This is a genomic window from Orbus hercynius (assembly GCF_003634275.1).
GTDB lineage: Bacteria > Pseudomonadota > Gammaproteobacteria > Enterobacterales > Orbaceae > Orbus > Orbus hercynius.
The window spans coordinates 1-57,671 of sequence record NZ_RBWY01000003.1 but is presented as its reverse complement, the minus strand read 5'-3'; the positions used below and the strand labels follow the sequence as shown (position 1 = coordinate 57,671).

Below are 57,671 nucleotides of genomic sequence, written 5' to 3'. Positions count from 1 at the left end.
GGAATGGAATATATTCAATTTCCCCTGTTTGATGATAATTTAAAACGGCATCAGCAACAGCCTGGAACGACTCTGCCCGGCCAGTACCACAATTATAAATTCCTGACTGATTGTTTTGCCAAAACCACAAATTGACCGCAACCACGTCATCAACATAAATAAAGTCACGTTTAAACGTGTCACTACCGGCAAACAGTTTTGGTTTTTCACCTTGGCTAATTTGACTATTAAGATGAAATGCAACACTAGCCATGCTGCCTTTATGTTGTTCCCCAGGTCCATAGACATTAAAATAGCGAAAACCACACACAGGAGATTGAGCGTTAGGTAAGATTTCACGCACATATTGGTCAAATAAAAACTTAGAGTAACCATATACATTAAGTGGTTTCTCAAACTGCCGATCTTCTATGAAGTTATCTGTCCGGCCACCATAAGTAGCTGCCGATGAAGCATAGATAAACGGAATAGCAAAATCCAAACAATAATGTAAAACATCCTTAGAATAGCTGTAGTTATTTTCCATCATAAACTTACCATCCCACTCGGTTGTCGAAGAGCATGCACCTTGATGGAAAATCACCTCAATACCTAAATCTTCGCCAGAGACAATCGCTGCAATAAATTCATCTTTATCCATATAATCAGCAATATCAAGATCAACCAGATTGGTAAATTTTGTGCCATCGCTTAAATCATCAACGACTAAAATATCTTTGCGACCTATCGCGTTCAATCCTTTAACGATATTACTACCGATAAACCCAGCTCCACCCGTTACAACTATCATATTGTTCACCTTAATAAATTTATCATTCGATTATTATCTATCATGCCGATTGATAAAACAATTCAGCGTCATTAGTTTGGATAATAACACCTTTTTAAACTCATAAAAAATAGCATAAGCACCTATAATACGTTTCTCGCTTATGATTAAAAACTTCTTATCCTGACTTGCACTACTTATTAATATCATAACGTAGCGATGACATGAATATACCTTGCCAAACTAATATAAGGTTCTTGATGACAAAATCGCTGCTCTAATTGAAGTAGTCCATCAAAATGTGTTTGCTGCTTACTTTTATCAACCAGATAGTCATGAAATACCCGAATACCCGTTTTATTTACAATATGAAAGTTAAGTTCAGCAAGCCATTGATAGACATCATCTGGATTTCTTGGATAATCTGGTGATAATGTTTTCTTTTTACGCTTATTTAAGCCAGCTTGCGCATAACCAAAATTTCCTAATGTCACCGTTTTAAATAATAAAGCATGGTAGTTGTAAAACATTAACGATAATCGGCCATCAGGTTTAAGCAATGTTTTTAGCGAGGCTAAAATTAGCTGTGGTTCACTCACCCATTCTAAAACAGCATGACAAATAACCAGATCAAACTGACCTGCAAAATCGGTCGCTAATGCTTGAATCGAACAGTTTAAATAATCTAGGCTAAGATTCTCTGCCTCTGCATTAGTTTTTGCCATATCAAGCATTTGTGGCGAAATATCACAAATGGTCACATTATGGCCAAGTTTGGCTAATTTATGAGCAAGTTGCCCCTGCCCACCACCGGCATCAAGTATCGTCAAGCGTTTACCAACGCGGAACGAATTTAAGAGCGACTCAATTTCCCGCCAAACCATAATCTCACGGATACGTCCCTTAGTTGTTCCATAAATATTTTGTGCAAATTTGTTAGTAATATCATCAAAATTACGATCAGTAGCAATACTATTCATTATTCTTTACTATTGAGTTGGGCAACTTCATCATCTAACTGTTTAGTTTTGTTAGATATAAATAAATAACAGCGATCCATCAGATCTTTTATATCTTCTTTTTTCATACCCGAGGTATCGATAGGCTCAAGCATTTCGACAATCATATAACCATTATTCCAACGGTTTAACTTAATATTATTGGTATTTGATACACAAATTGGCACAATCGGTACATTTGCAGCAATCGCGGTACGAAATGCGCCAGTTTTAAAGGGTAATAAACCTCGCCCACGGCTACGGGTACCTTCAGGGAACATCCAAACCGACAGGGATTTTTGTTTAATCTCGTTGACAACAAACGCCAATGTATCTCGTGCTTTTGATTTATTATCACGATCAAGCAAAATATTACCCGTTAACCAATAAAGTGGACCAAAAAACGGCACCCATACTAAGCTTTTTTTACCAACGGTAACTGTACCTGACTGCACTATCTGCCCGGCAACCAAGAGATCATAATTATTTTGATGATTAGCAATAAATACACTACTTTTAATCTGATCAATCCCACTATATTTACGCGTAATAACTTTTATACCGAATAAGGGCGCCATTAACCGACCAAAAATATGAGCAAATTTCGCCACATTTTTAGGATTACGTGGGCTAAATAAGCAAAAAATTATGCCAAATACACAAATCAAAATGCCTATAATAATGCCCAAAATGACTCTAATAAGACAAACCATAATTTACCTCTCAAATTATTATGATGTATTATAGCAACTATCTTAATTTGAGAAACAGTTAAATGAATACAAATAATGTTGTTTGGAATAATAGTGTAACACCTATCTCAATCCATTTTGATGATGTTTACTTTAACACTGATGATGCCATTGCTGAAACCACCTACGTATTTATCGATGGCAATCACCTCTCCGAGCGCTTTATTGCCCACACAAAATCAACCTTTACTATCGGTGAAACAGGATTCGGTTCCGGACTTAATTTCTTAATTGCATGGCACTATTTTTTACAATTTAAACAGCAACACCCTAATCATGTTTTAAAACATTTACAATTTTTTAGTATTGAAAAATACCCATTATCATTAACTGAGCTCACAACGATTCATCGTGCGATTATTCAAGAAGTTAATCTGGCTAATTTAGCGCAAATATTACAAAACAACTGGCCGTGTGCACATTATCAAAATGAACAGGTCACCTTGAATGTCTACTTTGCTGACATTATGTTATTTTCAGCACATTTAAAGCAATCAAATACGTTGATTGATGCATGGTTCTTTGACGGTTTCTCACCCACTAAAAATCCTGAAATGTGGTCAGCGCCTTTATTCCACTCACTTTATGCTCAAACTGCGAAATCAGGCACTTTTGCAACATTTACCGCCGCAAGTTATGCCAGACGAAATTTATTGTCGGCAGGATTTGAAGTTTATAAACATAAAGGGTACGGAAAAAAGCGTGAAATGCTAATAGGATACAAAAAACCTCAATCAGTCGAGTGTTAATAGTGTTAATATCGCTATACAATAGACTTATATTTGCAAACTTTGTGATAAAAACAAAATAGTTATAATAAATTTCCACAATGTAGTTGAGGATTAGACACAATTAATTATATAATTGCAGACCCGATTTAACCGATTACGAATAAGTAATCATTATACATGCTTGAGGTTTACTCGTGCCTGATATGAAGCTTTTTGCCGGTAACGCAACCCCTGAACTGGCAAAACACATAGCAAATCGTCTTTATACATCGCTTGGCGATATTGTGGTTGGTCGTTTTAGTGATGGAGAAGTAAATGTTCAAATTAATGAAAATGTTCGCGGTGAAGACGTTTTTATTATTCAATCAACTTGTGCCCCAACAAATGATAATCTAATGGAATTGCTTGTGATGATTGATGCTATGCGTCGTGCATCCGCTGGTCGTATCACCGCTGTTATTCCTTACTTTGGTTACGCAAGACAAGATCGCCGAGTACGATCAGCTCGCGTACCGATTACGGCAAAAGTTGTTGCTGACTTTTTGTCAACCGTTGGTGTAGATAGAATTTTGACCGTTGATCTCCACGCTGAACAGATTCAAGGTTTTTTTGACGTACCTGTTGATAATGTTTTTGGTAGCCCAATTATTTTAGAAGATATGTTGCAAAGAAATTTTGATCATCCAATCGTCGTTTCTCCAGATATTGGTGGTGTTGTACGAGCTAGAGCCATAGCTAAATTACTCAATGATACCGATATGGCAATTATTGATAAACGCCGCCAACGCGCTAATGAAGCGGAAGTGATGAATATTATTGGAGATGTTGCAAATCGCGATTGTATTTTAGTCGACGATATGATTGATACAGCAGGGACCTTATGTAAAGCTGCCGATGCGCTAAAAGCACGCGGAGCAAAACGCGTATTTGCTTATGCAACTCATCCGATTTTTTCCGGTAAAGCGGTTGAAAATATCAAAAACTCTAAGATTGATGAAGTAGTGGTTTGTGATACCGTTCCACTCTCACCTGAAGTCAAAGCACTTAAGAATGTACGTCAGTTAACACTATCTGGCATGCTTGCTGAAGCGATTCGACGAATCAGTAATGAAGAGTCAATTTCAGCAATGTTTCACTATTAAGTTTTCACCTTTAAAAGACCAATAAATTCTTTATTGGTCTTATTTTATGCGATTATGACAACAATTAAACTTATCGTTGGGCTTGCCAATCCAGGCAGTGAATATTCAGCAACTCGCCATAATGCGGGCGCTTGGTATATCGAAAAACTCGCCAACCGCTACCATCAACCCCTGAAAAATGAGCCTAAATTTTTTGGTTATACCGCTCGAATTAATGTCGATGGTCAAGATATTCGTTTGCTAGTCCCAACCACCTTTATGAACTTAAGTGGCAAAGCCGTGCAAGCAATGGCCACATTTTACAATATCCAGACTGAAGAGATTTTAGTTGCTCATGATGAGTTAGATCTCAACCCCGGCTGTGCAAAACTAAAATTAGCTGGTGGACATGGCGGGCATAACGGACTTAAAGATATTATGAATAAGCTGGGCAATAATCCTAATTTTTATCGTTTACGCATTGGCATTGGCCATCCCGGAGATAAAAGCAAAGTGGTCGGATTTGTCTTAAATAAACCCTCGCAAACCGAGCAAACTTTAATCGATAATGCGATTGATGAAGCTGTTATCTGTAGTGAGCTGTTGATCAAACAAAGCCCTGAAGCGGCCATGAATCGCTTGCACAGTTTTAAAGCTTAAGCCGCTAGTTACGATAATTAAGCGGCATATCACCAAACTCTGATTAGCAAAATCTCACTTAATCATAATGTGACTCAGTAATCCCCCTCATCGTCAGGCTCACCAAGTATATACTCCTTTTTACAATATAATGAGTTATTTAGAATAAATAATCATTAAGTTTCAATATTGCGTATTAGTCATTGTATTAATGATCAAGCACTCCTATACTCATTAAACAATCATAATAACTAACTGGAAATGAGAGCTATCATGCGAAAAGCATTTATCTGCCCGACAAAATATGTACAAGGTGAAAATGAGTTATTAAACCTAGGCTACTTTATTAACAGTTTTGGTCGTTCGGCCCTGTTGATTGCTCATAAAGATGATATTGCCAGAGTCAAACATCAACTTGATAGTACCTGTAAAACATTTGCGATTACGTTTATTGAAAGTGATTTTGCTGGCGAATGTTCTCGCCAAGAGGTGGCACGCTTACAGCATGTTGCGCAGCAAAATCAATGTGACTGTATTGTTGCACTCGGCGGCGGTAAAGCCATCGATACGGCAAAATGTGTTGCACAAGGTCATAATTTAATCATCGTACCAACCATTGCAGCCACAGATGCCCCAACTAGTCACTCAGCGGTATTATACACTCCAGATGGTGCATTTGACGATTATGCGTATTTTCAACAAAATCCCAATGTTGTCCTCGTTGATACAACCATTATTGCTAAAGCACCTACTCGCTTCTTAGTGTCAGGTATGGGGGATGCACTATCAACCTATTTTGAAGCACGTGCAAATCAACGTTCTTATGCCAATGTTAATGCCGGCTTACCTTGTGGTGCACTAGATGGTAGTTGTAGCGGAGCAAAACCAACCTTAGCAGCCTATGCTTTAGCAACCTTGTGCTATGAAACACTGCTAAAAGATGGTGAAAAAGCGAAAATTGCCAGTGATAATAACGTGGTAACAACGGCGCTTGAAAATATAATCGAGGCGAATATACTGTTATCTGGACTTGGCTTTGAAAGTGGTGGGCTTGCCGGCGCCCACGCGATTCATGATGGATTAACGATTTTAGATGAAACCCATCACTATTTCCACGGTGAGAAAGTCGCGTTTGGCACCTTAGCCCAATTAGTGTTAGAAAATGCGCCGACAGATGAGATCGAACAAGTTATGGACTTTTGTCTCTCTGTGGGTTTACCAGTATGTCTTGCGGATATTGGCGTTGAAAATATCACCGATTCCCAGTTAACGGCGGTTGCACAAAAAGCATGTCTCCAAGAGGAATCGATTCATGCGATGCCATTCCCTATTACCGTGGATGCTGTCAAAGCGGCCATCATTACAGCCGATAAAATGGCAAATCAGTATAAACAGTTTTGGAGTTAATTAATGAAAAAAATAATGAACCAGCCGGAAATATTAGTATTAGAAATGTGCCAAGGTATTGTTGCCGCCAACCCTAAGCTCGAATTAATGACCAAATACAAAGTCATCAAAAAACGTCATATTGATAGGAATAAAGTCACACTCATTAGTGGTGGTGGTAGTGGTCATGAACCGGCACATGCTGGTTTTATTGGGCAAGGCATGCTAGATGCGGCGGTGTGTGGTGATATTTTTGCCTCTCCCTCACAAATCCAAATATATCAGGCAATCAAAGCGACAAAAAGTGATAAAGGTACGCTACTTATCATCAAAAATTACAGTGGCGATATGATGAATTTCCAAAATGCGGCATTTTTAGCATCGATGGATGGTGTGAGTGTCGATTATGTCAAAGTCGATGATGATATCGCCGTGCAAGACAGCCTTTATACGGTTGGACGCAGGGGGGTTGCCGGTACGGTGTTAGTTCATAAAATTACGGGTGCTGCCGCGGAAAAAGGTTTGCCACTAGCAGAAGTCAAAACTATCGCCACCAAAGCAGCCAATAATGTTAGAAGCCTTGGTTTTGCTTTTAATTCGTGCACCGTACCTGCTAAAGGCACACCAACGTTTACTCTTGCTGATGATGAAATCGAGTATGGCGTTGGTATTCACGGTGAACCCGGCATTAAACGCGAAAAAATCATTTCAGCCCAAGCATTAGCAAAAAGAATGGTCAGCGCCTTAGCGGCAGATTTAAAACTCAACAAACACGATCAAATTGCGCTACTCATTAATGGCTTTGGCGCAACACCATTGCTCGAATTATACGTGTTAAATTACTATGTTGTGCAAGAGCTTGCAGCAATGGCAATCACTATTGATAAGATTCTGGTTGGAAATTATATGACCAGTATTGATATGGCTGGAGCGTCAATTTCGATTTTAAAATTAGACGAAGAGTTAAAACACTATTTACATACACCATGCCATACGTCAGCGCTACATATTGAGCAAAGTGATAGTGAGTATCAATTTGATCCAACAACCTTACCCGCCCTGACCGTTGCGGATAATCATGCCAAAGCCTTGATCGATATTGGCAACAATCACATCGTTAATAATGTCATCTCGTTTGCTAATTTAAAATACCTGATTCATCAAATGGGTGAAATTATTATTGCCAATGAACAACCATTTTGTGATCTTGACTCCCATGCTGGTGATGGCGACTTTGGTATGAGTGTGGCAAAAGGATTTAAACAACTGAAACACGATTGGAATGATATTATTGCGCAATCAAACGATATTGGCAGTTTCCTTGATCATTGTTCAATGACCATCATGGAACATTGTGGCGGTGCATCGGGACCTATTTGGGGCTTTGCCTTTAAATCAGCAGGCAAAAGTTGCCATAATAAACAATCATTAACCGTGCATGATTTTGCCAATCTGTTACAAGCTGCGGTTAATGGTATTCAAACTGTCGGTGAACGATCGTTCGGTCGTGGCGCCGTGGTTGGCGATAAAACCTTAATTGATGCCTTAGTGCCCTGCGCCGACAGTTGGAGCGAGTGCGCCAAATCATCAAACAATATGCAGCAGGCTTTTGAGCAAGGTGCACAAGCCGCGGTTGATGGTGCCGAAAAAACCAAATTAATTGCCGCCCGAATGGGTAGAGCAGGAACGGTTGGTGATCGCAGCATTGGTTACCCTGATGCCGGAGCACACGCCTTAGGTATAATTTTTACCGAGTTAACCGCTAAAATGTCGTTTTCATAATCGAGTGATAACGCGCTTTCCACCTGACAGGGTGGAAAGCGTAGTTGATGGAAGATTCTATCGACTGACTGAATATTAACTTCTGAGTCCTTTACCGCTTTCAATGATTTTCCAGGCAATCACATACATGACTACCACAAATAGCACTAGCATAGAAAACGTGAAAAATAGTGATACATCTGAAATACCCAAAAACCCATAGCGAAAGCCATTAATCATATACACAATCGGATTCAGTTTAGATACCCATTGCCAAAATGCTGGCAATAGCGTCAGTGAATAAAATACCCCACCTAAGTAGGTGAGCGGTGTTAACACAAAGGTAGGAATAATACTAATATCATCGAATGATTTTGCATAAACGGCATTTAACAAGCCCGCTAACGAGAATAAGATTGATGTTAATAGTAGCGTACAAATAATCATTAACCATGAATGCACATTATAGCTCACAAATAACATCGAAATCACCGTGACTAATGCGCCAGTTAGCACACCGCGTGCCACGCCGCCGCCAACATAACCCCAAATAATAATGTGGGTTGGCACCGGGGCCACTAATAGTTCCTCAATGTTATGTTGAAACTTAGCACTAAAGAAGGAAGAGCAGACATTGGTATAAGAGTTAGTAATCACCGACATCATAATTAATCCCGGCACAATAAACTGCATATAACTAAATCCGCCCATGTCACCGACTCGTGAGCCAATTAAATTACCAAAAATAATAAAATAGAGCGACATGGTGACCACTGGTGGAATCAACGTTTGTACCCAAATTCGCATAAAACGGGTGACTTCTTTACGCCAAATACTTTTGAGTGCAATCCAATATAAACTATTCATCGCCTTTCCCTTTAACATCACCGTGCACTAAATCAATAAAGAGCTCTTCCAAGCGATTGGTTTTATTGTGCATACTAATAATTTGCATGCCTTGTTGCTCAAAACATTGAAATAACGCATTAAGACCTTGAGATTTATCGAGCACAATCTCTAATGAACCTGGCTCAATAATCTGATATTGACAACCTGCCAAATTAGGCTGTTTTTCAATTGGCAAATAATCAAACACTAAGGTTTCCGTTTTCGAGTTAGACAATAAGTTTTTCATCGAAGTATTAGCAATCAGTTCGCCATGCTGAATGATGCCAATATTACGGCATAACATTTCAGCTTCTTCCAGATAGTGCGTCGTTAAGATAATAGTAATACCTTGTTGATTAATGTGCCGTAAAAAATCCCACATCGAACGGCGTAATTCAATATCAACACCGGCTGTTGGTTCATCTAAAATTAATAATCTAGGTTCATGTACCAACGCTCTGGCAATCATCAACCGGCGTTTCATCCCACCAGATAACATTCTCGCTCGGCTATTGCGCTTTTCCCATAAATCGAGAATACGCAAATATTTTTCCGCACGCTCCATTGATAATTTACGTGGTAAACCATAATAGCCACCTTGATTGGCGACAATCTGGAGCACCGTCTCAAACGGATTGAAATTAAATTCTTGGGGTACAAGTCCTAATTGACGCTTGGCATTCACCACATCGGTAGCTAAATCATAGCCAAAAATTTTAACTTGACCAGAGGTTTTGGTCACAAGTGAACTAATAATGCCAATTGTCGTTGATTTACCTGCACCGTTTGGGCCAAGTAGCGCATAAAAATCGCCTGATTGAACCGATAAATCGATGCCTTTTAGCGCTTGCACACCATTTTTATAGGTTTTTTTGAGCCCTATTAACTCGAGTGCTGGAGCTGATGACATGAAAAACACCTTAAACTAAAATAATATATTGCCATATTAATATAAGCATATATTTTGTAATTTCAACCAATTATATCGATTAATCTCAGTTCGATTAAAAATAAACTCGTAAACTAACACTACTGAATATTTATAATAATACTTACTAAGTATTGCCATGTTCGCTCACCTTAGCCAGTATAATTTAGTGTCGATTTAACGGGGATAATCAAATAACCATGAGTTAGCCAAAGCCAAAGGTTCTCGCCATAAAGCCGTATACTTCTCTGCATTGCTGTAAGACGTTGCTGAAGGTAAAGCAGTTATTTTATCAAGGCCTGAGCGCTTTGCTAACATCATTGAGCGCAGCATGTGAAAATCACTAGTGGCCACAACAACAGAGCCAAGATCCATCATTCTTTTTGGATAAATAAATTGATGAGCCGTGCGGGTAGATTGATTTTCTTGATAAATTCTGGCGCTATCAATCCCTTGTTGCATCAGATAAGCTTGCATCACGCTGGCCTCCGTTGCCGTTTTCCCATTAATTAATCCACCGCAAACAACCACTTTCGTCTCAGGATTTCGCTTAAGATAATCGATAGCTATATCCAATCTTTCTTGTAATAATTTACCCGGCTTTGTTGAATTATCGATAATTTGCGCGCCTAGCACAATCATCGTGTCAGCCTTGGGAGCAGGTTTTAATGTTGACGCATAATAATAGATAGTAATATTTACTAGTACAAAATACAGTACGATAATAATAAGGCTGTAACGAATGATTGTGCGCATTTTATTAATATTAAATTCCCTATTATTTCCTTATTATGAAGTTAAACTTGACATAAATTTTATGTTAATAGAATTAAAAATAAACTTAACGAGAAATCCCCCTCATCAGTTCGACTGCTCACCAGATAACGATAGTAACCTTTTCATTTCGCCCAACGTGAGCCAGTCTATACCTTAGTCATTCAGGATTATTAAATGACTAAAAAGGTCATAATAAGCTGTTACTTACCAATACAAAATGAGCCAAAAATTTTACCAAGTAAGTCATCAGAAGTAAACGTACCGGTAATTTCACCTAGTGCATCTTGCGCTAAACGGAGTTCTTCAGCTAAGAGTTCACCGGCATGAAACACAACCAATTGCTCACGGCCTTGTGCTAAATGCAGTGCAGCATTTTCAAGCGCTTGCAAATGGCGACGGCGAGCTAAAAAACCACCTTCACCCACACTAGAAAAACCCATCGTTTCTTTCAAATGTTCACGCAGCACGTCAACGCCATTACCAGTTCTGGCCGATAAACGGATCAGGGCATAGTCATTTACTTCACTGTAACCTAATGGCTCAGCGGTTAAATCAGCTTTATTGCGTACGACCGTCACCGGCACATGACTCGGTAAACGCTGCATAAATTCAGTCCACAGTTTTTGCGGATTAACCTCATCAGTGGTTGTGCCATCAACCATAAATAGCACGCGATCAGCTTGTTCGATCTCCGTCCAGGCTCTGGCAATACCGATGCGCTCAACTTCATCAGTTGCCTCACGCAGTCCAGCCGTATCAATAATATGTAGTGGCATGCCATCAATATGAATATGTTCACGTAATACATCGCGAGTAGTACCGGCAATATCGGTGACAATCGCCGCATCACGCCCAGCTAGCGCATTGAGCAAACTCGATTTACCCGCATTCGGGCGGCCGGCAATAACCACTTTCATCCCTTCACGTAGCAAGGAACCTTGTTTGGCTTCTTTACGGACATCATCAAGTTGCAAGATCACATCATTAAGCTGCGCTTCAATCTTACCGTCGGATAAAAAGTCGATCTCCTCTTCCGGAAAATCAATCGCGGCTTCAACAAAAATTCGCAAATTAATCAGCAAGCTAACTAAGTGATTCACTTTGTTAGAAAAGACACCTTGCAAAGATGACATGGCTGATTTTGCTGCTTGTTCAGAGCTGGCATCAATTAAATCAGCAATCGCTTCAGCTTGTGCTAAGTCCAATTTATCATTTAAGAATGCACGCTCAGAAAACTCCCCAGGACGGGCTATGCGCACATGCGGAACCATTAAAATGCGTTTTAGCAGCAAATCCAAAATGATCGGACCGCCATGTCCTTGTAGTTCAAGCACGTCTTCCCCGGTAAAGGAGTGAGGGTTAGGGAAAAATAACGCGATGCCTTGATCCAAAATAGCGCCATCTTCATTTAAAAAAGGCAAATACTCAGCGTAACGTGCTTTTGGCACTTTACCGAGTAATGCTTTGGCAACCGCCGTTGCCTGATTACCTGAAACGCGCAAGATGCCAACACCACCACGTCCAGGTGGCGTTGCCTGCGCAACGATTGTGTCTAAAACCATATTATCAATTCGATGCATTTATAAATCATGCTTAATCATATCATGGCTATAAAAATCAGTTATATTAAATTTTATGATATTAGAATTTTATTTTATCTATGTGGAAAGCAATATTTTTATGCCATAATCGTCGGTCTTACTCTCATTTTACGTCTTTTTTGCTGAACATTTTCTGTCGCAATAGGCGATAAACGAAACGATATCGTTATCACAGAGGTAAGGCCGCTAAATAAGACAAAAATAAATAAGGTATTTTCATGAGTAAATCTGATATGGCCGCACAATGGGCCTCAACTGCACGTCCATTGAATAGGAAAGATTTTAAAACGCTAGGACTTTCTTCATTAGGTGGCACACTTGAATTTTATGACTTCGTTATCTACGCGTTATATGTTGATTTAATCGTCGCTCCTCTCTTTTTTCCGGCAAGTTTAAGTGAATTTACAAAAGAGCTTTTTGCTTGGGGAATTTTTGCCGCAGGCTATCTGATTAGACCCGTTGGCGGCATTATTATGGCTCACTTTGGTGACAAGGTCGGTCGTAAAAAGATGTTTACGCTTAGCGTTGCGTTAATGGCATTACCAACGTTCATCATTGGTATTTTACCAACCTATGACGCGATTGGGATGCTTGCGCCTATTTTATTACTCTTGATGCGCATGCTACAAGGTGCGGCAATCGGTGGTGAAATGCCTGGTGCATGGGTCTTTATTGCCGAGCATACACCAAAGCAACGTTATGGTTTTGGCGTTGGCACCCTCACCTCAGGCATTACCGGTGGTATCTTATTAGGTTTCTTAGTCACTATCATAATTGATATGTTTTTTAATAAAAGCGAAGTCCTTGATTATGCCTGGCGTATTCCATTTATTATTGGGGGTATATTCGGGATAATAGCCGTTTATCTACGCCGTTTTTTATCAGAAACACCGATTTTTAAAGAACTCGCTGCCCGTAAGGCATTGGAAAAAAATATTCCGGTTGTTTCAGTTTTAAAAAACCACAAAATGTCATGTTTACTCGTTGCGTTAGTCACTTGGTCACTATCAACCACTATTATGGTTGGCGTATTAATCACGCCGGGCAAAATCCTTGGCGGCATGTATCATATCCAGCCAATTGATTGTCGGGTAGCGGGCTGCGTTGTAGCATTAACGTTAACGATTGGTTGTATTTTATTTGGTTGGTTAGAAGATAAAATCGGTACCACTAAAAATATGATCATCGCATGGGGCGGACTGGCCATCACCAGCTTATTATTTTATGCCTCGTTAAGTCCAGAGATGAGCTTATCATCATTGTACTGCCATTATGGGCTATTTGGCCTATTTACCGGCGCTATTGCCACCACGCCAATTGTTGGTACCAGAGCTTTTCCACCATCAATTCGTTACTCTGGTTTATCTTTTTCGTACAATTTAGCCTATGCCTTATTTAGTGCAATAACGCCAACACTAACGCTGTATTTACTAAATCCGGATCATATTCTGGGTGAATACTATTATATGGGAGCGGGCATTTACATTGCGTTTGTTGCGATTCTTGCTGCGTTCACTGGATTTTGGCCACTGGCTAAATCGGGCTGGCAAGCTAAAGCGTAATCTAAATAGATACCGGTCAAACGTGCATCTAAATCAATAGGTGCACGTACAACTTTTCGATCTAATTAACGTCAAACTCATATCGTCAGCTAAAGATGGCTTTTACCGGCTTTAACATCAACTTCCATCTCAGCAAGCCCTTGTAATATGCCACATGAATCATGGCAAGGATGACAATCTTGTTGCAGCTTAAGTAATTGCATACGTAATGCTGTCAATTCGGCAATACGCTCATCAATGTGATGCAAATGGCTATTTAATAACACATGGGCATTGTGATGCTGAGTTTGCTTCGCAGGGTGATCCATAATAGTAATTAAGGTGCGAATTTCGTCATGGCTCATCTCAAGTGCCCGGCAATTACGAATAAAAATCAGCCTCTCCAAATGGGTTTTGCCATATAGACGATAATTACTTGCTGTTCTTTGCGCTTGCGCAAACAGGCCTATTTTTTCGTAAAAGCGAATGGTTTCAGCAGTGCATCCCGCGGCTTTTGCTAATTCACCGATTTTCATTAATCACTTCTCCGACAATAACACCCCACAAGGTGATCATTAACTAAGCCCATGGATTGCATAAACGCATAACAAATGGTGGAACCGACAAAGGTAAACCCTCGCTTTTTTAATGCTTTAGACAGACTATCTGATATCGCAGTCATCACCGGTACATCACTTAACTTGGAATAGTGATTAACAACGGTTTGTCCTGCCACAAAAGACCAAATGAACGACGCAAAATCGTCGCCTTGTGCTTGCATTGCCAGATAAGCCGCCGCGTTTTTCACAATCGCATTGAGTTTTAAACGGTTACGAATCAATCCGCTATTTTGCATTAATGCTTCAATATCGCTATCGTTCATCGCTACAATCTTATTAGGATCAAAATCAAAAAAACAGCGGCGATATTCCTCACGCTTTTTTAATATCGTAATCCAAGATAAGCCGGCTTGTTGACCTTCTAAACATATTTTTTCGAATAGTTTTAAACTATTATGTTGTGGTTTGCCCCACTCATTATCATGATAATCAATATACAGAAGATCGTTTGAAACCCAAGCACAACGCTTAATATTTTTTGTCATCAAACCATTTCCTCATCATTGTTGCGTTGTTTTTTCAATTTTAATTGCAATCTGCTAAGATTAGCACTTCCCCAATGATTAATAAACAGTATAAAATAACAGATTATTTTATTAATTTTATATCACTCAATAAAAGATAACATCATGAAAAAGTTTAATGTAAAAACCTTTCAGGGCTTGATTCTAACGCTTCAAGACTATTGGGCCAATCAAGGATGTACCGTTATTCAGCCTCTCGATATGGAAGTTGGAGCAGGAACTTCACACCCAATGACCTGCCTTCGAGCTCTAGGGCCAGAGCCGATTAATGCAGCTTATGTTCAACCATCTCGCCGTCCAACCGATGGCCGCTATGGTGAAAACCCTAACAGGTTACAACATTACTATCAATTTCAAGTTATCTTAAAACCTTCACCAGATAATATCCAAGAGCTCTATTTGGGCTCATTACAAGAGCTAGGACTTGATCCAACCGTCAATGATATTCGTTTTGTTGAAGATAACTGGGAAAACCCAACTTTAGGAGCATGGGGCTTGGGCTGGGAAGTCTGGTTAAATGGTATGGAAGTCACACAGTTTACTTACTTTCAACAAGTCGGTGGACTGGAGTGTAAACCTGTTACAGGTGAAATCACTTATGGACTTGAGCGTCTGGCTATGTATATCCAAGGCGTTGATAGCGTCTATGATCTTGTTTGGAGTGATGGCATATTTGGTAAAACAACCTACGGTGATGTGTTTCATCAAAATGAAGTTGAACAATCGACTTATAATTTTGAATATGCCAATACTGACTTCTTATTTTACTGCTTTGATGAACATGAAAAAGAAGCACGCTACCTGCTCGAACTTGAAAAACCATTACCTTTACCAGCTTATGAACGTATTCTAAAAGCAGCGCATTGCTTTAACTTACTTGATGCACGTAAAGCGATCTCGGTCACAGAACGTCAACGTTACATATTAAGAATCCGCACGCTAACTAAAATGGTGGCAGAAGCTTACTACGCTTCACGTGAAGCGTTAGGATTCCCAATGTGCAACAAACAAACCGCATCAAAGTAAGGAGACGCGATCATGCAAAAAACATTTTTAGTGGAAATAGGAACGGAAGAACTACCACCTAAATCACTCCGAACTTTTGCGGAAAGCTTTGCCGCAAATTTTATCGAACAACTCGATAGTGCTAATTTAGAACATGGTGAAGTGCTATGGTACGCATCGCCACGTCGTTTGGCACTTAAAGTATTAAACTTAAATAGTATTCAGCCTGATACGCAAATGGTTAAACGAGGCCCGGCAGTGAGCGCTGCGTTTGATGCTAATGGCAAACCGACCAAAGCGGCCGAAGGTTGGGCTCGTGGCTGTGGTATTACTGTCGAACAAGCAGAGCGCGTCCAAACCGATAAAGGCGAATGGCTGTCTTATACGTTAAATCAACAAGGTCAACCCGTCGTTAACTTATTATGTGACATGGTCAAATCCGCGTTAGCGAAGCTGCCAATTCCTAAACCAATGCGCTGGGCAGCGAAAAAAGTCGAATTCATTCGCCCAAGCCATACATTAACCATGCTCTATGGTGAAGAACTGGTGCCTGGTTCAATTCTAGAAATCGAATCAGATCGTATTATTCGCGGTCACCGTTTTATGGGTGAACAGCAGTTTACCATTGACAATGCCGATCAATACCCTGAAATTTTAGAACAGCGCGGCAAAGTCATTGCTGATCATAATAAACGTAAAGCGATCATTAAGCAGCAAGCTGAATTAGCCGCCGAAAAACTTAACGGCACGGCAGATTTAAGCGATAGCTTACTTGAAGAAGTGACCTCTTTAGTTGAGTGGCCAGTGGTGTTAACGGCAAAATTTGAAGAAAAATTTTTAGACGTTCCAGCGGAAGCACTCGTATACACAATGAAAGGCGATCAAAAATATTTCCCAGTTTATGATAAACAAGCGAAATTGTTACCTAACTTTATTTTTGTTGCCAACATTGAATCCAAAGATCCTCAGGTCGTTATCAGTGGCAACGAAAAAGTAGTTCGCCCTCGCTTAGCTGATGCGGAATTTTTCTATAAAACCGATTTAAAACTGCGTTTAGAAGACAGGTTACCGCGACTCGAAACCGTGTTATTCCAGCAACAACTGGGCACAGTGAAAGATAAAGCGCTACGTTTAGAAGCCTTATCAGGACAAATCGCGCATCAAATTCATGCTAATGTTGAGCATGCTAAGCGAGCGGGAAAACTGGCCAAATGTGATCTCGTTACCAATACCGTATTTGAGTTCCCTGAAACCCAAGGTACGATGGGGCGTTATTTAGCGTTAAAAGATGGCGAACACAGCGATGTTGCCACCGCGATTGAAGAACAGTATCAGCCGCGCTTTGCTGGTGATAATCTACCAAGCACGCTAGTATCAAGCGCAGTATCGATTGCAGAAAAACTCGATACGTTAGCGGGTATTTTTGGGATTGGTCAAAACCCGAAAGGCGATAAAGACCCGTTTGCTCTACGTAGAGCGGCAATTGGTATACTACGTATTATTGTGGAGAAATCGCTGCCAGTTGACTTAACTGTTTTGGCACAAGAGGCAGTTGCGCTGTATGGCGATAAACTCAGTAATGCCAATGTGATTGATGAAATGGTGAACTTTATGCTGGGCCGATTCCGCGCGTGGTATCAAGAACAAGGTTTTGCGATTGATACCATTCAAGCGGTACTTGCTCGTAACCCAACGAAACCAGCGGACTTTGATGCACGAGTTAAAGCGGTAACGCACTTTAGAACCTTACCAGCAGCCTCATCACTGGCAGAGGCAAATAAACGTGTTTCCAATATTTTATCTAAGGCTAATGCGGTTATCCCCGAAAAAATCAATGCGGCACTTCTTGAAGAAGGCGCGGAAGGTGAACTGGCTAAACACGTCGCCATTTTAACTGATAAGCTTGAGCCTTATTTTAATCGTGGTCAATATCAAGAAGCCTTAGTTGAGCTTGCAAGCTTGAAAGAGCCAGTAGATAACTTCTTTGATTCAGTGATGGTTATGGCTGATGATGAGCAAATTAGACTTAATCGCTTGGCACTCTTGCATAAGCTGCAAAGCCTATTTTTAAAAGTCGCCGATATTTCATTATTACAATAGCATCAAGAGAATTTGGTACCTACCGGTACCAAATTCACGCTATTAAAGGAGTTTATTTTGTTGTCGTTCTCTTCCATTTTAGCTGATGCCCGTAACTTTACGCGCAATAACTTTACGACAGTTCTTATCACACTCGTCATACTATCTCTCGTGACTGAGCTAATCTCGCAAGTCTTATTACCGAGCTTGGACTCAATTAGCCAACTTAAATCAATTATTGAACAAACTGTAACGCAATACGGTGAATTAACCGCAGACACATTATCAAAAGTTATTCTGGCGTTATCAGAACCTGAAAAAGCGCAACTTATTGCCGTTGCAATGAGCTACTTATTTAAAGCAGGACTGGTGTTTTTTCTGACTAATCTGATCGTGATGAGCATACTCTTAGCCTTGATTGCAACCATCTCTTACCAACAGTTTTCACTACAAAATCTACTGAAAAGTGCCACCAAAATTGCCCCACACATTGGTCTTTTTATGCTACTTGCCATTCCGGGATTTATTGTATTATCGATCATCGCCTCAATTTTAGCGCCCTTAGCGGCGCCACTTGGTATGGTTGCGGTAGTCATATATATCTCGCTTTATGTGATCTTTATGGCAGTGATTATTGAGCCGACACCACAGTATCACTTTTTTGCCAAGTTCAAAATCGCGGTACGCTTTTTTAAGCGCGATATTCGCTTGATTTTGCCTATGTTAGGACTGTGGCTTTTAGGATCCTTTTTACTCAATAGCGTGGCAAATTCAATCATGGTAGATAACTTTATTATTGATCTCTGTTTTAATATCGCTAAATTTTTATTAACCTTTGTCACGGTTTGCTACCTTTACCGCCTGTATTTATTATCAAGTAAGGTACTACCTTATGACACCCGCAATTAATTTATTAAAAAAGCTCAAGATCGCCTTTCATGTTCATCAATATGAACATGATCCAAATGAAACCCAATTTGGTAAAGAGGCAGTTGAAAAACTCGACCCCTCATTACACGTCGTGGCTGAGCAAGTGTTTAAAACATTAGTCGTCACGCGAAGTGGTAATGATAAGGATTTAGCGGTATGCGTTGTACCGGTTGAGCAACACCTTGATTTAAAAAAAGCGGCTAAAGCGCTTAATAGTAAAAAAATTGATTTAGCCGACCCGAATTTAGCGCAAAAAATCACTGGCTATTTAGTTGGCGGCATCAGTCCGCTTGGACAAAAGAAACAACTTCCAACCCTCATTGATGCCAGCGCGGCCACATTCAATACAATATTTGTATCAGGCGGTAGACGTGGACTTGAAATTGAAATTACCGCCGCTGATTTAGTCAAAACCTTAAATGCCGAACTGGTTGATATTGCGGTGTGATAAGCAACGATTAAGCCATACGCCCAACGCTGTCTTTAATAATGATGGTCTGAAATTCACTAAATGATTGGCTCTTGATCAGCCGTTTGGTAGATTTTTCTTTGACAAAATTGACGAACAAATTATAGATACTCATGGCATATTCATCTTTACTTATCGCTAGCAAAAAAATCACATAGCGATTTCATTTTTACCTTTAGCCCAGATAATTCCATTCAGGGCTAAAATCGTAACGACTTTTGTTTTTTTAGCCAATAATCCAACTGAGTGCAGAATCGCAATATTTTCACCTAATAATGTCGAAACTATCGCTTCTCGTTCGATTTGCGAATCATAAAAATCACGATCGATAAGCTTTTTTCTTCTAATTTACTGCACGCAATTTTAAACAATAACTGTTAAGTCATCGGTTTATTGATCACCATAAAGAAACGTTCTAATATATAAGGCATGTTCGAGCAATCTGGATTTGCGGAAAGTCTCGAGTTACCTTGTTCACTCACTAATAAAACATGAGGATGACGCTGATACTCGATACTATAATTTCGCGCTAATGCGACCACAATATGCACTGCTAAATAACTCATTTCATCTTCAGTTAATTTAAATTCAGTGTATTGTTCCGTATTATTGACAGCAGACAAGGTAATATCATAAGCAAAGGGATAATACTGCTTGATTTCATCGCATCTGGGATCATAATGGTAATGATCATTAATATAAATCAAGATATGTTTGATCAAACCATCACTATTTTGCTTAATATAGTCAGGCTATCTTCAGCAGCATAAAGCTGCCATAAGATATTGGTTAAACACGCTCTTATTGCCGGCTCATCGCCAATCAAACGCATCCCTTGATAAGGTTTGTTATCTAAAGCAAGCCCATATTTATTTAAATAATCTTTCACTTCAGCAATATCACTTTGAATCGTGCTACGGCTAATAAACCAACTATCGGCAAGATCATCTAACCTAATGGCCGTGTCAGATTAGCCTAATAAAGCTCGGCTTGTTGCCACGCCAATAAAGACTTGATTGATATGTTGCGGTTGCAGCTGCGCCGAAATCTCGGCAACCATTTTTGATTGGTTTGGATCGCCCGCTCCTAAGCCAACTGAAATTGTATTATCAATAGCAGCGGCATACTTTGCCACGTCGGTAATCAGCGATTGATTATCGGCATAATTGTTTGATAGCACACCACCACCAACAACAACATAAGTTTACCCGGCTTCATAGATCGCTTTTGCATTATCAATTGAATTCGCAAGGACGTTTAAACAAACACGATCATAGTAATAATTGGGGATACATTTCTTGATCATTATTTTGCTCCTGTTCTTAAATTATTGTCCAATGATTGCTTTAATCTTCAGGTAAATAACCTCAAGTTGCGGCGCTGATACGCTACGTACATCCGCGTCTACTCGCCCTTCGTTCGCTTTATATTCACGAAAATAAACAGCGGTATCACCTTGTTTCATCAGCTTCACCATCTCAACAGCACTTTTACCAATCACGTTCTGGTCAAAACTAATTTCAACTCTCGCAATATCGCGCCCAGCGCCATCCCAAACCACCCGCGCTGAAATCCCGTTTAAAGCATTAAGCTTACTCATAAATGGCGTCATTTTAATGACCATCTCTTGACCGCTCTCTTTTTTAGGATCAGTCATATACAGCTCAATCGCTTTGGTTAAACCTAAGATGCCCTCTTTACCCACTTTCATCGGTCGCCCAATACCGTTAGCTTGCTGTTTGACCCATTCAATCGCCTGATGACGACCGACGACCAAGCCACTCGTTGGACCTTCAATAGCTTTCGCACCACTATAAATAACAATATCAGCGCCCATATTATAATAAGCTTGCAAATCCTCTTCCGCCGCCGCATCAACGATTAAAGGTATGCCGTGTTTTTTCGCGACAGCTGCCGCGTCAGCAACCGATAATATGCTTTTTTGGACGCAATGATGAGACTTGATATATAAAATCGCTGCAGTATCAGCACTCATTAGCGCTTCAATATGTTCAGGCTTACATTCATTCGCATAACCCGCTTCAACAACAATGCCGCCACCAAGTGACACCATGGTGTCAACTGGCGCACCAAAATTAACGTTATGTCCTTTTGGCAAAATAATCTCTCTTGGTACATATTTGTCAGACGCATGCAACGCATACAGCAGCTCTTTATCATCTTTGACGATTAAAGCCGCAACCGCCTGAACAATTCCCGCAGATGCACATGACACAACCGCCGCATTTTCAGCGCCAAGTAACTTAGCAATATACTGACCGGTTTTATCAACCAAGTCTTTTATCTCAAAATATTCATTTAAGCCATGAGCAACTGTATCGGTAACTTCGGCTCTTGGCGTTGATACACCAAGAATAGTCATACGGCCCGATGCATTAATGACTCTTTTTAAATGGTATTTTGAATAAACATCGTCTTTAGTAGCTAAATCCATTTTTACGTCCTTCTTCTGTTATTGCTATTTCACCTAATACAACACAAGCTAGTGGAACAAATCGCTCATGACTTTCGCGAGTTTCCCCTTCTGCATCAGATAAAAGCACGGTTTCTTGTTTTAAATCACAGATAGTCAAATCTGCATCATAGCCGACAATCAATGAACCTTTATTTTTTTAATGCAAAATTTCAGCGGAATTGTTAGTTACGCTATCAATAATGCGCTGTTTGCTATAACCAAGGCAGATAAATTTAGTCATCACATTAGCTAAACTCCATACCGGGCCTTGCAAACGATTCTTAGAATAGATATCGGAACTGATGGCATTCGGATAAATATCAAAGCATTTCGCTCGCTCGGCAACAGCAAAACAAAAACTTTCACGGCCATGACTGAGTAAATCAGCAATCTCATCTAGCTCTGGTGGATTATTACCAACGTGAATCATCAATGGTAAGCGACTCTTTTTTTGCATCTTTTTCGCTTTTAATAATGGTTTGATGCCATTATCGCCGACCACGCTGCGACTCATCCTAACTTTAATACCAATAATAAAATCAGGATATTTAGCTAATGCCTCATCAAACAAAGGAATATCAATATCACTCATATCGGAGAGTTAGCAAAGCAATGAGTATGAGAATCGATCCACTCAGAGCTGATATAATGCGGGCCTTTAAATCAATGATTTTTTTGGCGGGCACATTAATCTCGCCGATTTCAACAATCTTGCCATGCTCAATCGCAATATCGATAATTGTACCGTCAATACGTTTGGCCTGTTTAAAAATTACATCATACATAATCATTTCTCTATTATTAAATAGATTGCCTATTATTTATATAACATAATGAATAATATGATCTTATAATCATCAATTAGGTTATTGGAAACAATCCACCAAATACCATTGCACCTAAAATAGCACCACCAGTAATCGGTTTTGCCAAGCATAAAATAGCAGCGATCCCAACAATGAGCCAAGCTCAATTGCGGCACAACAATCGCGCGACAGCCTTCAACTGAATCGATACCAGCAGCAACTTTATGTCCTTTGCCCATTCTATCGCTAATTACAATAGCGACGTCCGCCATCATTAAACTCTTTATTGATTGCTATTAAAAATTATTCTGCCACGCTCGCTTTAGCCATTTCATAATGTATGGCGAATAGATAAGCTTCCATTGGTAAATTATTAAATAATCTGACCGTTTTACGTGCCAATTCGATTGATTCTTCCGATATTTCATCAAATAAAGTGGGATCCACATCCAGTAATTGTTCTCATGATTTCGCGCGATGAACCATCGCTTTGATATGCGAAAACAGCCTCTCTTTTTGGACGTTATTTTGCTCAATATGACGCTCAACTAACCACTCATTAATTATGCTGATAGTTGTTTGCGTAACCTTATCAGGATCTAAATTATCCGCTATCATCTTAAATTGTGATTGTGTTATTATAATAATTTCGCTCTACCTTGATGATGGCAATTAGCCTAATCCAAGCGATTATCGATAATATTTTCTAAAATAGATACTGGTTTATTTTTATAAAAACACATAAATAACAAAACATTAAAATAAAAATAGCCACAAAAAATCGCATAATGGTTAGCCCATTTACCACTGGATAATCGCAAATGCCACACAAGATTAAGTAACATAAATGTCACTAATTTTTCTTCATTTTGTGATCTAGCTTAAAAAGGCAACGTGAATTGTCTGCGCCTATCAATGAATTAACGATACAATATGTATTATCCCTATAACGGTAAAATGTCGTTTATTTTTATGCCTAATCGCCCTATTATTTGGTCATTGGACTAAGGTCGTATGGTAAAATAAATGCTTGCATCGCCAATACAATAAAAGGATACGCGAATGTTTAAAGCAATATTGATTGAGAAAGATGATAATGGTTACCAAGCTCATTTCACGCAGCTTAATGAATCTGAGCTACCAGAAGGCGATGTCACCATTAAGGTGGAGTATTCTTCATTAAACTATAAAGATGGACTGGCTATCACCGGTAAAGGTCCTGTTGTTCGGCAGTTTCCAATGGTTCCCGGTATTGATCTCGTTGGCACCGTTGTCACTAGCCAAGCGGCGCAATATCAGCCAGGTGATCAAGTACTATTAAATGGTTGGGGCGTCGGTGAAAAGCATTGGGGCGGCCTGGCACAGCTAGCAAGGCTAAAGAGTCAATGGCTCATCCCATTACCTAAAAATCTAACCCCTAAACAGACGATGGCAATAGGCACAGCAGGTTATACCGCAATGCTTGCGATTATCGCACTAGAAAAAAATGGCGTAACACCTGAACAGGGCCGTATTTTGGTGACGGGGGCTAATGGTGGCGTGGGTGGCTTTGCTATTGGGCTATTAGCTAAATTGGGTTATCAAGTGACCGCCTCAACGGGACGACTAGCGGAAAGTGACTACTTAACAGAGCTCGGAGCAAGTGAGATTATTGACCGTAATGAGCTAGTACAAGCTGGTAAACCTTTGCAAAAAGAGCGTTGGGCTGGCGCCATTGATAGTGTTGGCAGTCATACCTTAGCCAATATTTGTGCCAGTATTAAGTATGGTGGCACCGTTGCCGCATGCGGCTTAGCACAAGGCATGGATTTCAATAGCAGCGTTGCGCCATTTATTTTGCGTGGCGTGACGCTTGCTGGTATCGATAGTGTCATGCGCCCGTATGCCGATAGAGTAGCGGCTTGGCAGCGCTTAGCGAGCATTGTCGATAATCATTTGCTCAACCTTTTGAGTCATGAGATAACTCTAACACAAGTAATACCAAGCATCGATCAATTGATGAATGGCCAAATCCGAGGTCGCGTTATCGTTAACGTTAATCGCTAACAAAAGCGCATGCCTGTGCGGAATGCGCTTATTGATTGACTCGCAATACTATTAGATATCTTGATGATTAATCAATTGCTTAACTAAATCGATACACGCTAAATAACGTTCATCGTAATCAGGTGAGGTAATCGTTACAAATTTAACATGATTTTTTTTCAACATCGTAATTAATAGTTGTTGAAAATCTTTACGCTGGCTAGTATTACCCAGATGACGTAATCCATCGGCAACCCAAGGGGTATTATTTTCAAGTAAAATCACTAAATCAAATCGATAGTTATTAATCATTGCCTGTACAAAGGGATGTTCTTTACCTTCATATTTTTTACAAAATGCTTGAGTGGTAATAAAATCAGTATCGATAAATGCCACGCGATTAGCATATTTGATTGCAAAATCAATATATTGAGCTTGCCCCAACGCAATTTTATCATAGTCAGAGAATTGTAATGCTCGCTCATCACCACCTAAATGAGAGAAAACATACTCACGTCCAAATTCCCATGCACTGGTAGTATTAAAGACGTTAGCAAGTTTATTAATTAGGGTTGATTTACCACTGGATTCGCCGCCCAAAATGGCAACCGTTCTGACAAAAAATGGCCTGACTTCAGTTGGTATGTATTGCCAATTTTTTAACGGCGCTTGACGAATATTAGTCGAACTCACATTCATAAAATGGCGCTCAGGATCGACTAAAATCGTGTGTAAATTAAACAGGTTTTTATACATCTCAGCATCTTGCGGCTCGCTGGAATAAACACAATTTGGTTCGATACCTTTATCCTTAAAAAGTGCTTTAGCCCGTTCACTCCACTCATTCCAACCATGAGGATAAGCCGGTATGCCATCTTCTTCCAGCAATTCAATATGGATGTTTTTTTGATATTTAAAGGTTTGTAACAGCCAACGCATACGATCATTAATCGTTGGCTGGCGAGACATGGCACTGTCGAGAAATAACGCTTCATCACGTTTAGTATCAGAACATAAAATAATATACAGCTCATCCACCTGACTAATCGCTCGTTGAATCAAATTGATATGTCCGGTATGCAGCGGATAGAATTTGCCAAAAATAATACCGACTTTTTTATCCTTAACGGGATAATCGAGTTTTAAATAGCGGTGCAGAACCTCAAGTTTTTGTGCGCTTGGTCTTTTTACCTTATCATTAATAAGCTGACTTAAGTAACCTTTGGTCATTCCACAAGCGTTAGCAACCGTCTGTAGTGAGACGCCTTTACGCTTAATTGCAGCTTTCAGATAATTAAAACTGATCATATTTGCCCCTTCTGTTTTATATTTTAAACAAAATAAAGATATATTATTATATAATGTTTAGTAAAAAGAGTGAAATTCTCTCTAAAAATTTTATTTTTCATCGCGATTAAACATTCGATTAATCACGACAATACAAGGCATAATTTCTTGATAATCAAATAGTAAGATTCATCAATTTTGTCACTCAATATCTTTTTTGAAGATAAAAAGATGCGTGGTACAATAGCGCAATTTTCTCACGTATTGGCGGTAAACTCAATTTGGTAAAAAAAGTGGCTTTTTGGAGTGGTAGCTTAATTACAATCATATTTATCATTTTAGCTATTACTAGTGCATTATTTTATAAAGAAAGTATTGATACCAGTGTTAAAGATGGGCATAAGACAATCTTAAACCAGATTACAGCTCGTAAAGAGCTGCGTGTAGGGATGTTGCGTTCACTCACCACACTCTATGTCGATTATCGTAATGCTAATCAAGTGGGTGGATTTGAATATTCACTGCTAAATAAATTTGCTGAGTCGATAAACGTGAAACTAAAAATTACGTTTGCCAATAATCTCGGTGAATTAATCGAGAAAAGCCAAGAGGGTAAAATTGATCTTATCGCCGCCGAGATGAAAGGTCGGATTAGTGATATTGATAATTTTAGTGCTAGTCAGCCTTTTCATTACACAACGCAACAATTAGTTTACCGTAAAGGATCAGTTAAACCTTACACATTTGATGAGATCACTGGAAATTTAACCGTCCCTGCTGGCTCATTACAAAGTTTCATCTTAAAAAATACTCAAATAGAGTATGCTCAATTGAGTTGGAATGAATCAACGGTGCTCAATCAAGAGGAATTACTTAAGCAAGTCGCCGATCAAAATATTGATTATACTATTGCCAGTGACCGTACTATTGCGATTATGCAGCGCATATATCCCTCGCTGGCAGTTGCTTTCGATGTTGTTAAAAATCATCCTAAAGCATGGTATGCAGCCAAATCGCAGGATAAATCACTATTAAATAAAATGAATCAATTTATTCAAAAATCACTTAATGACGGCTCAATAAAAAAATTAGAATACCATTATTTTAGCTATATGAATAAGTTTGATTATGTAGATACTCGCGCCTTTATTCGAGCTATTGAAAATACTTTACCAAAATACCAAACCTATTTTACACAATATGCTAAAGATAATGATCTGGACTGGAAGTTAATTGCTGCGATGGCATATCAAGAATCACACTGGAACCCTAAAGCAATTTCGTCAACAGGAGTTCGTGGCATTATGATGTTGACCAAATCAACCGCTGAATCACTTGGCATTACCAATCGCTTAGATCCAGAGCAGAGTATAAAAGGGGGGAGCCGCTATCTAAAACAGATTATTAATCGAATGCCTAAGAGTATACCTAAAGAAGAAAAAGTCTGGTTTGCATTAGCCGCGTACAATATGGGAGTTGGTCATTTATGGGATGCGCGTAAGTTAGCAACACAGCAAAATAAAAATCCAGATAGTTGGCAAGATGTTCGCCAAGTGCTTCCGCTACTCAGTGAGGAGGAGTTTTATACCGAGCTAAAATATGGTTTTGCTCGAGGATATCAAGCCGTTCATTTTGTCGATAGTATTCAACAATATTATATGAGTCTAGTTGGCTATCTACTTGAAAAAGAATATCGCCAGCAATATATCGATGCTAAATCACCATAAATATGTCATTTATGAGTAAAATTAACCTCCTTTACGCATCTTAATTTCAGCGCGCCGGCGCTGAAAAAACTCACTGAGTAGCAGTGAAGCTTCATCACGATACACGCCAGCAGTAATAATGGGTTTATGATTCATACCTGGGTGGGATAATAGATCAATAAAAGAGCCTGCTGCACCTGTTTTATAATCGGAGGCGGCAAACACAATCCGTTTGATTCTGCTATGAATAATTGCTCCGGCACACATCGTGCAAGGCTCTAAGGTCACATAAAGGGTAGTGTCAACCAAGCGATAGTTATGAAGATATCGAGCCGCTTGCCGCATCGCCACAATCTCAGCGTGGGCCGTGGGATCATGCTCGGTAATCGATTGGTTGCAGCCTTCTCCCACAATTTGATTGTTATAGACAATCACCGCCCCAACTGGAATCTCGCCACGCTGCTCAGCTTTTCTAGCTAAGGTTAGTGCATACTGCATCCAATATTCGTCAGAGTATGGTGTTATCATCAATAAAAAAACCAGATTATTTTATGTTATCGTTGTATGAGTTATGCATTTAAATCTAACACATCGCGCATATCGTATAAGCCAACAGGTTTATTTTTCAGCCATACTGCAGCGCGAATAGCGCCATTAGCAAACGTCATGCGGCTAGAGGCTTTATGCGTGATTTCTACGCGTTCGCCAATATCAGCAAAAATAGCGGTATGCTCACCGACAATATCGCCAGCACGAATAGTTGCAAAGCCAATCGCGTCACGTGGTCGCTCACCGGTAATACCTTCCCGACAATAGACTGCATGCTTTGATAAATCTCGGCCTAGTGCATTAGCAATTGATTCACCCATCGCAAGTGCCGTGCCTGATGGAGCATCAACTTTATGCCGATGGTGTGCTTCAACAATTTCAATATCGGTATAATCACCCATAACTTGGGCTGCTTTCTCAAGTAATTTAAGCATTAAATTGACTCCGACACTATAATTGGCAGCAAATACAATCCCAATTTTTTCAGCAGCTTGCTTGATCGCTTGCTTACCTGCATTATCGAAACCCGTAGTACCAATCACGATCATTTTATGGTGCTTCACGCAGACGTCCAAATGATGCAATGTTCCTTCTGGTCGGGTAAAGTCAATTAATAAATCAAACTGATCTTGTCTTTGTTCAAAATCATCAGTCACAAGCACGTCTAATTTACCGAGTCCGACCAATTCTCCGGCATCAACACCTAATAATGAAGACCCTTTTTGTTCAAACGCGGCGCCTAATACAACATCGTTTGATTTTGCAATAGCTTCAATTAACTGGCGTCCCATTCGGCCACCCGCACCTACAACTGCAATTCGGATTTGATTATTCTGCATGTGGTTTTCTCAACTTAATTACTGATTTGCGCTTCATTATAGCTGAAATTATTGAAAACGGGCAAAATTATGCTTCACATGTACAAATTTCAATGATGATTGCAATAAATAGATAATAAAAAAGCAAACATCATAGGAGTTTGCTTTTTTATTAATTACCTTAGCTCAAAGATTTACAGACTAATAAATACAAAAAACCCCCGCACCGCCTTCATTTAATGTATCTTCAGCAATGTTACCCTCAACTACGCCTACAGCTAAATGCCTATTGGCCGTATTGAGATCTTTTGTCCAATAATACCAATAAGCGAAGTAGGTTTGTAAATCATCAGTAACAGTCCTCATCATATCTCGTTTATCATTTTTCGTTGAAGCGGGGGCATAGTAATAAAGCATCCCCCACTCAGCCATTAAATTACCAATAGTCCTCATAAAACCGTTATCTTGTATATAAGCATTAATTGGATTATTAGGCGTGTTGGCATAAACCGAATTTGTAATTTCCGCTCTTGTTGGTAAGTGATCCTCCCCGCAACGTGCTAAAGCAGTAGTATAATATTGCCCAGTAGTTGGTGCCTCTTTTTGACCGACATCAAACCAGCTACGAGAAGATTGTAATTTGAAATTATAATAAAATGAAACACCGTATGTATTACTCTTCACTTCAATAGAATAGATTTCATTTCTATCCGGCATCGTCGCACCAAATTTGAACTGACCTTTTGCATATTGCTGCTGATCAACTAAAGCACCACCAGGATTATTCTTCAAAGTAATCGTATAATTGCTAAGATCTTTGTAAGGAACGATTTGGAACCTTGCCTCCGGAAATGCAGTCGTTGGGAATTTTTGACTTACCCAAGCCTTAAATCCTTTGCGTGGTACAAAAACAGTTTCATCGTAGGATGGAGTACGGGAGATAGATCCTCTTCCCAGCCCCCAAGCATCGTCGCCATCAGGCCAGCCAGATGGGACGTTAAGGCCTAATACACCAGGTCTTGCATAGCAAATACCGTCATCAGCATTAACTGTTAACGTTTTAGCTATTGGAATAACTTCAGATTCATATGGTAAACCATATTGAGTATTGATTTTTATATTAAACAGTAAATCAAGGGTATACGGCCCAGGATAAGTGCTCGAGTCGATACAGATATTACCGCCTAAATTACTACTAGATGAATTATCAATCACTTCGCCTTTTTTGTTTTTCCACACATAATTATAATCAATAATCGTGTAAGGGCTATCTTGGGACAAGATATCGCCATCAGTATCATCAATATCATTATTCGTTAAAAAACTGCCATCCAATTTAGGTGTAATATTGCGGATAATTGTTGATAAAGAGGCAAACATCGTATCGTCACTACCGGGTCTTAACTCATAAACAGCGCCAGTATCTTCGACAATTGAAAAATAAATATTATCTTTAAAATTATCAATAGTTGCATCAAGTAAAGATGGAGGATTACCAGTAATCAACTGTAGTGTCGTCGTTGACAAAGCAGCAAATGCCTTCATATTTACAGAAAAACATATCAAACAAACGACCAATGATAAATTTGGTCGCTTCATAAAATTACAAGTCATTACTTTTCATCCAAATGATAATCTATTAATTATATTTACTCAGTTTATATTTTCAATTATATCGCTTTTTTACAAAAAATTAATACAATTTTAATAAAAATAAGTGTAAAGTAATAAATCATTAATAATTATACATCAGATTTTAAATAATTCGATATCACAAATGATCAAAATTAGATAATATCAAGTAGCTCAACATCAAAAATTAAGGCGCTATAAGGCGGAATGGCCGCGCCAGCACCTTGTGCACCATAAGCTAATTCTTGTGGAATGTAGACTCGCCATTTAGAGCCGACTGGCATTAACTGTAATGCTTCAACCCAACCACGAATCACGCCATTTACAGGAAACTCAGCGGGTTGCCCTCTCTCTTCAGAACTATCAAAAACAGTGCCATCAATCAAACGCCCAGTATAGTGGACTTTGACACGAGAATCTGCAGTTGGAATCGCTCCATCGCCTTGTTTTAAAACTAAATACTGCAATCCAGACTCAGTCGATTTTACGCCATCTTGACTAAGGTTTTGCTGTAAAAACTCTTGTCCCGCTCGTGCAAATTCAGCTGCCACTAATTCTTTCTTTTTCATTGATTTTTCATGAACTTGACGTAATGCATCATGCAATTCTTGTAATGGAATAGCCGGTTGTTTATCTGTTAGCACATCTTCCAAGCCTTGTTTTAACGCCGATAATTCTAAATCATCAATTCCTGACTCTTTTAGTTGCTGTCCAATTTGTAATCCTATGCCATAACTGGCTTTTTTCTCAATAGTATCAAACATGATAATTTTCCTTTTATTATAAGCTATGTCACGCTGTTGATATCGCGCTTGACATAATAGTAAATGAGGTGAGTGAATTAAAGTATTAAACAAACCATAGTATCACTATAGTTATCAACCCTCATCGCAAAAAAAAACCCACTTAAAAGTGGGTTTTTTAACAAACAATGATCAATTATGCTTCAGGCACAATGTCAATGATAACTTTAGCAAAAACTTCACTGTGAACTTGGAATGAAACTTCATGTTCACCAACAGTGCGAAGAACACCATTTGGTAAGCGAACTTCACTCTTAGATACGTTAACACCAGTAGCTTTCACTGCATCAGCAATGTCACGTGTACCAATTGATCCAAATAGTTTACCTTCGTCACCCGCTTTGGATGTGATAGTCACTTTCACTAGTGCATTAATTTGCGCTGCTCTTGCTTCAGCTGCTTTTAACGTATCAGCTAATTTTGCTTCTAACTCAGCACGACGAGCTTCAAAAAATTCAATGTTTTTCTTTGTTGCAGGTACTGCTTTACCTTGTGGAATCAAAAAGTTACGCGCATATCCCGCTTTAACATTAACTTGATCACCTAAGCTGCCTAAATTAGCAACTTTATCGAGTAGAATAATTTGCATTATGTTTTCCTCTGGTTGCTAATTACTGATGATTATCAGTATAAGGTAATAGAGCTAGGTAACGAGCACGTTTGATTGCACGAGCTAGCTGACGTTGGTATTTTGCACAGGTACCCGTAATACGGCTTGGCACAATTTTACCACTTTCAGTAATATAACTTTTTAGTAAAGAGATATCTTTATAATCGATCTCTTTCACGCCTTCTGCTGTAAAACGGCAGAATTTGCGACGACGGAAATAGCGAGCCATTTGGCATTTCTCCTAATCTATTAATTTAATTTCGCTGGCATGTAAAACGATTTGCTGAATATTATTACGCTTTGTGTGCATACTAATAAAACCACTCACCCAAATTTTACTACCTTTTTTAATACTGTGAATATGTTCATTGTCCCCGCTAACAATCACGGGAATAATGCACCATGATTGCCTTTCTAATCCCGCTTCAATTTGCTTTGAAACATGTTCTAAAAAAAACTGGCAGTGGGAAATTCCGCTAGGGCTTACTTTTCGAATGGGTGCCTTTAAAACAAGGCCAGACAACTCCAAACGATTGAACATTATTAGTCTTCTGATTCCTCAGAATCAGCATCTTCAATGTCGTTAAAGCCATCTTGTGGACCTTTACGCTCATCTCTCACTTTAAGCATTGGAGATGTTTCTGTCACAGCATGCTTAGTACGCATAATTAAACTACGAATAACTGCATCGTTGAAACGGAAGTTATCTTCTAACTCATCAACGGATTCTTGAGTCGCTTCTACGTTCATAAGAACATAATGTGCTTTATGCAATTTTTCAATAGGATAAGCCAATTGACGGCGACCCCAGTCTTCTAAACGGTGAATAGTACCACCCGCTGTTGTTAAAGTACCAGTATAACGTTCAATCATACCTGGGACTTGTTCACTTTGGTCTGGATGAACCATAAAAACAATTTCGTAATGACGCATTATCGCTCCCTACGGATTAATCAGCCTTCTGTCTGGGTCAACCGTAGCCCAATGAAAGCAAGGAACATGAATATTGATCGGTTGAAATCGACGGCGCATTATAGCTTAATGAGAATTAAATAGCCAGAACAAAAATAATCTTTGCACAAACTGCTAGCGGGGGGATTCTCGTAGAGAAGCAACGAAATGATTATACTCTTTTTTAATGGCATTTTTTTGTTCATTCGTCAGCGTTGCAACATGCAACCCCTGTAAGGCACTATGTAATATGTATAAGACATTTTTTGATAAACTTTTATTATACTGCTTTAATTTAAAATAACTTTCGAATGTTCCGCTATGACGAAAAGCATCTAAATTAATAATGCCCACACGAAATAAAGAACGTTCCAACGATAATGTCATATTGGGTAAATCTTTAATTCTCTCTTCTTTAACTCTGCACTGAGAAACTTTAGTTGAATATGCATATTCTATTACCATGTTAATTATCTCGACTAATTTCTCTTTATTACGCCACAACGGGGGTGTAATTTGATAATACTGTAATAATTTAACGGTTACCCCAAGATTAAAAGATAATGGCGGCATAGTTAATTCAGTGAACATAGCTAAATAATCCGGATGTCCTTTAACATATAACTGATTATCATAAATCCAAGCAAATATCACCGCGTTCCAACACACACCTGAGCCACCAAACAAAGGTATAATAGTGATGTGATTCACTTCCTCTCGAGGAAAAAGCGATGATAACTTATCTAGTATATTTTTATCATATTCTTTCATTATGTCTTCACCATAACTAAGGGTTAAAATTAAATTAGTGGATAAACTTACTTAACTTTCTTAGTTAATTTAGCGTAAATTTTTTGTAAGAAAAAACATTTATTAACAATAAAATAGAATTTTGCGATCCATATTCCAATATGGAATAACGGCAAAAGAAAGCAATTTAGCCTATTAATATTAAATAAAATAAATAACTTAACTATTTTTGGTGAGACTAAAACATCAATCTACACAAGCTTTTTTAAACACTAAACCATGTAAAATTAATTTGCGAAGTACTATAGAAAAACGATTATACCAAAATCTCTTTATCTAATTGATTTATTTTATTAATTTTAATTTTACCAATGATATAACCAATCAATTTCATCGACATAAAGCGATAATATGATTGTTATTCTATAGTAAAGATAATACAATTGTGCAGTAATTAATAAGGTAAGTCGGATAAGGATCACAATGAAGGGAATTTCAATGTTTTTAATAGCTTTATACCCATTCATTGTATTTGGCAATAATAAACAACCCAATATTGAACCGCTAATGACCTCATTTATTGCGTGCGATGCGAGTTTTTTTTCTCAAATACATAAATCTCAAAACGAACTTGTCGATTATGGTATTGTTGATGATATCCATTCCGAACAAACCATCATTACGGTCAAAAATCGCAATAATCGAAACCAAAACTACCGTGAATTTTCCAAACCAATGTCTTATAAATCACTCTCCATTACTGGCTACTATGATAGTGTGCTTAAATTGGGTAAATACGGTGATTACTACTTTTGGGGCTTTATTGTCAATAATTCAGTCAATGAAATAAAAGCTGACTTGGATTTTTTAACCTGGCAAGAACTGGAAAAAGATACGATTTATTCTGCTAATGCCCAAATTCGTTATGAGAAAGATGACTTAACGACATGGCATCAAAATAGCAGTACCGTGAGTGGCGTTAAAACAATTCCAACAAAAGGCACGGTTGAAAAAATCTTACTTGTTGAAAAAACCCCAGAAAAGACACTCTTAATTTGTTCAATTCAGGGTTTTTTACCACCTAAATTATTAAGCACAATCCGACCCGATCTCGAAACAGACAGCTTGGCTAATTAAATCGCCGCTTCATCCATTTCGCCGGTACGAATACGAATCACTTGCTCAACCTCATAGACAAAAATTTTACCATCACCAATTTTACCCGTTTGTGCCGTTTTCATAATGGTCTCAATACACATATCAACAATATCATCGGCAACAACAATTTCAATTTTTACCTTTGGTAAAAAATCGACCATATACTCGGCACCACGATACAGTTCTGTGTGTCCTTTTTGGCGACCAAATCCTTTGACTTCAGTTACGGTCATTCCCGTTATGCCTTGATCTGCTAGCGCTTCACGCACATCGTCTAGTTTAAATGGTTTAACGATTGCTTCGATTTTTTTCATAATCAATTCCTTGTTGTTTCAACTTAACATTACCAGTTTTTTATGCCAAATGATGACGTTATCGGATAACGGCGTCCCTTACCAAAATTACGAGGAGTAATTTTAGGCCCAACCGCCGCTTGACGACGTTTATATTCATTGATATCAACTAATTTGATCACACGACGAATAGTTGATTCGTCATAGCCACATTCCATCAATTGATTAACTGATAAATCTTGTTCAATATAGCCTTTTAAAATACCGTCTAAAATATCATAAGGCGGTAAACTATCTTCATCTTTTTGATCAGGAGCTAACTCAGCTGAAGGTGGTCTAGTTATCACTCTTTCAGGAATCACATAAGATAAGGTATTACGATACTTTGATAATTCAAATACCAGTGTTTTGGGCACATCTTTAAGCACATCAAAGCCACCTGCCATATCTCCATATAACGTCGCATAGCCAACCGACATTTCGCTTTTGTTACCTGTCGTCAACACTAATTGTCGTCGCTTATTGGATAATGCCATTAAAATAACACCGCGACACCGTGCTTGCAGATTCTCTTCGGTTGTATCACGCGTTGTATCTTGAAACATGGGTGTTAACTGGGACATAAAAGCATCAAACATCGGCTCAATCGAAAGTACATTAAACTCAACACCTAAAATGTCAGCTTCTTCTTGTGCATCAGCAATGCTGATATCTGCCGTATAACGAAATGGCATCATTACCGCTTGTACTTTATCCTTACCTAAGGCGTCAACCGCAATCGCAAGTGTTAATGCCGAGTCAATTCCGCCGGATAATCCTAAAATAGTGCCATTAAAACCATTTTTAGTCACATAATCATGTGTTGCCAGTACTAATGCTTGATAGATATCGGCTAAAGATGAAGTCGCCTCGTTCTCAATTACCGAGTTTACTATGTGGGTATCTGCGATCACCGCAACTTGCTCTGTAAATGATTTAAGCTGATAAATAATCTCACCTTTCTCATTACACATAAATGACGCACCATCAAAGATTAGCTCATCTTGACCACCAATTTGATTCACATACACAATCGGCGCTGAAAGACCTGACGCATGATCGCTAACGAGGGTTTTTCGTTGTTGCTGCTTAATATAATCGTAAGGTGAAGCATTAACGGCAATCACTAATTCCACTTGTGCAGTATGAAGTTGTTCGATGGGATCGCTTTGCCATAAATCCTCGCAAATCACGAGTCCCAATTTGTGACCTTTAAAATCAATCACACAACGCTGTGTACCGGATGAAAAATAACGTTGTTCATCAAACACATCATAATTAGGTAAGCACTGTTTATGATAGGTAGTAAGTTGCTCACCTTGATAAAATAATGATACCGAATTATAAATTTTGTCATTTTGCCAAGTCGGATGACCAACAATCACCCCACAATTTTGGCTTGCTTGCTTAATACGTTCGAGTGCATGTTCACAACGAGTTTTGAAATCTTGACGATAGATCAGATCTTCTGGCGGATAACCGCATACAGCAAGTTCAGAAAAAATTAATAAATCTTCAGCTAAATATTCATCAATTAATTGAATCATGCGCGCAGTGTTACCTTCGATATCACCGACTCGAAAGTTTTGTTGTGCTAAAACTAAAGACAAAGACATATCAAACTCATTATGCTAATAAAAATAAGCGTTAAGTTTAAATGATTCTAAGTTGCGCTGCTAGTTTTTTATGTTTAAGATATTTCAAATTCATCTTGTTTTATTGCAAATAATTAGCAAGGTACGTTAAGCATTTTATTTGTTATTATGTGAAAGCAAAATGAGCCAATAATAGCAAATACCACTCAGTCATTGATAACGTATAATAAAGTCAGCGACAATAAAAATGAATATTGAACAACGGCCCTGCAGAATAATAGGAATCGCCATGCTAAACATGTTAACAGTTGCATTAAGTGAACGTAGTTATCCCATCACAATTGGTGAAAATACCTTAAATAATTTTGAACACTTCAAACTAAAAGCCAATCAACGCGTATTAATTGTCACTAATGAAACCATTGCGCCACTTTATCTTGCTCGCTTAACCGATATGCTAGAAAGTAACGGGGTGAAAACCGATCACGTTATTGTGCCAGACGGTGAACAATATAAAACCATGGAAACATGGAATACAATCTTATCGACACTGCTAAAAAATAATCATACTCGTAATTCTATTTTAATCGCATTAGGTGGCGGTGTGATTGGTGATGTCAGTGGATTTGCCGCGGCATGTTACCAGCGTGGCATTAAATTTATTCAGCTACCAACTACCTTATTATCGCAAGTTGACTCGTCGGTTGGCGGCAAAACTGCCATCAACCACCCACTAGGTAAAAATATGATTGGTGCTTTTTACCAACCACAATCGGTCGTCATCGATCTCAACTGCTTAGCAACGCTACCACAGCGAGAACTCTCAGCGGGCCTGGCGGAAGTGATTAAATACGGTATTATTCTTGATGCCGATTTTTTTACTTGGCTTGAGAAAAATATTGATGCATTACTTGCACTTGAACCTAGCACGATGAGCTACTGCATTTATCATTGCTGTCAGCTAAAAGCACAAGTTGTCGCAGCCGATGAAACAGAGCAAGATATGCGTGCAATTTTAAATTTAGGCCATACTTATGGACACGCCATTGAAGCCGAACTCGGTTACGGTAATTGGTTACATGGTGAAGCTGTCGCCGTTGGTATGGTTATGGCGGCCAATGCAGCAAAATTATTAGGTCATTTTACTGATAGCGATATTGAACGGATTAAAAATCTATTGATTAAAGCTAAATTGCCAGTGGCAAGGCCCGCTCAAATGTCAACGCAATCCTATATTGCTCATATGCTGCGCGACAAAAAAGTGTTATCGGGTAAATTGCGTTTAGTTCTACCAACTAAAATTGGTCATGTTGCGGTGGTTGATGATGTGAGTCAAGAGATCGTACTGCAATCAATTGCACTAACCGAATAATTCAGTCCTTTACTTTCGCACCTTTCATACATGACATAAGAAAGGTGCATAATAAAGTATGATTAAGCCGTCCGATTAAACCAATTTGATTGCTATATCCGGTAAAATAACGTGCCCTTGAAAATAGAGTTCAGCTGCAACACGATCAGCAAGTTCACGGTATAGGTGCGTAAACGGGCTATCTGGTTGGCTCACAACCGTTGGCTTGCCACTATCAAGATCTTGTCGTAATGAGCGATGTAATGGGATCTGACCCAATAATAAGGTGTGGTATTGTGTCGCTAGCAGTTCCGCGCCACCTTCACCAAATATCGCTTCATGATGACCACAATTTTCACAAATGTGATAGCTCATATTCTCAATAATACCAACTGTTGGTACATTAACTTTATTAAACATCGCAATACCTTTTTTGGCATCAATAAGCGCAATATCTTGCGGCGTTGTGACAATCACACTGCCCGTTACTGGAATATTTTGCGACAGTGTTAACTGAATATCCCCCGTGCCCGGTGGCATATCGATAACTAAGTAGTCTAATGCTGACCACAGCGTATCTTGTAAGATTTGTAACAATGCCTTACTCGCCATTGGCCCACGCCATACCATTGCGTTATCGGGTTCAACGAGATAGCCGATAGAATTCGTTGCTAATTCATAAGCCATAATCGGTGTCATATGCTTATTATCTGGCGATAATGGATGCTGATTTTGTGTACCAAGCATAGTCGGTATAGAAGGACCATAAATGTCGGCGTCCAATAAGCCGACTCTTGCCCCTTCTTGTTGCAATGCTAATGCAAGATTAACCGCCGTAGATGACTTACCCACGCCGCCCTTACCCGAGCTGACAACAATAATATTTTTAATATTCTTAATTGCATGCTGTTCATTAGCACGCTTTAATGTCGCAATATCATATTCAATTGACCAATCGATCTGGTGCGCTGTTGTTTGTGCAATTAATTCAGCGTTCACCGCTTGCTTTAATTGCTCATAACCCGTTTGCCACGCGAATGGCATGACGAGTTTTATCGATAAGACACCGTCGATCATTTCACACTGTTTTACTGCATCTAACTCGAGTAAATTTTTGCGCAATGTAATATGTTTATATTGGGAAAGGATCGATTTAACAATAGATAAATCGTTTACTGCCATGGTTTAACCTTTATGACTAAATTATTTAGTGTAAATTATGGCACAAATCTGGCGATAATCCTATGTTTGATGTAGTATTTGCGCATTATCACATAAAAATTTTCCTTGCATGAGTATTGACCAAGGAATAATATCACTCGCAATAATTAACATCGTAAAAAAGAATACAAAAGGTAAAAAGATGACAGATAAACGCAGAATATTGGTAACTTGTGCCCTTCCTTACGCTAATGGCTCAATTCATTTAGGCCATATGCTTGAACATATTCAAGCTGACGTTTGGGTGCGTTATCAACGAATGCAAGGTCATGAAATTTACTTTATTTGTGCCGATGATGCGCATGGTACACCAATTATGCTCAAAGCTGAGCAGATGGGTATCACGCCAGAGCAGTTGATTGCCAAAGTAAAAGAAGAACATCAACGCGATTTTGCCGGTTTTAATATCAGTTTTGATAATTATCACTCAACCCATAGTCCGGAAAACCGCCAGTTATCCGAGCAAATTTACACCAGCCTAAAAGCGAATGGCCACATTAAAACTAAAGTGATCTCGCAGCTTTTCGATCCGGAAAAACAGATGTTTTTACCAGATCGTTTTGTGAAAGGTACCTGCCCGGTGTGTAAAGCGCCAGATCAATATGGCGATAACTGTGAAGTGTGTAGTGCAACGTATAATCCGATCGACTTAATTAATCCTAAATCCGTCGTATCTGGCGCGACGCCAATTGTCAAAGAATCCGAACATTACTTTTTTAATCTGCCTGATTTTAAAGCAATGCTACACGCTTGGATACGCTCAGGCACACTGCAAGAACAAGTGGCCAATAAAATGCAAGAGTGGTTTGAAGCCGGCCTACAACCCTGGGATATTAGCCGCGATGCGCCTTATTTTGGCTTTGAAATTCCTGACGCGCCGGGTAAATACTTCTACGTCTGGTTAGATGCACCAATTGGCTATATGGGCTCTTTTAAAAATTACTGTGACCGTGTTGGCAATATCAATTTTGATGAATTTTGGCAAAAAGAATCGACGACTGAGCTTTATCACTTTATTGGTAAAGATATTGTCTATTTCCATAGCCTCTTTTGGCCAGCCATGCTTGATGGCAGTAACCATCGTAAACCAACCAATATTTTTGTTCACGGCTATGTAACGGTTGATGGCGCAAAAATGTCAAAATCACGTGGCACCTTTATCCAAGCAGATACGTATTTAAAACATCTCGATCCAGACTGCTTACGTTACTACTACTCAGCAAAATCATCCGCAACCATTGATGACATTGATCTGAGTTTGGAAGATTTTGTGCAACGTGTTAATAGCGATCTGGTCAATAAACTCGTTAACTTAGCTTCTCGTTGTGCCGGTTTTATTAATAAACGTTTTGATGGTAAATTATCTGCACGCCTTGATGAACCGCAATTGTATGCGCTATTTACTCACAAGGCTGAGAACATTGCGAGCTATTTTGAAGCACGAGAATTAGGCAAAGCGATCCGTGAAATTATGGCTCTCGCCGATGAAGCCAATCGCTATATTGATGATAAAGCCCCGTGGGTTGTTGCCAAACAAGAAGGGCAAGATGAACGGCTACAAGATATCTGTTCAATGGGGATCAATTTATTCAAAGTATTAATGACCTATTTAAAACCTGTTGTGCCAAATCTGGCTGAACGTAGTGAAGCATTTTTAAATACTTCACTACAATGGCACACGCTAGCAGAGCCATTACAAAACCATACGGTTAATAAATTCAAAGCACTCTTTACCCGTATCGAGATGGCGAGTATTGATCATGTAATCACCGAAACAAAAGCCTTATTAGCACCGGCGGTTCCGTCATCTAATCCCAACGCCGAGCCAATAGCTGAGACAATCAACTTTGATGATTTTGCAAAAATTGATCTGCGCGTTGCCTTAATTCAAGATGCCAAATTAGTCGAAGGCTCAGACAAATTACTGCAATTAACCTTAGATGTTGGTAATGAGATCAGAAATGTCTTCTCGGGTATCCGCAGCGCTTATCCTGATCCACAAGTGTTGGTCGGCAAACTAACCGTTATGGTCGCCAATCTTGCGCCACGTAAAATGCGCTTTGGCGTATCAGAAGGCATGGTACTTTGTGCGAGTGGTCAAGATGATAAAAGTGGCTTATATCTGTTATCACCAGACAGTGGTGCTAAACCGGGTATGCGTATTAGCTAGTAAGCATCGTCATAAAATCATTATCGTTCAACCTATAATAATGCACTCTTTTGGCATTATTATAGCGTTAAATATCACCTAATTGATTCTCATCTTAGCTATTCCCAAAGCCATAATTTACTGTCATACTAAGTCAGCCTAATAAATAAAAGAAGAGAAAAATATGGCAGACGGATTAATCATGGTAATTGCGATCATTTTTTTCATTGTCATTTTGATCGTTGTTTCTAATTTACAAAGCCGTGTCACTTTCTTGCAATTACAAGTTCAATCATTAAAAAAACGCATCGATGAACAAGAAAAACAACCAACCACGCATATTATCGAAAGCAACTCTACGCCTAACACCAGTGAGGTAAAACCGAGCTCGATTGCCTTGTCACCACCCAGTGCACCCGTATCAACCCATCGTTTTGAGCCAATTAAACACGCTGAAAAACCAGTCAATCATTCGAACGAAGCACAGCCTTCGGTTACCAAGCCAGCTACAGAGCATCACTTCATGTACCATTTAGCACAATGGCTGATTAAAGGTAATCCTGTGGCAAAATTAGCGATTGTGATTTTATTTTTTGGTTTATCTTATTTACTTAAATATAGCATCGATCATGAGCTATTATCGCCGGAGATTCGAACCCTTGGTTCACTATGTCTCGGCCTCATTCTATTAACTGCCGGTTGGAAACTACGCAACAAAAAAGCACTGTATGCGTTAATCTTGCAAGGTGGCTCAATTGGCATACTCTATTTTACGCTTTTTGCCGCCTTCAAATTATACGCTTTAGTCCCGGCAGTCTTGACGTTTGCACTACTCGTAATTATCTGTGCTTGTAGTGTTATGTTTGCCGTCATACAACGAGCAATCAGCTTGGCCGTTATCGCCAGTATTGGTGGATATTTAGCGCCAATTTTATTATCAACAGGGAGTGGTAATCATATTGCGTTATTTAGCTACTATTTAATCCTCTCGACAGCCATTTTAACCATCAGTTTTTGGCAGTCTTGGCGCCAACTCAATCTGATTGGTTTTGTTTTTACCTTTATTGTTGCCATTGTTTGGGGTATACGTAGTTTCAAACCCGAATTTTACCTTGAGTGTCAGCTCTTTATTCTCGCTAATATGCTGATCTATGGCATATTAGCAGTGTTATTATTTATTCGTAACGACCCCAAAATGCCCTATGGGCAAACATGCGATCTCACTTTGCTATTTTCGGTTCCCTTAGCCGCGTTCAGTTTACAATATGCCATTACCGCACATTGGCAATATGCGCCAGCCTTTTCGGCCTTAGGGTTTGGATTATTCTATCTTATCGGTTCGTTTGGTGTATTACGCTGCTGGCAAAATAAAGCGAAACAAATAGCATTATGCGGCTTAGCTATCGGGCTCACCTTTAGCACATTAGCCGTGCCGTTAGCCTTAACAGCTAGTTGGACCGCCTTAGTGTGGTTACTTGAAGGTACGGCAATAAGCTGTGTTGCCCTTAGTCAAAAACAGCATCGCTTAGCTTATGCCGGCGCAATCGTCGTTCTATTAGGTCTAGCTAGTTCAGTGGTCGCCAATATTGATTATATCGATAAGACGTCATTTATCACGTTATATGCCATGATCAGCGCACTGTTGTTATTCAATGCGTGCTTATGGCATCATTATCGCTCATTACACTCGAGTGCTAATGATATCAAATTAGTGTTTCTCTGTATTGCCGCGATCTTCTGGTCAGTTTGGATGATAGGGAGTGTTTATCTCATCACCGATACTACAGCGAATGCAGTGCAACCCATTATTGCTTGCTATATTATTGCGGTCTGGCTATGGTTCTTTATCGGTCGTAAAATCAATTGGCCAGTGCTTAATTATGCCGTTATCGCCTTATGGCCAGTATTGCTTTTGGCTCTTGTGAATCATATCGCTCAAGATAACCATGCTTATGCAAATGGATTATGGGGATTAAGTTGGCTTGTGGCATTCATTAGCGCGTATTGTTATCTCTATTTTAATGCTAATCATTTAAACCCGCAAAGTCGGCAACTTACTGCAAGTTTACACATCAGTTTATTATGGATAATACTTGGTTGGTTATACCATAATATTGATGCAGTGCTATCAGATTTACCTTGGGGATTTGAAGTACTTGAGCTGTCGGTACTAATAGTCACCGCCTGTTTGGTTATATTCGTTTTCCTTATGTTAAATCAATATCACTTATTTCCGATGCAAAACGAGTCGAAACTCTATTGGCAAATAGCTCTATTGCCTCCAGTGCTCTATTTATTGTATACACTGCTTGTTAGCTTAACAAGCAGTGGTCAGATTATTAACTGGACTTACCTACCATTATTCAATCCACTCGATGAAAGTACCGCTTTTGCCCTCTTGATGCTGTCTGTTTGGCGATATCAAACAATTAAGTCATTTCAGCCACCGCGACCAATTAGCCTCAAGCGGTTTTCGCTGTTAACACTATTTTTACTTGCCGGATTAACATTCTTATGGGGCAATAGCATAATTATACGAACACTCAGTCAGTGGCTGAATATTTCGTGGTTATTTTATACACTTTGGCACAACCATATTATTCAAGTCGTGTTATCCTTGGTTTGGACGTTAACCGCTTTGATTCTGATCGCGATAGCACATCGTTATGCGATGCGTAAATTATGGTTCGCTGGGGTGATTTTGCAAGCATGGGTTGTGATAAAATTAGCCTTAGTCGATAGCGTAGAACTCGATGGGCTAATGAGAGCATTTGTATTTATTGGCGTTGCTTTACTGATGCTAATTATCGGTTACTTAGCTCCCTTACCACCGAAACAAAACAGACTAAGCTGTGATGCAACAATTTAATAGATAAGTAAAAAGTAGGATGATAAATATGATAATCAAAAGCTTTTCAACATTATGGTTATTATTCATGGTTAGTTTTAGTGCATTATCAGCACCGACCGAATCAACGGATAATTATGCCTTTGGTGCTGAGTTAACACTCACTGACACTGAAAGTATGTTTAGCCGAGTAGAACTCAATAAGCAGGTTTACCTGCAAAGCGTCTCACCCACATTAGATGATATCCGAGTGTTTAACCGTAATGGTCAAGCGGTGCCTTTTACGTTAATTAATGTCTACAACAAACAACCGAATAAACAACAATTTAATATGGATATCTATCCTATTAATCAAGATAATCTTGCTAATGGTACCAGCACCAATAACCGTAATTACACGGTAGCTGTTGATGGTCAAACGATTAATATCAATATTGATAAGCCAAGTAATACACAAGAGAGGTATACGGCTACCTATTTATTACACATTCCTGATGATAACAAAATAACACAACCGATTTCAAATCTCGCCCTATCATTTGCTCAGCAAGCTGAAAACTGGCAAGCAACCGCGAGTATCCTCTATAGCCCCGATCTTAGATACTGGGGAAATGTTGTCAATAATGAATCGATCATGGTGTTATCCAATCAGGACAAACAACAATTAGCACTTACTGATATTAATTTTCAGCCCAATTCTGATCTGAAAACGTATAATTGGCTGATAACGCTTAATTCAGCCAAGCCAATTCCGCAACTTACTCAGGTCATTGCGACATCAAGTAACACAGCGATGAATAATGCACTGTTTCCTATCGACGCTTCGGTTAGCCGTTTTACAGCACAAAATGTGATATATACCTTGCCAGTCGCCATACCCGTTAAAGAGCTCAGCATAGAATTGTATAATAATCGCAGCATCTTGCCGGTGAGTATTTTTTATAAAACGGACTTGCAAGATGAGCAGTGGATAAAATTTGATGACCGTATCATTCGTAAAACCAATTCTTATGATGAACCGACACGATTTTCTTTAAACGGTCGTCTTATTGGCGCATTAAAACTCGATGCAATTAATAGTAGTTTTGAACAAGCACCGAAATTAGTTGCTTATCGAAATAAGGTCGATTTAGTCTTCAATAGCGCGAATAATGCTCCTTTTATTCTTGCCTGGGGCTCTGCTCAATCAAAGGCTGCAGCCTTACCAAGTTCAACTTTACTATCTGCCACTGATTCTTTGCAATCATTGCCATTAGCTTTTATCGGTAGTTCAGTAAAATTAGCAGGAGATAAAGTGTTGATACAAGATAGCAATAGTACATCTGCTAACTTTCCACGCTGGATTATCTGGCTTGGATTAATTGGCGGGGCTTTTATCTTAGTTTTATTGGCATTGCGCTTATTAAAAGAGATAAAAAAATAACCATCACCTAACGATACTTCACGCAAAAAAACAGCTAACGCTATTATGGCATTAGCTGTTTTTAATCAGATAAGCACTATTTTTTAAGAAAGTTATCTTTAATTAAATCAATAAAATCTAATCCTTTGCCTTCAAGTGTTGCTTTAGCGCTGTATAAAGCCATGCCTTTGACATTTTCCAACGTGATCGTTGGTGGCATAATCAGTTCGTTAGCACTGGTATGCACATCTAAAAATGCCGGGCCATCATACGCCAAAAATTCTTGTACAGCATTTTCTAACTCATTTGCATCGGTAATTTGCCATGCACCAAAACCAATGCTTTCAGCTATTTTCGCTAAGTTAGGATTCGTCAAATCAGTATAGCGCTCGACTAAGCCTTCTTGCTTTTGTTCTAGTTCAACAAAATTGAGTGAATGATTATTCAGTACCGCGATTTTAATCGGAAGCTGTTCTTGCACAGCGGTTAATAAATCACCTAATAACATCGCCAGCCCACCATCACCAGAAATAGAAATAACTTGTCTATCTGGATATGCTTTTTGTAATCCTAAAGCTTGTGGCATTGCATTTGCCATCGAACCATGTTTTAAGCTGCTCAGTGTCCTGCGTTTACCATTAACATGTATATGCCTTGATAACCATACCATAGCAGAACCAACATCCGCGGTAAAAATCGCATCATCATCAGCATAATGATCTAATAGATCAACTAAATATTGCGGGTGAATTAATTGATGACTCGACACTACCATTTTTTTATCTAATTTAGCGACAGCTTTTTGATAAAGCTCAACATATTTATCTAAAAAAGTACGCTCTTGTCGTGGAATTAACAATGGAATTAATGCTTGTAAAGTAGCTTTGACATCAGCAACTAATCCAAAGTCAACCGGATGACGTAGGCCAATACGCGTTGCATCATGATCAACTTGAATAATCGTAGCATTATCTGGATAAAATTGAGACCAGGCAAAACCACAACCGAGCACTAGCAACGTATCGCATGACTTGATCATTTCAAAACCACCTTTGGTTCCAAACATCCCAGTCATCCCAACGTTATAAGGGTTATCATATTCAATAAAATCTTTAGCTCTTGAGGTGTGAGCAATCGGTGCTTTCAATGCTTGAGCTAATGTGACCAGCTCATCATGACAATATCGGCAACCAATGCCCGCATAAATACCAATATTGCCGCCCTTAGCTAACAAGGCGGCAACTTGCTGTAGCTCATCTTGGGTTGGTGTCAATGCCGATGCCGTCTGTTTAGGCACCACAATATTGCGGTCCTCAACTTCAGCTTTGCTGATATCAACAGGCAAAATGATGACCGCAACGCCGCGTTTATTAATGGCAGTCTGCACCGCTTCAGTAAATACACGACGAGCACTTTGCGGATTGATTACTTGCTGGCAAAATACAGAGCAACTTTGATAAACACTGACAAAATCGACTTCTTGAGGAAAATCAGAACCTAACGTATCTGTCGCTAATTGGCTAGCAATTAAAACAACTGGCGCGCCGTTACGATTTGCTTCATAGATACCATTAATAAAATGTAAGCTACCTGGGCCGCAGGAACCTGCGCACACGGTTAATCGGTCAGAGACAAATGCTTCTGCGCCGGCCGCAAATGCGCCAGCTTCTTCATGCCGGACATGAATCCACTCTATATCACTATGATAAATCGCCTCTGTAACATAATTTAACGTATCGCCAACCACACCGTAACAGTGTTTAGCTCCCGCTTCAGATAAAACATCAATTAATATCTGAGCAACCCGTTTTTTCGTCGCCATATACACTCCTTTTGGTATTTGTTTCACGTCGATAACGCTACCATTTAAGACCATTATTTAGGCTTAAGCAAGCGCAAATAGTGTCTATTTCATTTATCTTGTGGTGTTGCAAGGTGACTATTTGGTGCCGGCCTAATTAGCCAAACCCGTCCATAATGGTTATAATATCCGGCTTGATGGCCGGCCTCGCTACCAATACCTTGATAAACATCTAAATGCTGGCCTTTTATTGCCCCACCAATATCTAATGCAACCATCAGTCTAAGCTCTCGTTGTGCTTGATAAATGCCTTGTGCATCAAGCAAAGGCACATCAACTAACATCACCGAGCCAGCAGGAATAATAGTGGGATCAGATGCTACCGAAGCCTTAGCCACTAACGGAATTCCCGTTGAACCGACAACGGGAGCATCATATTGAGGTTTGAAAAATACCGCCGATGCATTCTGCTTTAATAAATTAAGCACCGTTTGCTCATCTTGCTTATCCGCCCATGCTTTGATCGCTTGCATCGAGACTTTATCACGCTTAATTTCACCTTGCTCAATCAGTAATCGGCCGATGCTTTGATACGGATGACCATTTTTGCCACTGTAACCTAAAAAAACGAGAGGTTGTCCATCCTCAAAATCAATATACCCACTTCCTTGTACTTCCATAATGAAATTATCAATCAATGAATTGGTATAGGCAATTTCAAGCTGCTTGCCATCAAGTGCACCATTGTAAATCGCCTCACGACTAGGCATTGGTACTTTACTGTTGGTCGGTTTAGCATAGAGCGGGTAACGAAATACCGCATCTGGCTTATGCCGCGCTTTTAATACCGGAGTGTAATAGCCGGTTAGATGAACATTACCTCGATTATCTTTACCTGAAGCTTGGTAACTGCTTAACCCCACCTGATTAAATTGTCCGCTAGTCAAATTTTTGGCAATCCATTGATCAATCGCCTGATAGGTTGCTTGATTTTTTTTATATAAGCTAGGTGAAACTTGTTTAATCAGATTAACCTGTTTGACATAATCTGAGACATTAATCGGTCTACCTACTTGTGGCTGAGATAAGTTAAATGCCGCTATTAATTGGCCATCAAGATATTGCTGACCTTGCGCTGTTGGATCTGATTGGCAACCGGCAATTACCGATGCGATGAAAACTATCCCTAAATACTTTCCGACTAATGTTGCAATATGCTTCTTTATCATTTTTTATCCCACTAAATTGGTGCAAAACAGTTCATTATAAGTGCATTATGCTAAATATTTTTATCTCATAAAAATATTTAATGATAATTACCAATAAAAAACGTTGATATCACTATATAGAATCTTTAATATCACATAGCTATAAATTAAACTACTCAAGGAACCAAGATACCATGAATTCAGTTAATGATACTGGGTCGTCACAAGAAAATAAACTTAAACGCCATTTATCAAACCGCCATATTCAACTTATCGCGATCAGTGGAGCAATTGGTACTGGATTATTCATGGGCTCAGGCAAAACAATTAGCCTTGCAGGTCCTTCCATTATTTTTGTTTATATGATTATCGGCTTTGTGCTATTTTTTGTCATGCGCGCAATGGGCGAAATCTTACTGTCTAACTTAAATTATAAATCGTTTAGTGATTTTGCCGCCGATCTGCTCGGACCATGGGCCGGATTTTTCACCGGTTGGACGTATTGGTTTTGTTGGGTGGTTACCGGTATTGCCGATGTGGTTGCAATATCCGGTTATACTCAACATTGGTTTCCGACGTTACAAGCATGGATTCCAATGCTGATCTGCATTGCGGTATTATTATCATTGAATCTCTTAACGGTAAAAATGTTTGGTGAAACAGAATTTTGGTTCTCAATGATAAAAATTATTGCTATTGTTGCCTTGATCATTGTTGGTGTGGTGCTTATTACCACATCCTACTATTCAGAACAAACGCAAACATCAGCAGCTCTTTCTAATTTATGGGAATTCGGTGGCATGTTTCCCAAAGGGGTGATGGGTTTTTTTGCGGGATTCCAAATTGCGATTTTTGCGTTCGTCGGTATCGAACTTGTCGGTACAACGGCGGCTGAAACAAAGGATCCGACCAAAAACCTCCCTAGAGCCATTAACTCAGTGCCGGTTAGAATTATTTTCTTTTATGTTTTTGCCCTAATTATTATTATGAGCGTCACCCCTTGGGTGTTTATTTCGCCGAATAAAAGCCCATTTGTTGAATTATTCACGCTAATTGGCTTACCCGCAGCAGCAAGTATGATTAACTTTGTGGTGTTAACATCTGCCGCATCTTCAGCCAATAGCGGTATTTACTCAACAAGCCGTATGCTATTTGGCCTAGCCAAAAAAGATGATGCACCCGAGATGTTTGGTAAACTATCAAGCAGGTTTGTTCCTGCTAACGGTTTAATTTTTTCATGTATCTGCTTACTTGGCGGCGTCGTGCTAATTTATATGGTGCCAGATGTGATGACGGCTTTTACCATCGTTACCACAATTTCAGCCATTCTCTTTATTTTTATCTGGTCGATGATTTTACTTTCTTATATTGTATACCGACAAAAGCGTCAGCATTTACATCAGCAATCTTCGTTTAAAATGCCCGGCGGCGTACCAATGTGTATTGCGTGCTTAGCCTTTTTTGCCTTTGTTATCGTCTTATTAACCATGGAAACAGATACCCGCCACGCGTTAATCGCAACGCCAATTTGGTTTATTGCTTTAGCGGTTGGTTATCTCATACGTTTAATCGCGAAGAATTGATCAGATAGCCCGCTTTAATACGTTGACTAAAGCGGGTTTATTTTTATGACTATCCGTAATCGCTTATGTTATGATAGTTCTATTATTCTCAATCACTTTATCATTCATAATATTCACTATGGGCAATACATTAACATTTAATGATCTATCAGAAAATATCGATAGTTGGCAAGGTTTACCCCTTTCTTTAAATGGCTGCGAAGTGGTGCCATTGGATTATAATGCGGGGAAAACCGGTTGGATTATTTACGGCAGAAAATTGAATAAAACGTTGCTGTCTAAATTTCAGCAAAAGCTTGCAATCCCAATTGTTATCGTCTCTTCTTGGAAAGTTAAAACCTACCAAGTAATTCGTATTGCAGGTGTGATGCCCAAAAAGGCACAGGAAATCGCTAACACGTTAGAAATTGATGTCTCTATTATCGATAATCTCCCTTCTCTGCACTCTGAAGGTTTACTTGTGATGGACATGGACTCTACAGCAATTGCCATTGAATGTATCGATGAAATTGCCAAACGACATGGCTCTGGCGAACTGGTCTCCCAAATTACCGAACAAGCCATGCGCGGCGAAATTGACTTCGTCACTAGCTTACGCAAGCGCGTTGCAACGCTAAAAGGCGCCGATATGGCTATTTTAGAATCAATTAAACAAGAACTACCGTTTATGCCGAGTTTAAGCTTTTTGGTGCGCGAACTGCACAAACGTAACTGGAAAATTGCCATTGTCTCTGGTGGATTCACCTATTTTGCCGATTATTTAAAAGAGAAATTCAAGCTTGATGCGGTCTATGCCAACGAATTGGATATTACACATTCAGGCAAATTATCGGGTAAAGTGAAAGGTCAAATTGTGGATGCGAAATTCAAAGCCAGAACCTTACAAAATTTAGCCAACCAATTTAATATCCCGCTAGAACAAACCGTTGCGATTGGTGATGGTGCCAACGATTTAATGATGATTCGTATCGCCGGTTTAGGGGTTTCCTATCACGGCAAACCCAAAGTAGTACAAAAAGCTAAAATTGGCATTAATTATGCCGATTTAACTGGGTTGATTTGTATTCTATCCGCCAGCCTCGATAGCGAAGGCTAACAAGCAATCCCCCTTATTTTGGAGAGATCACGATTTGGCTAAAACACCTAAACGCGCTTATGTATGTAATGAATGTGGCGCCGATTATCCGCGCTGGCAAGGGCAATGTAGTGAATGCCATGCCTGGAATACCATTACTGAGGTAAGACTTGCCGCTAGCAGTAACAATCGTAGCGACCGATTTACTGGTTACGCGGGTGATAGCGGACTCTCTAGAATTCAAACACTCTCCGAAATTAGCCTTGAAGAGTTACCGCGTTTTTCAACCGGATTTTCAGAATTTGATCGGGTGCTTGGCGGCGGCGTTGTACCCGGTAGTGCCATACTCATTGGTGGTAATCCTGGCGCAGGGAAAAGTACCTTATTATTACAAACGATGTGCCGGTTATCAACGCAAATGAAAACACTCTATGTGACGGGGGAAGAGTCCTTACAACAAGTCGCTATGCGAGCGCATCGCTTAGGGTTACCAACAGAGCAGCTCAATATGCTTTCTGAAACAAGCATAGAGCAAATCTGCTTGTTAGCCGAAAAAGAACAACCTAAATTAATGGTGATTGATTCAATCCAAGTAATGCATATGGCTGAGATTCAATCATCTCCTGGTAGCGTATCGCAAGTACGGGAAACCGCAGCCTATTTAACGCGTTTTGCCAAAACAAAAGGCATCGCCATTATTATGGTTGGTCATGTTACCAAAGATGGCTCGCTTGCGGGACCTAAGGTTCTTGAACACTGTATCGATTGTTCCATCTTACTCGATGGCGATGCAGATTCTCGTTATCGTACATTGCGCAGTCACAAAAACCGCTTTGGTGCCGTCAATGAGCTTGGCGTATTTGCCATGACAGAGCAAGGATTAAAAGAAGTTAGCAACCCTTCTGCCATCTTTCTAAGCCGTGGTGATGAAATGTCGCCAGGAAGCTCTGTAATGGTTCTGTGGGAAGGCACTAGACCACTCTTAGTGGAAATACAAGCCCTTGTTGATCACTCCATGTATGGTAATCCAAGACGGGTCACGGTTGGACTAGAACAAAATCGCCTCGCTTTACTGCTTGCCGTTCTCCATCGTCACGGCGGGTTACAAATGGCCGATCAAGATGTCTTTGTCAATGTTGTTGGTGGCGTCAAAGTCACCGAAACCAGTGCTGACTTAGCGCTCATTTCAGCATTAGTATCGAGTTTTCGTAATCGGCCACTGCCTCATGATTTAGTGATTTTTGGTGAGATTGGACTAGGTGGTGAAATTAGACCTGTTCCTAGTGGCCAAGAACGTATTTCTGAAGCGGCTAAACACGGTTTTAAACGTGCAATTGTACCAGCAGCCAACGTACCAAAGAAACAACCTGCTGATATGAAAATCTACAGTGTCAAAAAATTATCTGAAGCGTTAGATATCCTCAGTGATCTCAGCTAACAAAAGCCGCTGCATGGGTTGCGGCTTAGAAAACATCTCATCATTCTAAAAAACTGCAATTTCGATTTATTTAAGTATATACTATCTCATCTTTTTTCATTTTATAGAGCTAAGTCATGTCAACAAGCCCACTATATATTTCACTAAATGCAGAGCTAAAATCTCAAACAATCGGCGTTAATGCTGCCGAACTCCACGGTCTAATCACGGGTATTATTGCAGGTGGAAATAACGATGAAAGCTGGCGCGTATTAACTTGCGATATGATAAACGATGGAAATGCTTTACCGGAAAAATTATCTACCTTAGTCAATCAACTTCATACTCAAACCAAACAGCAACTCGGTGATGATAATTTTGAGTTTCGTTTGCTGATTAATGATGATGAGTTATTTAGTCAGATTAATGATTTGGTCGATTGGATTAATCATTTTTTACTTGGTCTTGGTCTGGCACAACCTCAATTAGCCAAAGTAAAAGGTGATATTGGTGAAGCAATTTATGATTTAAGACAAATTACCCAACTTGGCTATGACGAAGAAGACGATCAAGAGGAGCTTGCCGTCGCTTTAGAAGAGATTTTAGAATACGTCCGTATGACAGCTATTTTATGCCATGATGAATTTACCGAACGTCAGCCATCGGCAACAATACATTAATTTTTTTAATATTAGGTGAGCAAATGAATTGCGATATCATTACCCGTCGTGAGAGAATTATTGCTAATATGGTGGAGAATAGTGCTGCACTATTTTTCTCAGCCCCTGAAGCGGTTAGAAGCAATGATACTCACTACCCTTATCGTCAAAATAGTGATTTTTGGTATTTAACCGATTTTACAGAACCAGAATCAGTACTTGTGCTGATTAAAGCAGCCAATAATCAATATCAGACAATTTTGTTTAATCGTACCAAAGATCCACTCGCTGAAACTTGGACCGGTTACCGTCTTGGCCAGGAGGCGGCATTATTACAAGTTCATGTTGATAAAGCCTACCCTATTGAGCAGATTATGACGCACCTACCAAATCTGATCAATGGTAAACAAGCGATATACCATGCGAGTCAACAGTATCAATATGCTGATGATATTATTAATAATATAATGGCGATACTTAGACAAGGCACAAGAAAGCATTATCGAGCACCTCAATCAATCATTGACTGGCGGCCGATTGTCCATGAAATGCGCTTATTTAAATCGGCTTATGAACTTGAAGTAATGCATAAAGCAGGAAAAATTACGGCACAAGGCCATCTTCGTGCCATGCAAGCGTGTAAGCCCGGCATGTACGAATACCAGCTAGAGTCGGAAATCCTCCATGAATTTAATCAACACGGTGCAAGATTCCCTTCATACAATACGATTGTTGGTGGCGGTAATAACGGCTGTATTTTGCATTATGAAAATAATAGTGAGCCGTTAAAAGATGGTGATTTAGTGCTAATTGATGCGGGATGTGAATATCAGTATTATGCGGGTGATATTACGCGCACATTTCCAATTAATGGTAAATTTACGCTAGCCCAGCGCGAGATTTATGACCTTGTACTAAAAGCACAATATAAAGCGATCGAATTATTTAAACCCGGCATCTCTATCCAAGAAGTCAACGAACACGTGGTACAAATTATGGTTGAAGGGTTGGTGAAATTACATATTATGCAAGGCGACATACGCGAGCTAATTGCACAAAAAGCGTATAGCCAATTCTATATGCATGGACTGGGTCATTGGCTTGGTATTGATGTGCATGACGTTGGCGACTATAAAACACCATCTCGCGAACGCAAACTCGAACCGGGTATGGTATTAACGGTTGAACCTGGTCTATATATTAACCAAGATGCCGATGTCCCGGTACAATATCGTGGTATTGGGATTCGTATCGAAGACAATATTGTCATTACCCAAACGGGTAATAAAGTATTAACAAGCGATGTACCAAAAGCCGCAGATGAAATAGAAAAACTAATGTGTCAGGCGTCATCATAATAGCCCAACAGGTCTCCCTGCTTAATCCTATAAGGTTAAGTAGGTTTCTCATCCCGCATATCATTACGGTGTAAATAGTAAACGCAGCAATACTCTCTGTTGTCTATTATCGGCTAGCTGTATCAAGTTTAATCGATTTATCTCGATTAAACACAATTTTAATCGTTAAGTCTTTCTTCTTGATTGCTTGATATTTCCACTGTTTCATCGCCTGAGTGACTGATTTATTAAAAATACTATTTGGTTTAGCTTCAATAATACGGATATTTTCAACTTGCCCATGGGCATTAATATCATAAACAGCAACAACATACCCTTCAATGCGCATATCTAATGCTTTAGTCGGATAGATTGGGTTTTTACGACTAATTGGAGTAGGTGTCGCTGAAAATTGGTTATTTTCCGATATTTTGGGTGCTACCGCCGTATCGGCAAAATTTTCAGTGGCAGTTTCTTGCTTAATCTGCTGCTGAGAAGATTTTTTAACAATCTGCTTTTTCTGATTATGATCTTTCGGTTTAAGTACTTTTTCTTTAATAAGCAATTGTGGCGTTTCCGGTGGTACTAGCGTTTCAACAGGTTTAGTTTCAACAATAATATCCGGTGCAATATCTGGATCGGGTTTAATATCTTCTGGTGTAATTTCAGGCTGTTTATTCTCTGCAATCGGCTGCTCATCCATCTGCTCAATTTGTGGTGCATCTTCTGCAAGTGACTGTTTTGGCGCAGCAAGCATAGATAAATCAATCATAACAGCCTTTATTGAATTGTCACCGTCAACAGAAACAATGCGCTCAGAAAACAAAGCACCAAATAATAAAATACCTACCGCTAATACATGCAATAATATTGAAATAGAAAGATGTAAATGGAACGTATTTTTTTTAGTGTTATTCGATTTTGCTATCATGATATCCGTAATAAAGTCTATATAATTAGCCTACCCTATTTTAATTGAAAACAATTATCATTTGCAATTAATTTTACTTTTTTATGGCAAATATCACAACCTTCTTGTTGTTATAGTCGTTTTATCAGATAATAGTACCATTAATCAACCTTAATCATCGTCTAAAATAGGCCTGATAGGTAATATTATAATGCAAGAAATTATTAATTTAGTTCAAGATGATTTAGTTAAAGTCAATCATGTTATACAAGCACAGCTAACATCAGATGTTGTTTTAATCAATCAACTTGGCAATTATATTATCAGTGGTGGTGGCAAACGTATTCGCCCTATCATCACACTCTTAAGTGCTAAAGCTTTGGGCTATCAAGGCGAAAAACATATTATGGCAGCGGCTTTTATTGAATTTATTCATACCGCAACTTTACTACACGATGATGTTGTTGATGAATCGGATTTAAGAAGGGGACGCTCGACTGCTAATACACTATTTGGCAATGCAGCAAGCGTATTAGTTGGCGATTATATTTATACCCGTTCTTTTCAAATGATGGTGAGTATCGAATCTTTATCGGTTTTAAAAGTGATGTCTGAGGCAACCAATGTGATTGCTGAAGGTGAAGTTCAACAGCTTATGAATTGTAATGATCCTAATATTACCAAACAGCAATATTTAGACGTCATCTACCGCAAAACAGCACGATTATTTGAAGCGGCTTCACATACCGCCGCGTTAATTAGCCAATCATCAACAGAAGTTGAAGTGGCACTACAAAATTATGGCCGCTATCTAGGCACCGCATTTCAATTGATTGATGATTTACTTGATTACAGCACAGAAGATGCCCAAGCATTAGGAAAAAATCTTGGCGATGATCTGAATGAAGGTAAACCTACTCTACCACTGTTACATGCGATGAATAATGCAAGCAATCCTGAAGACGTGAAAATGATCAAGGAGGCAATTGAGCAAGGTAATGGTAGACATTTATTAGATAAAGTACTGTGTATTATGCATGAATGCGGTTCGCTAGAATTCACATTTAATGCAGCAAAAGAAGAAGCTGAAAAAGCGCATCATTCCATTGATATCCTACCAAACTCGCCTTATAAAGATGCTTTGCAAAGACTGGCAGTTTTATCAGTCGAAAGAAATAATTAATATCATATAAAAAGAGCTTATTAATGATAAGCTCTATATCGTTTCATTATATTTCTTATGAAATTTCATACAAAATCAATTACTTAAAGTCATAATATAAAAAAACGCCGTATCATAATAATACGGCGTGCTTTATATTTAATAGTCTGGCGGTGACCTACTCTCACATGGGGGAACCCCCACACTACCATCGGCTCCACGGCGTTTCACTTCTGAGTTCGGCATGGGTCAGGTGGGACCACCGCAACATTGCCGCCAGACATAACTCGGTTTGCAGGTAATAAATCAATCAACAATTTATTACTTCGCTATGTTTTTATTTTACCCTTAGAAATCTAATTTTAAGTTATATTTATCAATATAGAAGGGATAAACATTCAAAAAAAACGCCCCATCTGAACGATAGGGCGCTTCTCATATTTAATAGTCTGGCGGTGACCTACTCTCACATGGGGGAACCCCCACACTACCATCGGCTCCACGGCGTTTCACTTCTGAGTTCGGCATGGG

Annotated in this window: 53 protein-coding genes, 2 rRNA genes and 3 pseudogenes (1 of these 58 running past the window's edge); 23 read left to right on the top strand and 35 right to left on the bottom strand. The window is 39.2% G+C overall.

Going from position 1 to position 57,671, the window contains the following annotated elements:
* The 3 genes from rfaD to DES39_RS07870 all read right to left on the bottom strand — a co-directional run.
* A protein-coding gene (gene rfaD, locus DES39_RS07880) for an ADP-glyceromanno-heptose 6-epimerase (RefSeq protein ID WP_121145242.1) crosses the window boundary here: on the bottom strand, positions 1 to 790 show its 5' portion. It extends 137 nt beyond the left edge of the window; 790 of the gene's 927 nt are visible here — the first part of the coding sequence; it begins with the start codon at positions 788 to 790; its stop codon lies beyond the left edge, outside the window.
* Between the two features lie 185 nt (positions 791 to 975).
* Positions 976 to 1,749 (bottom strand): methyltransferase domain-containing protein, encoded by a 774-nt coding sequence (locus DES39_RS07875; protein WP_121145241.1) that lies wholly within the window; start codon positions 1,747 to 1,749, stop codon positions 976 to 978.
* Positions 1,749 to 2,480, bottom strand: a complete 732-nt coding sequence (locus DES39_RS07870) for a 1-acylglycerol-3-phosphate O-acyltransferase (RefSeq protein WP_121145240.1) — start codon at positions 2,478 to 2,480, stop codon at positions 1,749 to 1,751. The genes DES39_RS07875 and DES39_RS07870 overlap by 1 nt, the downstream gene beginning before the upstream one ends.
* Positions 2,481 to 2,542: 62 nt before the next feature.
* Here DES39_RS07870 and mnmC2 point away from each other — a divergent pair, with 62 nt between their 5' ends.
* The 5 genes from mnmC2 to dhaK all read left to right on the top strand — a co-directional run bounded on the left by mnmC2 (position 2,543) and on the right by dhaK (position 8,178).
* Positions 2,543 to 3,268, top strand: a complete 726-nt coding sequence (mnmC2, locus tag DES39_RS07865) for a tRNA (5-methylaminomethyl-2-thiouridine)(34)-methyltransferase MnmC2 (RefSeq protein ID WP_121145239.1) — start codon at positions 2,543 to 2,545, stop codon at positions 3,266 to 3,268.
* 176 nt (positions 3,269 to 3,444) lie between these two features.
* Positions 3,445 to 4,392 carry a ribose-phosphate pyrophosphokinase gene (locus tag DES39_RS07860; RefSeq protein WP_121145238.1) on the top strand — a complete coding sequence of 316 codons (948 nt, stop codon included), beginning with the start codon at positions 3,445 to 3,447 and terminating at the stop codon, positions 4,390 to 4,392.
* Positions 4,393 to 4,446: 54 nt separating this feature from the next.
* Entirely contained in the window at positions 4,447 to 5,031 is a 585-nt protein-coding gene (gene pth / locus DES39_RS07855) for an aminoacyl-tRNA hydrolase (RefSeq protein WP_121145237.1), read from the top strand.
* A gap of 252 nt (positions 5,032 to 5,283) precedes the next feature.
* Complete coding sequence (locus DES39_RS07850; protein WP_121145236.1) at positions 5,284 to 6,417, top strand: glycerol dehydrogenase; 1,134 nt, start codon at positions 5,284 to 5,286, stop codon at positions 6,415 to 6,417.
* Between the two features lie 3 nt (positions 6,418 to 6,420).
* Positions 6,421 to 8,178, top strand: coding sequence for a dihydroxyacetone kinase subunit DhaK (gene dhaK / locus DES39_RS07845; RefSeq protein WP_121145235.1), 1,758 nt, complete (start codon positions 6,421 to 6,423; stop codon positions 8,176 to 8,178).
* 75 nt (positions 8,179 to 8,253) lie between these two features.
* Here dhaK and DES39_RS07840 read toward each other — a convergent pair whose 3' ends face one another.
* The 4 genes from DES39_RS07840 to mnmE all read right to left on the bottom strand — a co-directional run bounded on the left by DES39_RS07840 (position 8,254) and on the right by mnmE (position 12,312).
* Positions 8,254 to 9,024 (bottom strand): ABC transporter permease, encoded by a 771-nt coding sequence (locus DES39_RS07840; protein ID WP_121145234.1) that lies wholly within the window; start codon positions 9,022 to 9,024, stop codon positions 8,254 to 8,256.
* Positions 9,017 to 9,955 carry an ABC transporter ATP-binding protein gene (locus tag DES39_RS07835; protein WP_121145233.1) on the bottom strand — a complete coding sequence of 313 codons (939 nt, stop codon included), beginning with the start codon at positions 9,953 to 9,955 and terminating at the stop codon, positions 9,017 to 9,019. The genes DES39_RS07840 and DES39_RS07835 overlap by 8 nt, the downstream gene beginning before the upstream one ends.
* Positions 9,956 to 10,150: 195 nt before the next feature.
* Complete coding sequence (locus tag DES39_RS07830; RefSeq protein WP_121145232.1) at positions 10,151 to 10,729, bottom strand: YdcF family protein; 579 nt, start codon at positions 10,727 to 10,729, stop codon at positions 10,151 to 10,153.
* 221 nt (positions 10,730 to 10,950) lie between these two features.
* Positions 10,951 to 12,312: a tRNA uridine-5-carboxymethylaminomethyl(34) synthesis GTPase MnmE gene (gene mnmE / locus DES39_RS07825; RefSeq protein ID WP_121145441.1), complete on the bottom strand. Its 1,362-nt coding sequence runs from the start codon at positions 12,310 to 12,312 to the stop codon at positions 10,951 to 10,953.
* Between the two features lie 257 nt (positions 12,313 to 12,569).
* Between mnmE and DES39_RS07820 the strand changes: the two genes are divergently transcribed.
* Positions 12,570 to 13,913: an MFS transporter gene (locus tag DES39_RS07820; RefSeq protein ID WP_211324662.1), complete on the top strand. Its 1,344-nt coding sequence runs from the start codon at positions 12,570 to 12,572 to the stop codon at positions 13,911 to 13,913.
* Positions 13,914 to 14,002: 89 nt separating this feature from the next.
* Here DES39_RS07820 and DES39_RS07815 read toward each other — a convergent pair whose 3' ends face one another.
* On the bottom strand, positions 14,003 to 14,428 hold the full coding sequence (locus tag DES39_RS07815; RefSeq protein WP_121145231.1) for a Cd(II)/Pb(II)-responsive transcriptional regulator: 426 nt from the start codon (positions 14,426 to 14,428) through the stop codon (positions 14,003 to 14,005).
* On the bottom strand, positions 14,428 to 14,997 hold the full coding sequence (locus DES39_RS07810) for a DNA-3-methyladenine glycosylase I (protein WP_121145230.1): 570 nt from the start codon (positions 14,995 to 14,997) through the stop codon (positions 14,428 to 14,430). The genes DES39_RS07815 and DES39_RS07810 overlap by 1 nt, the downstream gene beginning before the upstream one ends.
* Positions 14,998 to 15,141: 144 nt before the next feature.
* Between DES39_RS07810 and glyQ the strand changes: the two genes are divergently transcribed.
* The 4 genes from glyQ to ybaK are packed head-to-tail and all read left to right on the top strand — an operon-like array spanning position 15,142 to position 19,498.
* Complete coding sequence (gene glyQ, locus DES39_RS07805) at positions 15,142 to 16,062, top strand: glycine--tRNA ligase subunit alpha (RefSeq protein ID WP_121145229.1); 921 nt, start codon at positions 15,142 to 15,144, stop codon at positions 16,060 to 16,062.
* Between the two features lie 9 nt (positions 16,063 to 16,071).
* On the top strand, positions 16,072 to 18,141 hold the full coding sequence (gene glyS / locus DES39_RS07800) for a glycine--tRNA ligase subunit beta (RefSeq protein WP_121145228.1): 2,070 nt from the start codon (positions 16,072 to 16,074) through the stop codon (positions 18,139 to 18,141).
* Positions 18,142 to 18,198: 57 nt separating this feature from the next.
* On the top strand, positions 18,199 to 19,029 hold the full coding sequence (locus DES39_RS07795) for a YciC family protein (RefSeq protein ID WP_170143374.1): 831 nt from the start codon (positions 18,199 to 18,201) through the stop codon (positions 19,027 to 19,029).
* Complete coding sequence (gene ybaK / locus DES39_RS07790; RefSeq protein WP_121145226.1) at positions 19,013 to 19,498, top strand: Cys-tRNA(Pro) deacylase; 486 nt, start codon at positions 19,013 to 19,015, stop codon at positions 19,496 to 19,498. The genes DES39_RS07795 and ybaK overlap by 17 nt, the downstream gene beginning before the upstream one ends.
* Before the next feature lie 171 nt (positions 19,499 to 19,669).
* Here the strand turns inward: ybaK and DES39_RS11210 are convergent, their stop codons facing one another.
* The 8 genes and pseudogenes from DES39_RS11210 to DES39_RS10945 form a co-directional block, all read right to left on the bottom strand.
* Positions 19,670 to 19,849 (bottom strand): hypothetical protein, encoded by a 180-nt coding sequence (locus DES39_RS11210; protein ID WP_425463988.1) that lies wholly within the window; start codon positions 19,847 to 19,849, stop codon positions 19,670 to 19,672.
* A 47-nt stretch (positions 19,850 to 19,896) separates the two neighbouring features.
* Complete coding sequence (locus tag DES39_RS07780) at positions 19,897 to 20,241, bottom strand: PRD domain-containing protein (protein ID WP_170143373.1); 345 nt, start codon at positions 20,239 to 20,241, stop codon at positions 19,897 to 19,899.
* Positions 20,238 to 20,477 carry a helix-turn-helix domain-containing protein gene (locus tag DES39_RS07775; protein WP_121145223.1) on the bottom strand — a complete coding sequence of 80 codons (240 nt, stop codon included), beginning with the start codon at positions 20,475 to 20,477 and terminating at the stop codon, positions 20,238 to 20,240. The genes DES39_RS07780 and DES39_RS07775 overlap by 4 nt, the downstream gene beginning before the upstream one ends.
* 15 nt (positions 20,478 to 20,492) lie before the next feature.
* Positions 20,493 to 20,825 (bottom strand): annotated as a pseudogene (locus tag DES39_RS11150) (KDGP aldolase); the annotation flags it as partial.
* 21 nt (positions 20,826 to 20,846) lie between these two features.
* The gene (locus DES39_RS07765) at positions 20,847 to 21,974 is read right to left on the bottom strand and encodes a DgaE family pyridoxal phosphate-dependent ammonia lyase (RefSeq protein WP_121145222.1); all 1,128 of its coding nucleotides are present in this window, start codon (positions 21,972 to 21,974) and stop codon (positions 20,847 to 20,849) included.
* Positions 21,958 to 22,780, bottom strand: a pseudogene (locus tag DES39_RS11145) (amidohydrolase family protein). Before DES39_RS11145 ends, DES39_RS07765 begins: the two are co-directional and overlap by 17 nt.
* A 76-nt stretch (positions 22,781 to 22,856) precedes the next feature.
* A pseudogene (locus DES39_RS11140) lies at positions 22,857 to 22,969 on the bottom strand (DUF4310 family protein); the annotation flags it as partial.
* A 135-nt stretch (positions 22,970 to 23,104) separates the two neighbouring features.
* Positions 23,105 to 23,248, bottom strand: coding sequence for a hypothetical protein (locus tag DES39_RS10945; RefSeq protein WP_170143372.1), 144 nt, complete (start codon positions 23,246 to 23,248; stop codon positions 23,105 to 23,107).
* Positions 23,249 to 23,863: 615 nt separating this feature from the next.
* On the opposite strand from DES39_RS10945, the gene acuI reads away from it, so the two are divergent.
* Positions 23,864 to 24,847 (top strand): acrylyl-CoA reductase (NADPH), encoded by a 984-nt coding sequence (acuI, locus tag DES39_RS07750; RefSeq protein WP_121145221.1) that lies wholly within the window; start codon positions 23,864 to 23,866, stop codon positions 24,845 to 24,847.
* A 51-nt stretch (positions 24,848 to 24,898) separates the two neighbouring features.
* Here acuI and nadR read toward each other — a convergent pair whose 3' ends face one another.
* The gene (gene nadR, locus DES39_RS07745) at positions 24,899 to 26,134 is read right to left on the bottom strand and encodes a multifunctional transcriptional regulator/nicotinamide-nucleotide adenylyltransferase/ribosylnicotinamide kinase NadR (RefSeq protein WP_121145220.1); all 1,236 of its coding nucleotides are present in this window, start codon (positions 26,132 to 26,134) and stop codon (positions 24,899 to 24,901) included.
* A 272-nt stretch (positions 26,135 to 26,406) separates the two neighbouring features.
* On the opposite strand from nadR, the gene mltF reads away from it, so the two are divergent.
* Positions 26,407 to 27,840 carry a membrane-bound lytic murein transglycosylase MltF gene (mltF, locus tag DES39_RS07740; RefSeq protein ID WP_170143371.1) on the top strand — a complete coding sequence of 478 codons (1,434 nt, stop codon included), beginning with the start codon at positions 26,407 to 26,409 and terminating at the stop codon, positions 27,838 to 27,840.
* Between the two features lie 21 nt (positions 27,841 to 27,861).
* On the opposite strand, the gene tadA is transcribed toward mltF, so the two are convergent.
* The 9 genes from tadA to DES39_RS07695 all read right to left on the bottom strand — a co-directional run bounded on the left by tadA (position 27,862) and on the right by DES39_RS07695 (position 33,953).
* On the bottom strand, positions 27,862 to 28,347 hold the full coding sequence (tadA, locus tag DES39_RS07735; RefSeq protein WP_121145218.1) for a tRNA adenosine(34) deaminase TadA: 486 nt from the start codon (positions 28,345 to 28,347) through the stop codon (positions 27,862 to 27,864).
* Positions 28,348 to 28,388: 41 nt separating this feature from the next.
* Positions 28,389 to 29,207, bottom strand: a complete 819-nt coding sequence (dapB, locus tag DES39_RS07730; protein WP_121145217.1) for a 4-hydroxy-tetrahydrodipicolinate reductase — start codon at positions 29,205 to 29,207, stop codon at positions 28,389 to 28,391.
* A gap of 180 nt (positions 29,208 to 29,387) precedes the next feature.
* Positions 29,388 to 30,713 carry a hypothetical protein gene (locus tag DES39_RS07725; protein ID WP_147405429.1) on the bottom strand — a complete coding sequence of 442 codons (1,326 nt, stop codon included), beginning with the start codon at positions 30,711 to 30,713 and terminating at the stop codon, positions 29,388 to 29,390.
* A gap of 260 nt (positions 30,714 to 30,973) precedes the next feature.
* Positions 30,974 to 31,582, bottom strand: coding sequence for a BamJ family beta-barrel-assembly machinery protein (gene bamJ / locus DES39_RS07720; protein WP_121145215.1), 609 nt, complete (start codon positions 31,580 to 31,582; stop codon positions 30,974 to 30,976).
* A 175-nt stretch (positions 31,583 to 31,757) separates the two neighbouring features.
* On the bottom strand, positions 31,758 to 32,210 hold the full coding sequence (gene rplI / locus DES39_RS07715; protein WP_121145214.1) for a 50S ribosomal protein L9: 453 nt from the start codon (positions 32,208 to 32,210) through the stop codon (positions 31,758 to 31,760).
* Between the two features lie 22 nt (positions 32,211 to 32,232).
* Positions 32,233 to 32,460, bottom strand: coding sequence for a 30S ribosomal protein S18 (gene rpsR / locus DES39_RS07710; protein WP_121145213.1), 228 nt, complete (start codon positions 32,458 to 32,460; stop codon positions 32,233 to 32,235).
* Between the two features lie 12 nt (positions 32,461 to 32,472).
* Positions 32,473 to 32,772: a primosomal replication protein N gene (gene priB / locus DES39_RS07705; RefSeq protein WP_121145212.1), complete on the bottom strand. Its 300-nt coding sequence runs from the start codon at positions 32,770 to 32,772 to the stop codon at positions 32,473 to 32,475.
* Between the two features lie 2 nt (positions 32,773 to 32,774).
* Positions 32,775 to 33,164: a 30S ribosomal protein S6 gene (gene rpsF, locus DES39_RS07700; protein ID WP_121145211.1), complete on the bottom strand. Its 390-nt coding sequence runs from the start codon at positions 33,162 to 33,164 to the stop codon at positions 32,775 to 32,777.
* A gap of 153 nt (positions 33,165 to 33,317) precedes the next feature.
* Positions 33,318 to 33,953, bottom strand: a complete 636-nt coding sequence (locus DES39_RS07695; protein WP_121145210.1) for a TfoX/Sxy family DNA transformation protein — start codon at positions 33,951 to 33,953, stop codon at positions 33,318 to 33,320.
* Between the two features lie 477 nt (positions 33,954 to 34,430).
* Here DES39_RS07695 and DES39_RS07690 point away from each other — a divergent pair, with 477 nt between their 5' ends.
* Complete coding sequence (locus DES39_RS07690; RefSeq protein WP_121145209.1) at positions 34,431 to 35,069, top strand: hypothetical protein; 639 nt, start codon at positions 34,431 to 34,433, stop codon at positions 35,067 to 35,069.
* On the opposite strand, the gene glnB is transcribed toward DES39_RS07690, so the two are convergent.
* Together glnB and DES39_RS07680 are read right to left on the bottom strand one after the other, a co-directional pair.
* Positions 35,066 to 35,404, bottom strand: a complete 339-nt coding sequence (gene glnB / locus DES39_RS07685) for a nitrogen regulatory protein P-II (protein ID WP_121145208.1) — start codon at positions 35,402 to 35,404, stop codon at positions 35,066 to 35,068. The genes DES39_RS07690 and glnB overlap by 4 nt on opposite strands.
* A gap of 29 nt (positions 35,405 to 35,433) precedes the next feature.
* A complete protein-coding gene (locus DES39_RS07680) occupies positions 35,434 to 37,038 on the bottom strand; it encodes an NAD+ synthase (RefSeq protein ID WP_121145207.1) in 1,605 nt (534 codons plus the stop codon).
* A 268-nt stretch (positions 37,039 to 37,306) separates the two neighbouring features.
* On the opposite strand from DES39_RS07680, the gene aroB reads away from it, so the two are divergent.
* Positions 37,307 to 38,389, top strand: coding sequence for a 3-dehydroquinate synthase (aroB, locus tag DES39_RS07675; RefSeq protein WP_121145206.1), 1,083 nt, complete (start codon positions 37,307 to 37,309; stop codon positions 38,387 to 38,389).
* 75 nt (positions 38,390 to 38,464) lie between these two features.
* Here aroB and apbC read toward each other — a convergent pair whose 3' ends face one another.
* A complete protein-coding gene (gene apbC, locus DES39_RS07670) occupies positions 38,465 to 39,550 on the bottom strand; it encodes an iron-sulfur cluster carrier protein ApbC (protein ID WP_121145205.1) in 1,086 nt (361 codons plus the stop codon).
* 181 nt (positions 39,551 to 39,731) lie between these two features.
* Between apbC and metG the strand changes: the two genes are divergently transcribed.
* From metG to DES39_RS07655, 3 genes are all read left to right on the top strand, one after another.
* Positions 39,732 to 41,759 carry a methionine--tRNA ligase gene (gene metG, locus DES39_RS07665; protein WP_121145204.1) on the top strand — a complete coding sequence of 676 codons (2,028 nt, stop codon included), beginning with the start codon at positions 39,732 to 39,734 and terminating at the stop codon, positions 41,757 to 41,759.
* Positions 41,760 to 41,922: 163 nt separating this feature from the next.
* Positions 41,923 to 44,607: a DUF2339 domain-containing protein gene (locus tag DES39_RS07660; protein ID WP_121145203.1), complete on the top strand. Its 2,685-nt coding sequence runs from the start codon at positions 41,923 to 41,925 to the stop codon at positions 44,605 to 44,607.
* Between the two features lie 28 nt (positions 44,608 to 44,635).
* Entirely contained in the window at positions 44,636 to 46,009 is a 1,374-nt protein-coding gene (locus DES39_RS07655) for a DUF3999 family protein (RefSeq protein ID WP_170143370.1), read from the top strand.
* 76 nt (positions 46,010 to 46,085) lie between these two features.
* Here DES39_RS07655 and DES39_RS07650 read toward each other — a convergent pair whose 3' ends face one another.
* Positions 46,086 to 47,810, bottom strand: a complete 1,725-nt coding sequence (locus DES39_RS07650; RefSeq protein ID WP_121145201.1) for a thiamine pyrophosphate-dependent enzyme — start codon at positions 47,808 to 47,810, stop codon at positions 46,086 to 46,088.
* Positions 47,811 to 47,899: 89 nt separating this feature from the next.
* Positions 47,900 to 49,018: a murein transglycosylase A gene (gene mltA / locus DES39_RS07645; protein ID WP_121145200.1), complete on the bottom strand. Its 1,119-nt coding sequence runs from the start codon at positions 49,016 to 49,018 to the stop codon at positions 47,900 to 47,902.
* A 173-nt stretch (positions 49,019 to 49,191) separates the two neighbouring features.
* Here mltA and cycA point away from each other — a divergent pair, with 173 nt between their 5' ends.
* The 5 genes from cycA (at position 49,192) to pepP (ending at position 55,089) form a co-directional block, all read left to right on the top strand.
* Positions 49,192 to 50,580, top strand: coding sequence for a D-serine/D-alanine/glycine transporter (gene cycA, locus DES39_RS07640; RefSeq protein ID WP_121145199.1), 1,389 nt, complete (start codon positions 49,192 to 49,194; stop codon positions 50,578 to 50,580).
* 118 nt (positions 50,581 to 50,698) lie between these two features.
* On the top strand, positions 50,699 to 51,676 hold the full coding sequence (serB, locus tag DES39_RS07635) for a phosphoserine phosphatase (RefSeq protein ID WP_121145198.1): 978 nt from the start codon (positions 50,699 to 50,701) through the stop codon (positions 51,674 to 51,676).
* Positions 51,677 to 51,710: 34 nt separating this feature from the next.
* A complete protein-coding gene (radA, locus tag DES39_RS07630; RefSeq protein WP_121145197.1) occupies positions 51,711 to 53,093 on the top strand; it encodes a DNA repair protein RadA in 1,383 nt (460 codons plus the stop codon).
* Between the two features lie 116 nt (positions 53,094 to 53,209).
* A complete protein-coding gene (locus DES39_RS07625; RefSeq protein ID WP_121145196.1) occupies positions 53,210 to 53,752 on the top strand; it encodes a YecA/YgfB family protein in 543 nt (180 codons plus the stop codon).
* A 23-nt stretch (positions 53,753 to 53,775) separates the two neighbouring features.
* Positions 53,776 to 55,089: a Xaa-Pro aminopeptidase gene (pepP, locus tag DES39_RS07620; protein ID WP_121145195.1), complete on the top strand. Its 1,314-nt coding sequence runs from the start codon at positions 53,776 to 53,778 to the stop codon at positions 55,087 to 55,089.
* A 106-nt stretch (positions 55,090 to 55,195) separates the two neighbouring features.
* Here pepP and DES39_RS07615 read toward each other — a convergent pair whose 3' ends face one another.
* Positions 55,196 to 55,999: a TonB family protein gene (locus DES39_RS07615; protein ID WP_121145194.1), complete on the bottom strand. Its 804-nt coding sequence runs from the start codon at positions 55,997 to 55,999 to the stop codon at positions 55,196 to 55,198.
* 190 nt (positions 56,000 to 56,189) lie between these two features.
* On the opposite strand from DES39_RS07615, the gene ispB reads away from it, so the two are divergent.
* Entirely contained in the window at positions 56,190 to 57,161 is a 972-nt protein-coding gene (ispB, locus tag DES39_RS07610) for an octaprenyl diphosphate synthase (protein ID WP_211324657.1), read from the top strand.
* Between the two features lie 144 nt (positions 57,162 to 57,305).
* Here ispB and rrf (DES39_RS07605) read toward each other — a convergent pair.
* Positions 57,306 to 57,421 (bottom strand): 5S ribosomal RNA (gene rrf, locus DES39_RS07605).
* A 166-nt stretch (positions 57,422 to 57,587) separates the two neighbouring features.
* Positions 57,588 to 57,671 (bottom strand): 5S ribosomal RNA (gene rrf / locus DES39_RS07600); the annotation flags it as partial.

Coding starts and splice junctions, on each gene's coding strand:
- rpsR (WP_121145213.1), bottom strand. CDS start 32,460: ATGGCTCGCTATTTCCGTCGTCGCAAATTCTGCCGTTTTACAGCAGAA.
- priB (WP_121145212.1), bottom strand. CDS start 32,772: ATGTTCAATCGTTTGGAGTTGTCTGGCCTTGTTTTAAAGGCACCCATT.
- pepP (WP_121145195.1), top strand. CDS start 53,776: ATGAATTGCGATATCATTACCCGTCGTGAGAGAATTATTGCTAATATG.
- DES39_RS07815 (WP_121145231.1), bottom strand. CDS start 14,428: ATGAAAATCGGTGAATTAGCAAAAGCCGCGGGATGCACTGCTGAAACC.
- rpsF (WP_121145211.1), bottom strand. CDS start 33,164: ATGCGTCATTACGAAATTGTTTTTATGGTTCATCCAGACCAAAGTGAA.
- ybaK (WP_121145226.1), top strand. CDS start 19,013: ATGACACCCGCAATTAATTTATTAAAAAAGCTCAAGATCGCCTTTCAT.
- DES39_RS07655 (WP_170143370.1), top strand. CDS start 44,636: ATGATAATCAAAAGCTTTTCAACATTATGGTTATTATTCATGGTTAGT.
- pth (WP_121145237.1), top strand. CDS start 4,447: ATGACAACAATTAAACTTATCGTTGGGCTTGCCAATCCAGGCAGTGAA.
- mnmE (WP_121145441.1), bottom strand. CDS start 12,312: ATGGTTTTAGACACAATCGTTGCGCAGGCAACGCCACCTGGACGTGGT.
- serB (WP_121145198.1), top strand. CDS start 50,699: ATGGGCAATACATTAACATTTAATGATCTATCAGAAAATATCGATAGT.
- DES39_RS07835 (WP_121145233.1), bottom strand. CDS start 9,955: ATGTCATCAGCTCCAGCACTCGAGTTAATAGGGCTCAAAAAAACCTAT.
- DES39_RS07870 (WP_121145240.1), bottom strand. CDS start 2,480: ATGGTTTGTCTTATTAGAGTCATTTTGGGCATTATTATAGGCATTTTG.
- nadR (WP_121145220.1), bottom strand. CDS start 26,134: ATGATCAGTTTTAATTATCTGAAAGCTGCAATTAAGCGTAAAGGCGTC.
- DES39_RS07810 (WP_121145230.1), bottom strand. CDS start 14,997: ATGACAAAAAATATTAAGCGTTGTGCTTGGGTTTCAAACGATCTTCTG.
- ispB (WP_211324657.1), top strand. CDS start 56,190: ATGCAAGAAATTATTAATTTAGTTCAAGATGATTTAGTTAAAGTCAAT.
- metG (WP_121145204.1), top strand. CDS start 39,732: ATGACAGATAAACGCAGAATATTGGTAACTTGTGCCCTTCCTTACGCT.
- DES39_RS07875 (WP_121145241.1), bottom strand. CDS start 1,749: ATGAATAGTATTGCTACTGATCGTAATTTTGATGATATTACTAACAAA.
- dapB (WP_121145217.1), bottom strand. CDS start 29,207: ATGCAGAATAATCAAATCCGAATTGCAGTTGTAGGTGCGGGTGGCCGA.
- DES39_RS07830 (WP_121145232.1), bottom strand. CDS start 10,729: ATGCGCACAATCATTCGTTACAGCCTTATTATTATCGTACTGTATTTT.
- DES39_RS07820 (WP_211324662.1), top strand. CDS start 12,570: ATGAGTAAATCTGATATGGCCGCACAATGGGCCTCAACTGCACGTCCA.
- DES39_RS07680 (WP_121145207.1), bottom strand. CDS start 37,038: ATGTCTTTGTCTTTAGTTTTAGCACAACAAAACTTTCGAGTCGGTGAT.
- DES39_RS07840 (WP_121145234.1), bottom strand. CDS start 9,024: ATGAATAGTTTATATTGGATTGCACTCAAAAGTATTTGGCGTAAAGAA.
- glnB (WP_121145208.1), bottom strand. CDS start 35,404: ATGAAAAAAATCGAAGCAATCGTTAAACCATTTAAACTAGACGATGTG.
- acuI (WP_121145221.1), top strand. CDS start 23,864: ATGTTTAAAGCAATATTGATTGAGAAAGATGATAATGGTTACCAAGCT.
- DES39_RS07625 (WP_121145196.1), top strand. CDS start 53,210: ATGTCAACAAGCCCACTATATATTTCACTAAATGCAGAGCTAAAATCT.
- rplI (WP_121145214.1), bottom strand. CDS start 32,210: ATGCAAATTATTCTACTCGATAAAGTTGCTAATTTAGGCAGCTTAGGT.
- aroB (WP_121145206.1), top strand. CDS start 37,307: ATGCTAAACATGTTAACAGTTGCATTAAGTGAACGTAGTTATCCCATC.
- DES39_RS07660 (WP_121145203.1), top strand. CDS start 41,923: ATGGCAGACGGATTAATCATGGTAATTGCGATCATTTTTTTCATTGTC.
- tadA (WP_121145218.1), bottom strand. CDS start 28,347: ATGATAACACCATACTCTGACGAATATTGGATGCAGTATGCACTAACC.
- mltA (WP_121145200.1), bottom strand. CDS start 49,018: ATGATAAAGAAGCATATTGCAACATTAGTCGGAAAGTATTTAGGGATA.
- cycA (WP_121145199.1), top strand. CDS start 49,192: ATGAATTCAGTTAATGATACTGGGTCGTCACAAGAAAATAAACTTAAA.
- DES39_RS07690 (WP_121145209.1), top strand. CDS start 34,431: ATGTTTTTAATAGCTTTATACCCATTCATTGTATTTGGCAATAATAAA.
- bamJ (WP_121145215.1), bottom strand. CDS start 31,582: ATGTTTGATACTATTGAGAAAAAAGCCAGTTATGGCATAGGATTACAA.
- DES39_RS07650 (WP_121145201.1), bottom strand. CDS start 47,810: ATGGCGACGAAAAAACGGGTTGCTCAGATATTAATTGATGTTTTATCT.
- apbC (WP_121145205.1), bottom strand. CDS start 39,550: ATGGCAGTAAACGATTTATCTATTGTTAAATCGATCCTTTCCCAATAT.
- glyQ (WP_121145229.1), top strand. CDS start 15,142: ATGAAAAAGTTTAATGTAAAAACCTTTCAGGGCTTGATTCTAACGCTT.
- mnmC2 (WP_121145239.1), top strand. CDS start 2,543: ATGAATACAAATAATGTTGTTTGGAATAATAGTGTAACACCTATCTCA.
- DES39_RS07695 (WP_121145210.1), bottom strand. CDS start 33,953: ATGAAAGAATATGATAAAAATATACTAGATAAGTTATCATCGCTTTTT.
- dhaK (WP_121145235.1), top strand. CDS start 6,421: ATGAAAAAAATAATGAACCAGCCGGAAATATTAGTATTAGAAATGTGC.
- DES39_RS07850 (WP_121145236.1), top strand. CDS start 5,284: ATGCGAAAAGCATTTATCTGCCCGACAAAATATGTACAAGGTGAAAAT.
- DES39_RS07615 (WP_121145194.1), bottom strand. CDS start 55,999: ATGATAGCAAAATCGAATAACACTAAAAAAAATACGTTCCATTTACAT.
- DES39_RS07765 (WP_121145222.1), bottom strand. CDS start 21,974: ATGGATTTAGCTACTAAAGACGATGTTTATTCAAAATACCATTTAAAA.